Annotated in this window: 51 protein-coding genes, 1 other RNA gene and 1 pseudogene (2 of these 53 only partly in view); 28 read left to right on the forward strand and 25 right to left on the reverse strand. The window is 31.0% G+C overall.

Translation table 11 applies throughout. The annotated features are described in order from the left end of the window. The 6 genes from KK2020170_RS09660 to panB all read right to left on the reverse strand — a co-directional run. Positions 1-818: the 5' portion of a hydroxymethylglutaryl-CoA synthase family protein gene (locus tag KK2020170_RS09660; RefSeq protein WP_221258132.1), read on the reverse strand. It extends 535 nt beyond the left edge of the window; the window shows 818 of its 1,353 coding nt (coding positions 1-818); it begins with the start codon at positions 816-818; its stop codon lies beyond the left edge, outside the window. 145 nt (positions 819-963) lie between these two features. Further along, on the reverse strand, positions 964-1,821 hold the full coding sequence (ypfJ, locus tag KK2020170_RS09665; protein ID WP_221258133.1) for a KPN_02809 family neutral zinc metallopeptidase: 858 nt from the start codon (positions 1,819-1,821) through the stop codon (positions 964-966). A 27-nt stretch (positions 1,822-1,848) separates the two neighbouring features. After that, positions 1,849-2,625 carry a hypothetical protein gene (locus KK2020170_RS09670; RefSeq protein WP_221258134.1) on the reverse strand — a complete coding sequence of 259 codons (777 nt, stop codon included), beginning with the start codon at positions 2,623-2,625 and terminating at the stop codon, positions 1,849-1,851. 7 nt (positions 2,626-2,632) lie between these two features. Beyond that, positions 2,633-3,325 (reverse strand): RluA family pseudouridine synthase, encoded by a 693-nt coding sequence (locus KK2020170_RS09675; protein ID WP_221258135.1) that lies wholly within the window; start codon positions 3,323-3,325, stop codon positions 2,633-2,635. 22 nt (positions 3,326-3,347) lie between these two features. Beyond that, positions 3,348-3,701 carry a four helix bundle protein gene (locus KK2020170_RS09680; RefSeq protein ID WP_221258136.1) on the reverse strand — a complete coding sequence of 118 codons (354 nt, stop codon included), beginning with the start codon at positions 3,699-3,701 and terminating at the stop codon, positions 3,348-3,350. A gap of 49 nt (positions 3,702-3,750) precedes the next feature. Next, positions 3,751-4,569, reverse strand: a complete 819-nt coding sequence (gene panB, locus KK2020170_RS09685) for a 3-methyl-2-oxobutanoate hydroxymethyltransferase (protein WP_221258137.1) — start codon at positions 4,567-4,569, stop codon at positions 3,751-3,753. 155 nt (positions 4,570-4,724) lie between these two features. On the opposite strand from panB, the gene KK2020170_RS09690 reads away from it, so the two are divergent. Further along, complete coding sequence (locus KK2020170_RS09690) at positions 4,725-5,162, forward strand: Cif family virulence factor (protein WP_221258138.1); 438 nt, start codon at positions 4,725-4,727, stop codon at positions 5,160-5,162. Here KK2020170_RS09690 and KK2020170_RS09695 read toward each other — a convergent pair whose 3' ends face one another. The 3 genes from KK2020170_RS09695 to KK2020170_RS09705 form a co-directional block, all read right to left on the reverse strand. Beyond that, the gene (locus KK2020170_RS09695) at positions 5,163-5,447 is read right to left on the reverse strand and encodes a ribosomal maturation YjgA family protein (RefSeq protein WP_255567309.1); all 285 of its coding nucleotides are present in this window, start codon (positions 5,445-5,447) and stop codon (positions 5,163-5,165) included. 77 nt (positions 5,448-5,524) lie between these two features. Next, complete coding sequence (locus KK2020170_RS09700; RefSeq protein WP_221258139.1) at positions 5,525-6,940, reverse strand: L-serine ammonia-lyase; 1,416 nt, start codon at positions 6,938-6,940, stop codon at positions 5,525-5,527. A 68-nt stretch (positions 6,941-7,008) separates the two neighbouring features. Further along, positions 7,009-8,292, reverse strand: a complete 1,284-nt coding sequence (locus KK2020170_RS09705) for a DEAD/DEAH box helicase (RefSeq protein WP_221260031.1) — start codon at positions 8,290-8,292, stop codon at positions 7,009-7,011. A gap of 212 nt (positions 8,293-8,504) precedes the next feature. On the opposite strand from KK2020170_RS09705, the gene dnaK reads away from it, so the two are divergent. From dnaK to KK2020170_RS09720, 3 genes are all read left to right on the forward strand, one after another. Further along, positions 8,505-10,394 carry a molecular chaperone DnaK gene (gene dnaK / locus KK2020170_RS09710; protein WP_221258140.1) on the forward strand — a complete coding sequence of 630 codons (1,890 nt, stop codon included), beginning with the start codon at positions 8,505-8,507 and terminating at the stop codon, positions 10,392-10,394. A 110-nt stretch (positions 10,395-10,504) separates the two neighbouring features. Next, positions 10,505-11,116: a hypothetical protein gene (locus KK2020170_RS09715; protein WP_221258141.1), complete on the forward strand. Its 612-nt coding sequence runs from the start codon at positions 10,505-10,507 to the stop codon at positions 11,114-11,116. An 86-nt stretch (positions 11,117-11,202) separates the two neighbouring features. Next, positions 11,203-12,153 carry an NAD(P)H-dependent flavin oxidoreductase gene (locus KK2020170_RS09720; RefSeq protein ID WP_221258142.1) on the forward strand — a complete coding sequence of 317 codons (951 nt, stop codon included), beginning with the start codon at positions 11,203-11,205 and terminating at the stop codon, positions 12,151-12,153. A 27-nt stretch (positions 12,154-12,180) separates the two neighbouring features. Here the strand turns inward: KK2020170_RS09720 and KK2020170_RS09725 are convergent, their stop codons facing one another. Beyond that, positions 12,181-13,254, reverse strand: a complete 1,074-nt coding sequence (locus KK2020170_RS09725) for a glutaminyl-peptide cyclotransferase (RefSeq protein WP_221258143.1) — start codon at positions 13,252-13,254, stop codon at positions 12,181-12,183. An 88-nt stretch (positions 13,255-13,342) separates the two neighbouring features. Between KK2020170_RS09725 and ffs the strand changes: the two genes are divergently transcribed. From ffs to fsa, 4 genes are all read left to right on the forward strand, one after another. Next, an RNA gene (ffs, locus tag KK2020170_RS09730) (signal recognition particle sRNA small type) lies at positions 13,343-13,441 on the forward strand. 60 nt (positions 13,442-13,501) lie between these two features. Continuing rightward, entirely contained in the window at positions 13,502-14,305 is an 804-nt protein-coding gene (locus KK2020170_RS09735) for an SDR family oxidoreductase (protein WP_221258144.1), read from the forward strand. A 2-nt stretch (positions 14,306-14,307) separates the two neighbouring features. Next, positions 14,308-14,940 (forward strand): hypothetical protein, encoded by a 633-nt coding sequence (locus KK2020170_RS09740; protein ID WP_221258145.1) that lies wholly within the window; start codon positions 14,308-14,310, stop codon positions 14,938-14,940. Positions 14,941-14,988: 48 nt separating this feature from the next. Continuing rightward, positions 14,989-15,645, forward strand: coding sequence for a fructose-6-phosphate aldolase (gene fsa / locus KK2020170_RS09745; RefSeq protein WP_221258146.1), 657 nt, complete (start codon positions 14,989-14,991; stop codon positions 15,643-15,645). 47 nt (positions 15,646-15,692) lie between these two features. Here fsa and KK2020170_RS09750 read toward each other — a convergent pair whose 3' ends face one another. The 4 genes from KK2020170_RS09750 to KK2020170_RS09765 all read right to left on the reverse strand — a co-directional run bounded on the left by KK2020170_RS09750 (position 15,693) and on the right by KK2020170_RS09765 (position 19,543). After that, on the reverse strand, positions 15,693-17,099 hold the full coding sequence (locus KK2020170_RS09750; RefSeq protein WP_221258147.1) for a TlpA family protein disulfide reductase: 1,407 nt from the start codon (positions 17,097-17,099) through the stop codon (positions 15,693-15,695). 84 nt (positions 17,100-17,183) lie between these two features. Next, positions 17,184-17,375: a hypothetical protein gene (locus tag KK2020170_RS09755; protein ID WP_221258148.1), complete on the reverse strand. Its 192-nt coding sequence runs from the start codon at positions 17,373-17,375 to the stop codon at positions 17,184-17,186. Between the two features lie 43 nt (positions 17,376-17,418). Then, the gene (locus tag KK2020170_RS09760) at positions 17,419-18,807 is read right to left on the reverse strand and encodes a radical SAM protein (protein ID WP_221258149.1); all 1,389 of its coding nucleotides are present in this window, start codon (positions 18,805-18,807) and stop codon (positions 17,419-17,421) included. After that, a complete protein-coding gene (locus tag KK2020170_RS09765; protein ID WP_221258150.1) occupies positions 18,800-19,543 on the reverse strand; it encodes a prolipoprotein diacylglyceryl transferase in 744 nt (247 codons plus the stop codon). Before KK2020170_RS09765 ends, KK2020170_RS09760 begins: the two co-directional genes overlap by 8 nt. Positions 19,544-19,650: 107 nt before the next feature. On the opposite strand from KK2020170_RS09765, the gene KK2020170_RS09770 reads away from it, so the two are divergent. Next, positions 19,651-21,270 (forward strand): ABC-F family ATP-binding cassette domain-containing protein, encoded by a 1,620-nt coding sequence (locus KK2020170_RS09770; protein WP_221258151.1) that lies wholly within the window; start codon positions 19,651-19,653, stop codon positions 21,268-21,270. Positions 21,271-21,313: 43 nt separating this feature from the next. Here the strand turns inward: KK2020170_RS09770 and KK2020170_RS09775 are convergent, their stop codons facing one another. The 7 genes and pseudogenes from KK2020170_RS09775 to KK2020170_RS09805 form a co-directional block, all read right to left on the reverse strand. After that, a complete protein-coding gene (locus KK2020170_RS09775) occupies positions 21,314-21,811 on the reverse strand; it encodes a hypothetical protein (protein WP_221258152.1) in 498 nt (165 codons plus the stop codon). Positions 21,812-21,829: 18 nt separating this feature from the next. Then, positions 21,830-22,795 carry a hypothetical protein gene (locus KK2020170_RS09780; protein ID WP_221258153.1) on the reverse strand — a complete coding sequence of 322 codons (966 nt, stop codon included), beginning with the start codon at positions 22,793-22,795 and terminating at the stop codon, positions 21,830-21,832. Positions 22,796-23,000: 205 nt separating this feature from the next. Then, positions 23,001-23,276, reverse strand: a complete 276-nt coding sequence (locus KK2020170_RS09785; protein ID WP_221258154.1) for a hypothetical protein — start codon at positions 23,274-23,276, stop codon at positions 23,001-23,003. An 899-nt stretch (positions 23,277-24,175) separates the two neighbouring features. After that, complete coding sequence (locus KK2020170_RS09790) at positions 24,176-24,682, reverse strand: DUF6438 domain-containing protein (RefSeq protein WP_221258155.1); 507 nt, start codon at positions 24,680-24,682, stop codon at positions 24,176-24,178. A gap of 181 nt (positions 24,683-24,863) precedes the next feature. Then, complete coding sequence (locus KK2020170_RS09795) at positions 24,864-25,076, reverse strand: (4Fe-4S)-binding protein (RefSeq protein WP_221258156.1); 213 nt, start codon at positions 25,074-25,076, stop codon at positions 24,864-24,866. A 59-nt stretch (positions 25,077-25,135) separates the two neighbouring features. After that, positions 25,136-25,774, reverse strand: coding sequence for a hypothetical protein (locus KK2020170_RS09800; RefSeq protein WP_221258157.1), 639 nt, complete (start codon positions 25,772-25,774; stop codon positions 25,136-25,138). Positions 25,775-25,860: 86 nt separating this feature from the next. Next, positions 25,861-26,731 (reverse strand): annotated as a pseudogene (locus KK2020170_RS09805) (pirin family protein). A 160-nt stretch (positions 26,732-26,891) separates the two neighbouring features. Between KK2020170_RS09805 and pyrR the strand changes: the two are divergent. From pyrR to KK2020170_RS09835, 6 genes are all read left to right on the forward strand, one after another. Then, the gene (gene pyrR, locus KK2020170_RS09810; protein WP_221258158.1) at positions 26,892-27,434 is read left to right on the forward strand and encodes a bifunctional pyr operon transcriptional regulator/uracil phosphoribosyltransferase PyrR; all 543 of its coding nucleotides are present in this window, start codon (positions 26,892-26,894) and stop codon (positions 27,432-27,434) included. 30 nt (positions 27,435-27,464) lie between these two features. Then, positions 27,465-28,394 (forward strand): aspartate carbamoyltransferase catalytic subunit, encoded by a 930-nt coding sequence (locus KK2020170_RS09815; RefSeq protein WP_221258159.1) that lies wholly within the window; start codon positions 27,465-27,467, stop codon positions 28,392-28,394. A 375-nt stretch (positions 28,395-28,769) separates the two neighbouring features. After that, positions 28,770-29,102 carry a ribonuclease Z gene (locus KK2020170_RS09820; protein ID WP_221258160.1) on the forward strand — a complete coding sequence of 111 codons (333 nt, stop codon included), beginning with the start codon at positions 28,770-28,772 and terminating at the stop codon, positions 29,100-29,102. Positions 29,103-29,144: 42 nt separating this feature from the next. Then, complete coding sequence (locus KK2020170_RS09825) at positions 29,145-30,050, forward strand: ribonuclease Z (RefSeq protein ID WP_221258161.1); 906 nt, start codon at positions 29,145-29,147, stop codon at positions 30,048-30,050. Positions 30,051-30,112: 62 nt separating this feature from the next. Next, positions 30,113-30,757, forward strand: coding sequence for a pyridoxamine 5'-phosphate oxidase (gene pdxH / locus KK2020170_RS09830; protein ID WP_221258162.1), 645 nt, complete (start codon positions 30,113-30,115; stop codon positions 30,755-30,757). 163 nt (positions 30,758-30,920) lie between these two features. Beyond that, entirely contained in the window at positions 30,921-31,424 is a 504-nt protein-coding gene (locus KK2020170_RS09835; RefSeq protein ID WP_221258163.1) for a CAP domain-containing protein, read from the forward strand. 139 nt (positions 31,425-31,563) lie between these two features. Here KK2020170_RS09835 and KK2020170_RS09840 read toward each other — a convergent pair whose 3' ends face one another. Genes KK2020170_RS09840 through KK2020170_RS09850 form a run of 3 tightly spaced genes read right to left on the reverse strand, consistent with a single transcriptional unit; the run spans position 31,564 to position 42,371 of the window. After that, positions 31,564-33,471, reverse strand: coding sequence for an OmpA family protein (locus KK2020170_RS09840; RefSeq protein ID WP_221258164.1), 1,908 nt, complete (start codon positions 33,469-33,471; stop codon positions 31,564-31,566). An 11-nt stretch (positions 33,472-33,482) separates the two neighbouring features. Beyond that, positions 33,483-34,391 carry a PorP/SprF family type IX secretion system membrane protein gene (locus KK2020170_RS09845; protein ID WP_221258165.1) on the reverse strand — a complete coding sequence of 303 codons (909 nt, stop codon included), beginning with the start codon at positions 34,389-34,391 and terminating at the stop codon, positions 33,483-33,485. A gap of 36 nt (positions 34,392-34,427) precedes the next feature. Next, positions 34,428-42,371 carry a T9SS type B sorting domain-containing protein gene (locus KK2020170_RS09850; protein ID WP_221258166.1) on the reverse strand — a complete coding sequence of 2,648 codons (7,944 nt, stop codon included), beginning with the start codon at positions 42,369-42,371 and terminating at the stop codon, positions 34,428-34,430. 444 nt (positions 42,372-42,815) lie between these two features. Between KK2020170_RS09850 and KK2020170_RS09855 the strand changes: the two genes are divergently transcribed. The 4 genes from KK2020170_RS09855 to KK2020170_RS09870 are packed head-to-tail and all read left to right on the forward strand — an operon-like array spanning position 42,816 to position 46,653. Then, positions 42,816-43,334 carry a SixA phosphatase family protein gene (locus tag KK2020170_RS09855; protein ID WP_221258167.1) on the forward strand — a complete coding sequence of 173 codons (519 nt, stop codon included), beginning with the start codon at positions 42,816-42,818 and terminating at the stop codon, positions 43,332-43,334. Beyond that, on the forward strand, positions 43,300-45,420 hold the full coding sequence (gene ppk1 / locus KK2020170_RS09860; RefSeq protein ID WP_221258168.1) for a polyphosphate kinase 1: 2,121 nt from the start codon (positions 43,300-43,302) through the stop codon (positions 45,418-45,420). Before KK2020170_RS09855 ends, ppk1 begins: the two co-directional genes overlap by 35 nt. Then, positions 45,420-46,310: a Ppx/GppA phosphatase family protein gene (locus tag KK2020170_RS09865; RefSeq protein WP_221258169.1), complete on the forward strand. Its 891-nt coding sequence runs from the start codon at positions 45,420-45,422 to the stop codon at positions 46,308-46,310. Before ppk1 ends, KK2020170_RS09865 begins: the two co-directional genes overlap by 1 nt. Before the next feature lie 7 nt (positions 46,311-46,317). Next, on the forward strand, positions 46,318-46,653 hold the full coding sequence (locus tag KK2020170_RS09870; protein WP_221258170.1) for a hypothetical protein: 336 nt from the start codon (positions 46,318-46,320) through the stop codon (positions 46,651-46,653). 6 nt (positions 46,654-46,659) lie between these two features. Here the strand turns inward: KK2020170_RS09870 and KK2020170_RS09875 are convergent, their stop codons facing one another. After that, the gene (locus KK2020170_RS09875) at positions 46,660-49,338 is read right to left on the reverse strand and encodes a putative LPS assembly protein LptD (protein ID WP_390641500.1); all 2,679 of its coding nucleotides are present in this window, start codon (positions 49,336-49,338) and stop codon (positions 46,660-46,662) included. Between the two features lie 127 nt (positions 49,339-49,465). Between KK2020170_RS09875 and KK2020170_RS09880 the strand changes: the two genes are divergently transcribed. The 9 genes from KK2020170_RS09880 to KK2020170_RS09920 all read left to right on the forward strand — a co-directional run. Then, complete coding sequence (locus KK2020170_RS09880) at positions 49,466-50,554, forward strand: N-acetylmuramoyl-L-alanine amidase family protein (RefSeq protein ID WP_221258172.1); 1,089 nt, start codon at positions 49,466-49,468, stop codon at positions 50,552-50,554. Positions 50,555-50,636: 82 nt separating this feature from the next. Next, positions 50,637-51,602 (forward strand): MlaD family protein, encoded by a 966-nt coding sequence (locus KK2020170_RS09885; protein WP_221258173.1) that lies wholly within the window; start codon positions 50,637-50,639, stop codon positions 51,600-51,602. Between the two features lie 5 nt (positions 51,603-51,607). After that, the gene (locus KK2020170_RS09890) at positions 51,608-52,936 is read left to right on the forward strand and encodes a 4Fe-4S dicluster domain-containing protein (protein WP_221258174.1); all 1,329 of its coding nucleotides are present in this window, start codon (positions 51,608-51,610) and stop codon (positions 52,934-52,936) included. A gap of 32 nt (positions 52,937-52,968) precedes the next feature. Continuing rightward, positions 52,969-53,757: a (Fe-S)-binding protein gene (locus KK2020170_RS09895; RefSeq protein WP_221258175.1), complete on the forward strand. Its 789-nt coding sequence runs from the start codon at positions 52,969-52,971 to the stop codon at positions 53,755-53,757. A gap of 6 nt (positions 53,758-53,763) precedes the next feature. Then, the gene (locus KK2020170_RS09900) at positions 53,764-54,366 is read left to right on the forward strand and encodes a hypothetical protein (protein WP_221258176.1); all 603 of its coding nucleotides are present in this window, start codon (positions 53,764-53,766) and stop codon (positions 54,364-54,366) included. Then, positions 54,366-54,848 (forward strand): ABC transporter ATPase, encoded by a 483-nt coding sequence (locus KK2020170_RS09905; RefSeq protein WP_221258177.1) that lies wholly within the window; start codon positions 54,366-54,368, stop codon positions 54,846-54,848. Before KK2020170_RS09900 ends, KK2020170_RS09905 begins: the two co-directional genes overlap by 1 nt. Before the next feature lie 24 nt (positions 54,849-54,872). Continuing rightward, positions 54,873-56,093 (forward strand): phosphoserine phosphatase SerB, encoded by a 1,221-nt coding sequence (gene serB / locus KK2020170_RS09910; RefSeq protein WP_221258178.1) that lies wholly within the window; start codon positions 54,873-54,875, stop codon positions 56,091-56,093. A 176-nt stretch (positions 56,094-56,269) separates the two neighbouring features. Continuing rightward, complete coding sequence (locus KK2020170_RS09915; RefSeq protein ID WP_221258179.1) at positions 56,270-56,872, forward strand: hypothetical protein; 603 nt, start codon at positions 56,270-56,272, stop codon at positions 56,870-56,872. 103 nt (positions 56,873-56,975) lie between these two features. Beyond that, a protein-coding gene (locus KK2020170_RS09920; RefSeq protein ID WP_221260032.1) for a serine hydrolase domain-containing protein crosses the window boundary here: on the forward strand, positions 56,976-57,671 show its beginning. 2,190 nt of this gene lie beyond the right edge of the window; 696 of the gene's 2,886 nt are visible here — the first part of the coding sequence; the start codon lies at positions 56,976-56,978; its stop codon lies off the right edge, out of view.

Raw genomic sequence — 57,671 nt, forward strand, 5'->3', positions numbered from 1 at the left:
GGTAGGTGCATTAGGATTAATTCCCATTCATTTGAAAGATTACTTTGTTGATTACTCTCTACTTTAAAATGTTGGTATGCTTCTTTAATTCGATTAATGTAGCACTCATTAGAATATTGCCCATCAAATATAGGTTGCTCTTTTACAATGGTTATTTCTGATTCTAAAACACCCAACCATTCAGGATTGTCTTTACTTGAAGTAATTAATTCCTTTGAAATAGTTTGTTTGGGTTTGAAGAAATCGAAAACACCTTCAGTTGAAATACCAACGGGTTGGTTTATAGAAAGAATTCTAGGATTTGAGGCAATAAGCATAGCAATTGCTCCAGCACCTTGCGTATATTCACCAGTAGAATTTAAATCGTATTTAGCATTATCTGTAGTAACTACAATTGCTTTTTTAGAAGGGTTTAATCGAATAAAATCTAAACAATTATGAAAAGCATCAACGCCTCCTATACAAGCAAAAGTCAAATCAACTACATCACAATGTTTTAATTTACCTTTTCCCAATTCATTTTCTAAAATAGAAACTAAATACGAAGCAATCGGTTTTGAGTTGTCTAATCCGCTTTCTGTACCTACATAAATTCGGGCAATATCTTCTAATTGTATATTTTCTTGTTCAATTAGTTTATAAATTGCATTTGCAGCTAATGTAATTACGTCTTGATGTACATCTAGTAAACTCATATTAAGTAAACCTAAACCTTTCTCAAGTTTTGCTTGTTCAATAACACGAGCATTAGCCAAATCTTTTATTGGTAAAAATATTTTTGGTACATCAAATTGTATAACATCAATTCCTACTTGCATGTGAAAAATAAAAAAGTGAATTCAAAATTACATTGAATTCACTTCATTTGAAATTGTTTCGATTCGATTTACGATTAATTTAAAAATTGAATTTAAAAATTATACTTTTCAAAATCGAAAACGTTTTCATTTTTTAAATCAACAATTATAATTCCTCTGCGAAGGTGTTGTGATGTCTAATATCTCCAGTTTGATATCCTTTCATGAACCATTTCATTCGCTGTTCAGAAGTTCCATGAGTAAAGGAATCAGGAACAACATGTCCTTGCATTTTACTTTGAATAGCATCATCACCTACAGCATGTGCAGCACTTAGCGCTTCTTCAATATCTCCCATTTCAAGATTTTTTTGATTATAATGTGCCCAAAGGCCAGCATAGAAGTCGGCTTGAAGCTCTAAACAAACACTCAATTTATTAGCATCTGCTTCGCTTTTACCTTGTTGTAATTGTCTTACTTTACTTGACGTTCCTAGTAAAGTTTGAACATGATGTCCAACCTCATGAGCAATTACATATGCTATAGCAAAATCGCCACCTTTTGCACCAAATTTACTTTTTAATTCTTCAAAGAAAGTTAAGTCCATATATACTTTATGGTCTCCAGGACAATAAAATGGTCCAGATGCAGAACTTGCACCACCACAAGCTGTTTGTACACTACCAGAGAATAAAACCATTTTTGGTTGTTCGTATGCACCAATATTATTTTCACGGAAAATTTTTGTCCAAATATCTTCAGTATCAGCTAAAACGGTAGATGCAAATTCTCCCAATTCGATTTCTTCAGCAGTTAATTGTCTTTCTTCAACTTGTTCGGTTTGTTGGTTATTTTGTTGAGCTTGTTGAATTTGATCTACAATCGGAGCAGCATCGGGGAAAAACAATTTTACTACAAAAAATAAAATTGCTATTGTACCTCCACCTGCAATCAATTTTCCTCCACCTGACATACCTCTACGGTCTTCAACATTATCACTTTGTCTTCTACCTTTCCATTTCATAATTAATAGTTTTAAAGGTTAAATAAATTAGATTTGCTCGTTACCAATTTCATCAATTTCAGATTCTTCTCCAAAACCAATAGCTTGGTCAAAAATTGTAAAATACATGCTATAAATAAATGGCAAAGTAAAGAAAATACCAATACAAATAGCTACAATACCTAGCATAGCTCCAATACCAGCAACTATTAATCCTAAAATAATTGCTAGAGGCTGTTTTAAGAATAATGTTAGACTTTTACTTATGGCATTAGTAAAGTTTTGTTCTCCATAAATAATAAGAGGAATAGTAAAAATGGTAAAAAAACTAATAGCACTTTGAAAAATAAAATTAAAGATTTCTAAGCGTACAAAACTTAAAACAGAAGAAACAACTGCTGTTGTAAAACCTATAATTGCATAAGCAAAAAATAAATCTTTAAAATATTTTGAAGAGTAGAACTCAAAAATTGTTCCTACACTATATTCTTTGTTAAACTTAGTTAAGTAGTTTAAATGAATGAAACCAGCAGTTACAGGTGCAATTATTGCTGTTAATATTGTTGTTACAATGGTGTTACCTAAAATAAATTTTGGATCAAATGCAAGAGTTTCAAACTGTAATAATGTGTTTTGAATGTCTCCAAGACCAAAAAAGGCAGCAAAAATTCCACCATAAACTACAGCCATAATAATACAAAGTACAATTACTCCAAAACCTGCAGTAAGGAAATTCTTTTTGAATAAAGCAAAACTGTCATCTATTAATCTACCTGTTTCTAATTGGTAGCCATTTTGTAATTTTTGTTCAATTCGATTTTTCATAAAGTGTTTAATTAATTAAATTCCAAACAACATCATCTGGAGTTGGAGCTATGAAAGTAATAATTTCTTTTGTAACAGGATGTTTTAAAATTAATTTTCTTGCATGTAAATGAATGCCACCATCTGGATTACTTCTATTGAAACCATATTTTAAATCACCTTTTATAGGTGAGCCAATTGCTGCTAACTGACAACGTATTTGATGATGTCTGCCTGTGTGCAAATCAATTTCAAGTGCAAAATAATTATCAAGTTTTGATAGAATAGAGTAGGAAAGACTCGATTTTTTACTATTCGGAACTTCTTTAGAATGTGCTTTAGAAGTATTGTTTTTGGGATTTCGAGTTAAGAAATGAACTAAAGTATCACTTTCTTTAGGCGGGCAATTTTTTACAACAGCCCAATACGTTTTTTGGTTTTCCTTGTTTTTAAAAGTTTCGTTTAAACGCGACAATGCTTTAGAAGTTCTAGCAAATACAACAATTCCTGAAGTTGGTCGATCTAATCGATGAACAACTCCTAAAAAGACTTCTCCAGGCTTATTATACTTAACTTTAATATATTCTTTTACAATTTCTGAAAGCGGTTTGTCTCCAGTTTTATCACCTTGAACAATATCACCTATGCGCTTATTTACCACAATAATATGATTGTCTTCGTATAGAACTTGCAAATTATCTTTAGTTGATAGGATTTTCATTTAGATTTTAGACTTTAAGATTTTAGATTTTTAGTACTGATTTAAATCGAACAATCATTTTAACAATTTCATTCAAATCTCTAAGTAACTCTTCAATTGTGTTAGGTGAAATAAACTTTAAATCTAAAGAAATTAATAATTGAGTTTCTAATTCGTAGCATGAACCAATAGCGATTTCTAAAAACCGCCCAAATTCTTTATTTGAATTTCTTGACGAACCTTCAGCAATATTAGATGGAACTGAAACAGAAGCTCTTCTAAGTTGATTCGTTAACCCAAATTTCTCCGATTCTGTAAATTCAGAGGTTATATCGTAAACTTTTGAACAAAACAATCGACTTCTTTTCCAAATTTCTAATTCCTTAAAATTATGCATAAACCTTATAAAGTCTTTAATCTGATATTCTAAAATCTAAACCTCTAGACTAATATTGTTCATTATCGTTAGGAAAATCTTGAGATTTAACATCATCAACGTATTGTCCGATAGCATTGCTCATATCTTCAAACAAATTCATGTATCGACGTAAAAATCTTGGGTGAAATTCATGTGTCATTCCTATCATATCATGTACCACTAAAACTTGTCCGTCTACGCCATTTCCAGCACCAATTCCAATGACAGGAATTGAAATGCTTTCGGCAACTCGTTTAGCTAATTTTGCAGGAATTTTTTCTAAAACAAGAGCAAAACAACCAATTTTTTCAAGCATTTTAGCGTCTTCAATTAGTTTTTCAGCTTCTTCGTCTTCTTTAGCTCTAACGGTATATGTGCCGAATTTGTAGATTGATTGAGGTGTTAGTCCTAAATGTCCCATTACCGGTATTCCTGCTTGAAGTATTTTTTTTATAGATTCTTTAATTTCTCTTCCGCCTTCTAATTTTACCGCATGTCCGCCACTTTCTTTCATTACACGAATTGCCGAACGTAAAGCTTCTTTAGAATCTGATTGATAACTTCCAAATGGTAAATCAACAACCACTAATGCTCTTGCAGCAGCTCTAACAACAGATGAAGCATGATAAATCATTTGATCTAATGTAATAGGAAGAGTTGTTTCATGTCCGGCCATTACATTACTAGCTGAATCACCAACTAAAATAACATCTACACCTGCAGTGTCAACAATTTTAGCCATAGTGAAATCGTATGCAGTTAACATGGAGATTTTTTCTCCATTTTCTTTCATCTCGATTAATGTTTTTGTGGTAATTCTTTTATAATCTTTTTTAGCTACAGACATCTTAAATATTTTTTGAAACACAAATTTATGAAATGATAAATTCTTTTAATGTAAAATGAATAACTAATTTTAAGTTTCTAATTTTTTTATTTTTTAAACTCAAGACAGATTGTAACATTTTCGATTCATGAGCTACATATAATAAAAAATAATTTATGCAAAAAGTTTTTGTTTTTATAGCAACTCTAATATCAAGTTTAGTATTAAGTCAAAACTCTGATCCTAAACAAATTGTTGATGAGTTTTTTATTGGATTTCATGCAAAGGATTCAATAGTACTCCAGAAAGTTTGTCATACAAACATGTCACTTCAAACTGTTACAAACGCTAAAGAAAATTCAAGATTAAAAACAGAAAAAGCTTCAGAGTTTTTTAAATCCATAGCTTCAATTCCTGATAATATTAAAGTATTGGAAAAAATTACCGATTATGAAGTTAAAATAGATGGTAATATGGCACATGTTTGGACTCCATATGAATTTTATGTTAACGGCCAATTAAGCCATATAGGAGTAAATTCATTTACTATGGTGAAAGAACCAAATGGAGAATGGAAAATTGTACATATTATTGATACTAGAAGAAAACAATAATTATTTTTTATCGTTAAAATAAGAAATCACTATTCCAAAAATATAAGCAATTATATCGCTCCATAAAAAACCTTCCCCAAGAATATAATGGCCTAATTGTGTTTTCCTAATGCTATTTAACCATTCTATTCCTTGAATTAATTGTGAAAGTTCAATTGAAAAACAAAGAAGTAAACCAATAATAGCAATTACTTCTTTTTTATGGTTTAGAAATAAAAAACGTAAACCAAAGTAAATTAATATTGCGTATAAAAAATCGCCAATAAATAATGGAATAAGACTCACTTTTCGAGAAAGTATTCCTAGACAAATTATTACGATTATTAGTAATAAATATTTTAAACGTAAAGAATTCAATGAGATTAACAATCTGCTAAATTAACACCAATGGCTAATCCGCCTTCAGAAGTTTCTTTATACTTAGAGTTCATATCTTTTGCAGTTTCCCACATAGTGTTGACTACTTTATCTAAAGGAACTTTTACATTTTTAGCATCAGTTTCTAAAGCAAGCTCGGCAGCATTAATTGCTTTTATTGCCCCCATAGTGTTTCTTTCAATGCATGGAATTTGTACCAAACCACCAATAGGGTCACAAGTTAGTCCTAAATGATGTTCCATAGCAATTTCAGCAGCAACTAAAACTTGATCTGGAGTTCCGCCCATAACTTCACATAACGCCCCAGCAGCCATTGCACTTGAAACTCCAATTTCAGCTTGACATCCACCCATAGCGGCAGAAATAGTTGCACCTTTTTTGAAGATTGAGCCAATTTCGCCCGCAACCATTAAAAATTGTTTAATTTGTTCCTCGTTTGCTTCGTGGTTTTCAATTACCATATAATACATTAGAACAGCAGGAATAACTCCGGCGCTTCCGTTTGTAGGTGCAGTAACCACTCTACCTAAAGAAGCATTTACTTCATTAACTGAAAGTGCAAAACACGAAACCCATTTTAGAATTTGTCTAAACTTAACTTCTGTTTGTCTAATAATTTGTAACCAAGAATAAGGATCATCATAAGGTAAAACACCAATTAAGTTTTTATGCATATCATAAGCACGACGTCTGACATTTAATCCACCAGGAAGTGTTCCTTCAGTATGGCAACCAATGTACATACATTCTAACATGGTATCCCAAATGCGAAGTAATTCAGAGTTAATTTCTTCTTCAGTTCGCATCGATTTTTCATTTTCATAAACTATTTGAGAAATCGATTTATTTTCTTTATGACAAAAGTCTAACAATTCACTTGCTTTATCTACCGGATAAGGGAACGCATATTTTATTTCTTCATTTCCATTATTTTCATCTTCTTTTACAACAAACCCACCACCAATTGAATAAAAAGTTGAGCTGTATTCTGTAGTTTCGGTATAAACTGTAAACGTTAATCCGTTTGCATGAAATGGTAGGAAATTTCTATTAAAAACGATATCTGTTTCAGGATTGAAAGGAATAATAATTTCGTTTCCTAAAAAGATTTCGTTTTTATTTTTAATTGCTGAAATAATTACATCAATACTTTCTACGGGAATATATTCTGGGTCAGCGCCACTTAATCCAAGCATAACTGCTAAATCTGTAGCATGTCCTTTTCCTGTTAAAGATAAAGAACCATATAAATCAACTTTTACTCGAATGATTGTATCTATTAGTTTTTGTTCTCTAACTTCATTTAAAAATCTTTCGGCTGCACGCCAAGGTCCAAGAGTGTGTGAACTTGAAGGTCCAACACCAATTTTCAACATATCGAAAACTGAAATACATTCCATACTAAAACGTTTGAGTTACAAAGATAAACAAAAGCGAATCACAAAATATACAAGCATTGTTATTTGGATTAATACCAACGTTTTTTATTTTTCTTAGAATTATCAGATTTTCTAGAATTTGAGTTTTTTGAATTTTTAGATTTCGAGTTATTTTTATTTCTAAAATCTTTCTTTTGAGTATTATCGCTTGATTTTGAATCTTTTGATTGATTTTCTATCCAAGGATAAGGATGATTAGGAACTTCTTTTGCGGAAATTTTTGTTAATTTAATGATGTCTTGCCAATATGTTTTTTCATCTTTTCCACAAAAGGAAATAGAAACACCTTCGTTTCCAGCTCTTCCAGTTCTTCCAATTCTATGAACGTAAGTTTCTGGGATGTTTGGTAAATCAAAATTTATAACAAAAGGTAATTGGTCAATATCAATTCCTCTTGCAGCAATATCAGTAGCAATTAAAAATTTTACTTTTTTACTTTTAAATTCGTCTAAAGCTCTAATTCTAGCCGATTGTGATTTATCGCCATGAATTGCAATTGCGGAAATATTTTTCTTAGATAAAGCTTTAACTAAATTATCAGCGCCATGTTTTGTTCTAACGAAAACTATTGCATTGTCTAATTTTTCTTCTTCAACTAAATGAACTAATAAGTTTCTCTTATTTTCTTTTTCAACAAAATAAATTTTTTGCTTCACACTTTGAGCTGTACTCGAAACAGGAGTTACCGAAATGTATTTTGGATTTTTCAAAAACTCATCAGCTAATACTCTAATTTCAAATGGCATTGTTGCCGAAAAAAGCAATGTTTGTCTATTTGATGGAGAAAGTTTAATTATTTTTTTTACATCATTTATAAATCCCATATCAAACATTAAATCTGCTTCATCTATTACTAAATGATGCATTTGGTCTAAATTTATAAATCCTTGTTTGTATAAATCTAAAAACCTACCTGGAGTAGCTATTACAATATCAACACCTTGTTTCAAAGCATCTACTTGAGGATTTTGATTAACACCGCCATATAAGACAAGCGAACGTATGTTTGTATATTTTCCATACAAATCGAAGTTCTCTTGAATTTGAATGGCTAATTCTCGAGTTGGTGTAACCACAACTGTTCGAATTAATTTTCTTTTCTTTATTGATCCAACAATAGGATGAAGTACATCTAAAATTGGTATAGCAAATGCAGCCGTTTTACCAGTTCCTGTTTGAGCACATCCTACAAGATCATTTCCTTCTAAGATTTCTGGAATGGCTTGTTCTTGAATTGGAGTAGGAGTAGTGTAATTTAACTCTTTAATTGCTTCAAGTATGGTTCGATGTATAGAAAAATCTGAGAATTGCATGTTTTTAAATTTTGACAAAGATAGTGTTATTTCTTTCATTATTTGGTAATTCGTCAGTTATTGAATGTCATGTTGTCAGTTGTTTTTTAGTTTTTATGACAAATAGTATTTTTTTTTCTGTTGGCACAATACTTGTCTAGTTGATAGCGTGCGAATGCACTGTTCACTCTTAGAGGAACAATCTTAAATGAATAAAAAAGGAGAAAAATATTATGAGTAAAATTATTGGAATCGATTTAGGAACAACGAACTCTTGTGTGGCTGTTATGGAAGGTGGAGAACCTGTAGTAATTGCAAACGCAGAGGGAAGAAGAACTACACCTTCAGTAATTGCATTTGTTGAAGGAGGAGAAATTAAAGTAGGTGACGCTGCTAAAAGACAAGCAGTAACAAATCCTACAAAAACAATTGCTTCTATTAAGCGTTTTATGGGTAATAAATATTCAGAAAGTGAAAAAGAAGCATCAACTGTAGCGTATAAAGTTGTAAAAGGAGATAACGACACCCCACGTGTAGATATCGACGGACGTTTGTATACGCCTCAAGAATTATCGGCTATGACACTTCAAAAAATGAAGAAAACAGCTGAAGATTATTTGGGAACTACTGTAACTAAAGCAGTTATTACTGTTCCAGCATACTTTAACGATGCACAGCGTCAAGCAACTAAAGAAGCCGGGCAAATTGCAGGGTTAGAAGTAATGCGTATTATTAACGAACCTACAGCTGCAGCATTAGCGTATGGTTTAGATAAAGCAGGTAAAGATCAAAAAATTGCAGTATACGATTTAGGTGGTGGTACATTTGATATCTCTATTCTAGAATTAGGTGACGGAGTTTTCGAAGTATTATCAACAAACGGTGATACACATTTAGGTGGTGATGACTTTGATCAAGTAATTATTGATTGGTTAGCAAATGAATTTAATGCTGCTGAAGGAGTAGATTTACGTAAAGACCCAATGGCTTTACAACGTTTAAAAGAAGCAGCTGAAAAAGCTAAAATTGAATTATCATCATCTACTCAAACAGAGATTAACTTACCATATGTAACGGCTACAGCATCGGGTCCAAAACACTTAGTGCAAACTTTAACAAGAGCTAAATTTGAACAATTAGCTCACGATTTAGTAAAACGTTCAATGGATCCAGTTGCAAAAGCTTTAAAAGATGCTGGTTTATCAACATCAGATATTGATGAGGTAATCTTAGTGGGTGGTTCTACACGTATTCCTGTTATTCAAGAAGAAGTAGAAAAATTCTTTGGTAAAAAACCTTCTAAAGGAGTTAACCCAGATGAGGTTGTAGCTATTGGTGCTGCTATCCAAGGGGGTGTATTAACTGGAGATGTAAAAGATGTATTATTATTAGATGTTACACCATTATCATTAGGTATTGAAACTATGGGTGGCGTAATGACAAAATTAATTGAAGCGAATACTACCATTCCTACTAAGAAATCGCAAGTATTCTCTACGGCAGCTGACAATCAACCATCGGTAGAAATTCACGTGTTACAAGGGGAAAGACCAATGGCAACAGACAATAAAACAATTGGACGTTTCCACTTAGACGGAATTCCACCTGCACAAAGAGGAGTACCTCAAATTGAAGTAACTTTTGATATCGATGCAAACGGTATTATAAAGGTTTCTGCAACTGATAAAGGAACAGGAAAATCGCATGATATTCGTATTGAAGCTTCTTCAGGATTAACGCCAGAAGAAATCGAAAAAATGAAGAAGGAAGCAGAAATGAATGCTGAAGCTGATAAAAAAGCGAAAGAAAAAGTGGATAAATTAAATGAAGCGGACAGCATGATTTTCCAAACTGAAAAACAGTTGAATGAGTTTGGTGATAAGTTATCTGAAGGTAACAAAACAGCTTTAAATGGAGCTTTAGAAGAATTGAAAAAAGCTTATGAAACTAAAGATGTTGATACCATTCAACCAGCTTTAGATAAAATTAACGAAGCTTGGAAAAATGCTTCAGAGGAAATGTACAAAGCACAAGCAGAAGGTGGTGCTCAACAAGCAGAACCACAAGGCAATGCTGATTCTGGAGATCAAACGCAAGATGTAGATTTTGAAGAAGTGAAATAATTTTAGTAATAACTAAATATAATAATTAAAAAAACCGAACTCTTAAAAGTTCGGTTTTTTGTTTTTTAAGTCAAAAAGTTTCGTATTTTGGAAGCACCAAAAACTTAAAAATGAAAAAAATAATTCTAATTGCATTTATTGCATTATTTGCCTTTACTGGTAGCGCTCAAAAAACAAAAAAAGTAACTTTAGGTAAAGTTGATAATTTAACAGCAGAAGTTGTTCCGAATGGGAAAGGGAAAAAACTTTTATTACAAGTAAAAAATGGTTCTGAAGTTGAAACACTTGATGTAAAATCAGTTGCTGATAATAATTTAAATCCAAAAGAATTTATAATGAAGTCTTTTTCGGTAAATGAAGCAAAATTTTATGTACTTACTTGGAAAGAGCAAATTACTACACAAACCAAATTGAAAAAAGAAGTAGCTGATATTACTGAATCTCAAATTTGGAATATTGAAACGAGTACATTACTACTAGGAAATACACAAAAATCAATTTACATTAAAGAAACTCAGTTTTTGGATAAGAATAAAACTGCATCTCACGAAGTTGAAAAAAAGAGAAATGAAGGGTTTGAATTTATTTTGAATAATGATGGTAGTGTAGTTTTAAAAACAAAAACTCAAGAGAATCATTATAAGTTTAATTTTGAAACTGGTAGATATGAACCATCAAAAGCAGTTGTTACTGCCAAATCTAATACTAAGAAAAAAAGATAATCCGATTTAGTCGGATTTTTTTACAATTAAATATTTTTATATGCATGCATAATAAATTTTGTATATTTGAATAAATAAATTGAAATATGTCTAAGCCAACTTTACAAGAAATATTAAATATTAAACATCCAATAATTATGGCGCCTATGTTTTTAGTATCTAATACTAAAATGGTTAAAGAAGCTATGAATTCTGGAATAGCCGGATGTATACCCGCTTTAAATTATAGAACTTTAGAACAGCTGAAAGATGCAATTAAAGAACTTAAAGAAGCAAAAGTTGAAGGAGGTAGTTTTGGATTTAACTTAATAGTTAATAAATCGAATGTCAAATATAAAGAGCAACTTCGTCTTCTGTGTGAAGAAAAAGTAGATTTTATTATTACTTCATTAGGAAGTCCTGAGGAAACTATAAAAGAAGCACATAAAGTAGGGGTTAAAGTGTTTTGTGATGTAACTGATTTAAATTATTCGCTAAAAGTTGAAAGTTTAGGAGCAGATGCATTAATAGCTGTAAATAATCAAGCTGGAGGACATAGAGGTGATATGAATCCAGAAGAGTTAATTAAAACCTTGAATGAGAAAACTAAATTACCTGTTATATCTGCAGGTGGCGTAGGTACTAAAAAGGATATTGATCAAATGTTAAGTTATGGTGCTATTGGAGTTTCTGTTGGGAGTCCTTTTATTGCATCTTTGGAAGCTGAAGTTTCAAACGAATACAAACAAGCTTGTGTAGATTATGGTGAAAAAGATATTGTTGTAACTGAACGTATTTCAGGAACACCTTGTACAGTAATAAATACACCTTATGTACAAAAAGTTGGTACAAAACAACCTTGGATAGAACGCATTTTAAACAAAAATAAAAGACTTAAAAAATGGGTAAAAATGTTCCGATTTTACATTGGAATGAAAGCTACAGAAAAAGCAGCAACTGAAGTAACTTATAAAACTGTTTGGGTTGCTGGTCCAAGTATTGAATATACAAATGCAATCTTACCAGTAAGTAAGATCATCGAGAAGTTAGTTAAGTAAAAAAAGAGGTTTAAAAAAACCTCTTTTTTATTCTTCAATTGTAATTTCAAATGTTTTGTCCCAATTTTTACCCGTTACAAAAATTGTTTTTGTTTTAGGGTTATAAGCTATACCATTTAATACGTCAATATCAGGATGTTGAGTTACTTTACTTCGTAAATCACTTAAATTGATAATGGCTTCAATTTCTCCTTTTAAATTTATAATTGCAATTGCATCTCTTCCGTAAACATTTGCCCATATTTTACCATCAATAAATTCTAATTCATTAAGGGCTTCAATTTTAGCATGTTTTGTGTATACATTTATGTAATCTATCTCTTTTAAATTTTCTGGATCTAAAACATAAATCTTTTCAGAACCTTCGCTCATGTAAAGTTTAGAACCATCATTAGTTAATCCCCAACCTTCCATATCTTTAAAATACTTAAAAGTTTTTAGTTTTTCAAAAGTTTCAACATCATAAACATAACCTTCATTGTTTTTCCAAGTTAATTGGTATAGTTTGTTATTTAATATGGTAATTCCTTCACCAAAGTATTGTTGACCTAAAACATGTTTTTTAATAATTTTACCTGATTTAAAATCAGTTTTTCTAATACTCGAAGTATCTCTAACACCAGTTCCGCTACCAGCTCCATTTCCAGTTCCTTCATACAATTCTCCATTGTGAAATTCAAAACCTTGTGTATAGGCGTGAATATCATGAGGATAGGTATTTACAATTTTATACTTTAAAAGTTTTGGTTCTATACTCGAAGCTACTGTAAACTTAGTTTCAGCCTCAATTGCATTTCCTTCTGTGTAGATAACAGCTTTAAGTTTTCTAAATCCTAACTTTTCATTTTTAAAATCTATAATTAGAGGTTTATTTGATGAAACTGTACCCATTTTATTATCATTAAAAAAATAGGATATTGAATCTATTGGAAGATTTTTCTCATTCTTTACTTTTAATTCAATACTTTCCGATAACTCATATACTTGTTTTAAATTAGAAGTATCAATAGAAAAAGCGTCTTTTAAATTATTTTTTTCATCATCACAAGCATTCGCAATTATTGCTAACGATATGAATGCGAATAGTTTACTGTTTAACATTGTAAAAAAGATTTGTTAGTACAATATACAACGAATTTTTAAAGTTTCAATTGCCTTGTAAAAATATAAAAAGATTGTATATTTGCACCGGCAAGTCCTACACGACCAGCTCCTGCAGAATCCCCCAGGGTGGGAACGCAGCAAGGGTACGCGGTTGTAGCGGTGCGATGTAGGTCGCTTGCCATTTTTTGTTAGCCCTGAGGGGCTTTTTTTATGCCTTTTTGTTACCTTCGTAAAAATCTTTTAAATGAGTAAAGTTGTATTTATAACGGGAGCTTCATCGGGAATCGGTAAGGCAATTGGAGAGTTTCTTTTAAATAAAGGATTTAAAGTTTATGGGACGAGTAGAAATCCTGAGCGTTATCCTGATTCTAAAATTGAATTAGTTACTTTAGATGTTAGAAATTCTGAAAGTATTAAAAGTGCGGTTCAATTTGTGTTACAAAAAGAAAGTAAGATACATGTTGTTATAAATAATGCAGGGGTTGGAATTACTGGTCCTTTAGAGGAAATTCCTCTAGAGGAAATTAAAAATAATTTTGAAACAAACTTATTTGGTCCAATCGAAGTGATGAAAGCTGTTTTACCTTCAATGCGCCAACATAAATCAGGGTTAATTATAAATATTACTTCTATTGCTGGATATATGGGATTGCCTTTTAGAAGTGTGTATTCGGCTTCAAAAGGTGCTTTAGAATTAATTACCGAAGGTATTAGAATGGAAGTAAAACCATTTAATATTCACATTACAAATGTCGCTCCTGGTGATTTCGCTACAAATATTGCAGCTGGACGTTATCATGCACCATTAGTTAAGGGTTCAGATTATGAAATAACTTACGGAAAAACTTTAGAAATGATGAACGAACATGTAGATGATGGGAGTAACCCGAATGATATGGCAGAAGCTATTTTTACAATTATTCAATCTTCTAAACCTAAAGTACATTATAAAGTAGGTGCTTTTATGCAGAAGTTTTCAATTGTATTAAAGCGAATTTTACCAGATACTATGTATGAAAAATTGTTGATGAATCATTATAAGTTATAAAAATGAAAAAAATATTATTTTATTTGTTCTTAATATCTCATATAAGTTTCTCTCAAACTTCAAAAGATAGTATAAATAGTGGAAAATTTTTTGTTGACTTTTCTGGAGGTTTTTCAAAGCGACTTGGTTCATTGGAAAAAACGGGAGATTATATTTTAGATCAAAAAATAGAAAGTGCTTCTAAAGGATATTTCTATGAAATTGGACTATCAGCTCAATTAATTCCTAATTCAAGTCATTATATGGGAATTAAGTTTAATCAATTTTTAAAAATATTAAATGGAAATAAAATTTCTACATCATTTATAGGCGTTGGGTATATGTATAGCCCTGAATTGAGTGATGGTAGTTATTTTAGTGTTGATGCCTATTTAGGATATATCATTTATAAGGATAATGAGTTTTATTTAGATGATTATGTAATGAAATCGAATTCTCTTGGAGTTACTACCAGTGTGTCGTATTATATTTATATCGCTAAAGGTGTATATTTTGGGCCTAAACTTGGATTACAACTTGGAAGTAGTAAAAAGTTTAAAGTAACTAGTCCAATGGGTAATGAAACTTTAAATTTTGATGAAGCAGAAAGTTTTTCTAAAATAGATTTTGGTTTATCATTTAGATTTAATTTGTAATTTTACACCTTCAAAAAAACAACACAGAATTATATCAAATTAAAAAGTATGAAATTTTTTATCGACACAGCTAATTTAGAACAAATTAAAGAAGCACAAGCTTTAGGAATTCTTGATGGCGTTACTACAAATCCATCTTTAATGGCTAAAGAGGGAATTACTGGAACTAACAATATTTTAAAACATTATGTAGACATTTGTAATATTGTTGATGGTGATGTAAGTGCAGAAGTTATTGCAACTGACTTTGAAGGAATGATTAAAGAAGGTGAGGAGTTAGCTGAATTACACGAACAAATTGTAGTTAAAATTCCAATGACTAAAGACGGAATTAAAGCTTGTAAATATTTTTCTGATAAAGGAATTAAAACAAACGTTACTTTAGTATTTTCTGCTGGACAAGCTTTATTAGCGGCAAAGGCTGGAGCTACTTATGTTTCGCCATTTTTAGGAAGATTAGACGATGTTTCAACAGATGGTTTGAATTTAATTGATGAAATCAGATTAATTTATGATAACTATGCTTTTGAAACGCAAATTTTAGCTGCTTCTGTTCGTCACACGATGCACGTTGTAAATTGTGCTAAAATTGGTGCAGATGTTATGACAGGACCTTTATCTTCAATCTTAGGATTATTAAAACATCCTTTAACTGATTTAGGTTTAGAGCAATTCTTAGCAGATTACGCAAAAGGAAATAAATAATATATTTCAATAAATAAAAAAAGGGACGTTTTTAAACGTCCCTTTTTTTATTCTAGTTCTTTGCCAAAGTTTATATCAAATACATTTGCAAAGGCATTCTTTATCGTTCCATCTGGGTTTAAAACTATTGTTCGGTGAACACGAGTAATAACCCAATTCTCTTTAATATCTTGGAATTTTGTAGATTTTAATTCTGTAACTTGTGATAAGTTGTTTTCATTTAAAACTTTTAACCAATTTTCATTAGAATCGTTAATGTTGATGGCTACAAAATTAACATCTGGATATTTTTCTTGATATAGTTTAATTTTTTTATGAACCGATTTATTGTGAGAATCTGCATGTGTAGTCCAAAAGAAAACAACCGTTTTTTTATCTTTTGTTAATGTATTAACCGCTACAGGATTTAAATCTCTATCAATTAAATCAATATTAGGTAAAGTATTTCCAACTTTTAAATTTTGAACAGCATCGTAAATAGTTTTAAATTCAGCTTTTTGTTCGTTATCCGTAGATAAAGCCAAGTAACGATCAATAAACTCTTGATTATTAAAAAAACGTTCACCTTTAAGTAAATAACGATAGGCAATATTATATAAAACTACATTTTTAATTTTTTGATCTTTTATTAAGGTATCAGCAACGTTTAGCTTGTAAATGTTATCTTCTAAAGAAAACTCTTCAAATTTGTAATCACTTTTTACAAAAGCTTTATTGTTTAAGAAAGCAGTTACGTAATTAATAAAAGGCGAAAAGTTTGTAAAATTTGAATTACTAAAATTCAAATGCTTTCTGTAATTATAAAAGTCATTTGGTAAAGAATCGTAAACTTTTGTATCTGTTTTGTATTGATGAGCAACAGGATAAACTTCTTTTTTGTAGTAATAATTAAAGTCAATTCCTGCTTTAGCAACTGAATCAAAAGCATCACTCCAACCAATTTCAACTCTTCTTTTTAAATAATCAGCAGTTCTGATTTTGTAAAGCGAATCAATAGTTTTTGTAAATGATTTAGGGTTTCTAACTAATATATCATACAAACTACTTAATTCATTCTCATTCTTTAAAAATTGATCTATTAAGAAATTGTTTTTTTCATCACCTCTTCCACAAAATGCTAACGAATTATCAAAATCGTGAGAGTTTAATCGAATCATTAAACTATCATTTTTGTCGAAAAAAACATATTGATATTCAGGTAAATGTTGAAAAGTATAAAGACCAGGCGCTAACGAATCGAACTTGTGTAAAAATCTATTCTTTTCATCAAGGTAAATAGTGTCAATTACTTTTCCGTTTTTTAAGAACAGAACTTCTTTGCTTTGTGGATTAATTATTTCTCCTCCAAAATAAGCTATATAATTATCTTCTTCAAATACTCTTTCACAAGATGTAAATGTTGAAATACATAGTAGGGTTAAGGGAAAAATGTTAAGTAGGTAATTTTTAAGCATGTAATAGACTTGTTGTTTCTTAAACAAATGTATTGGTTAAAATTTAATAAGCTTGTTAATAGACAGTTAAAATAAACCTATTATTTAATGAAGGTTTAATGTAAAAGTAGCAGCACAAGTACTAAATCCAATTAAAAATGTTATTGCAGAATATGAAATTAATTTCAAACCGAGTTTATGTGATTTCTTAAAAAAAAGCATAATTAATCCTATAAAGAATACAATAGCACTAATCACTGCTACAATAGCACTTAAACTCATTAAAATTTCTTTCATTTCATTTCTTTTTACTAAACAAATAAAATAATAAATATTCAAATTAAAAATTTATTTTCTCTCGAATTTCATTAATTTTATTATCTCTGTAAAACAAATTCATAGTTTCAAAAGGCACCATTTTGTATTTTTCTGAAACTATATGAACACATGATTTTTTAACTGCTCTAACATCAAAATCATAAGCGTCCATAAAATTCATAATTATTATTCTAAAAAGATTTTCATAGTTTAAATTATCTGATTGTACCCTCGGTAAACAACACATTAATTCTCCAAAAGTGTTTTCTGCACAATCGACAGAAACTCCAGTGCTAAACATTGAAACTAAATGTTTTTTTAGTTCTTCATCGTTTTCATAAACAATTGTGTTTTTAGTAGAATTTAATAAATCATCAGGATTAATTAAATTAGTCATTGGGTAAACTTCACCATCTATTTTTAGAGCATAAGCCATACATAAAGCATCTGGATTGCAAGGTACCGGAATTAAATCTTCTGGAGTAAAGATAGGTGATTGTTCATAAATTTTCCGTCTAACTTCAGTTAGTGTAATTCTTCCATTATCATCATTATAGTTTTCATTTCTACCAGCTACTTGAGTAGGTTGAAAAGTTACACCTCTTACACATTTTTGTTTTAAAGCATAATCAATTATTTTGCCTATTTCATCGTCGTTTTCACCTTTTTGAAGGGTAACAACTAAAGTTGTTGAAAGATTAAATTTATTTAAATTTTCGATTGCTTTAGTTCTAATTTCAGTCAAATCTTCTCCTCTTAGTTTTTCTAAAACTTCTTGTTTAAAACTATCAAATTGCAGATATATTTCAAAATCGGGCATATAAGAAGCTAATTTTTCAACAAAATTTATGTCTTTAGCAATTCTAATACCATTTGTATTTAACATTAAATGTTTGATAGGTTTTTTCTTTGCAATATCTAATATTTCAAAAAAATCAGGATGAACAGTTGGTTCTCCACCGGAAATTTGTACAACATCAGGTTCTCCCTCATTAGCAACAATTATATCAAACATTCTTTCAATTTCTTCAAGAGTTCTGTGTCTACCATAATTTGGAGCAGAGTTCGCATAACAAGTTGGACATGCTAGATTACATCTATCTGTAACCTCTACAATTGATAGGCATGAATGTTGTTCATGATCAGTACACAATCCACAATCATAAGGGCATCCATAATGTACTTTTGTATTAAATTTTAAAGGTATTTCAGATTGCTTATTAAAGTTTCTTATTTGTTTATAATATTCAATATCATCAGCAATCATAACTTTTGATTCACCATGAGTTCTACAATTTTTAAGCATCCAAACTTTATCATTTTGAAATACAATTTTGCAGTCAATTAACTTTAAACACTCTGGACATAAGCTCTTTGTATAGTCGTAAAAAATATAATCTCTATTAGGCATAATCAGTTTTAAAAAATAATTTGTAGATAAATTTATGATAATAAATAAATATAAAAATTGAACTCCATTGAATAATACTTAACCCCAAAAATATACTCTCATAAGGTTTTATAAATTCAACAAGAAAACGATATATAAAATATAAAATCATAAAAAGTTTAAAATTATCACCATTTACAAAATCATTCCTTTTTAATTTAATAAAAAGTATGAAAAGTAAAATCATATATATCATTTCGTATAGTGAAACTGGATGTCTTAATTTTCCATCACCAAGATTAATTCCAGTAAAAAATGTAGTTTCAACACCAAATGTAGGTTCAGCTATTCCCATTGAAAAACAACCAATTCTTCCAATAAATAATGCAATTATTATTGGTAATACATACAAATCTCCAGAAGATTTCTTTTCACCAATTATTTTTTTTATCAATTCGACACCAAATAAACCACCCAAAAAGCCTCCAGCTACTGTCTTACTCTTATATATATTTAAAAATGTTTGTTCTGATAATATAGAAGGAGTTTCTAATAAGGCAATAAAACGTGAGCCTATTAAAGCACCTAAAGTAGCACCTATTAAAATCCATAATCTATTTTCATCAGAAATTAAATCATTTTTTTTTCTTCTTAAATGATAATATACTCTAATTCCTACAATAAAAGCTAGTGTTTCAAAAATAAAATGAAAATAGATTTTTTCTCCAAATAAGCTAAAGTAATAGGGAAATTGCATTTATTTTTTAATGTTGAAGGTAAAAGTAATAAAAAACCAATTATACAATACTTAAAACTAATCTTGAATGCTTATTTTTGCATCGATTTTTAAATTTATAAATAAAAATGCTAACAGTTTCTAATTTATCCGTACAGTTTGGAAAACGAATTTTATTCGACGAAGTAAATGTAACATTTACCCAAGGTAACTGCTACGGAATCATTGGTGCAAATGGTGCCGGAAAATCAACATTCTTAAAAATTTTAGCGGGTGATATTGAGGCTACATCGGGACAGGTTATTCTAGAACCAGGTAAACGTATGTCGGTTTTAAACCAAAATCACAATATGTTTGATGAACATACAGTTTTAGAAACTGTATTAATGGGGAACAAAGTTTTGCACAAAGTGAAAGCTGAAATGGATGCGTTGTATTTAGATTATAATGATGAAAACGCTGATAGAATAGGGGAATTACAACTTCAGTTTGACGAAATGAACGGTTGGAATGCTGATTCTGACGCTGCTACTTTATTATCTAATTTAGGTATTGGAGAAGAGTTTCATTATACCTTGATGGGCGAAATGGATGGAAAATTAAAAGTTCGTGTGTTATTAGCACAAGCTTTATTCGGAAATCCTGATGTGTTGATTATGGATGAGCCTACTAATGACTTGGATTTTGAAACAATCGGTTGGTTAGAAAATTTCTTAGCAAATTATGAAAATACGGTTTTAGTTGTATCGCACGACCGTCACTTTTTAGATGCTGTTTGTACGCATATTTCAGATATCGATTTTGGAAAAATTACACATTATTCGGGTAATTATACTTTTTGGTATGAATCATCACAGTTAGCAGCACGTCAAAGAGCGCAACAAAATAAGAAAGCTGAAGAGAAAAAAGCTGAATTAGAAGAGTTCATCCGCCGTTTTAGTGCGAACGTTGCGAAGTCGAAACAAGCAACTTCTCGTAAAAAAATGATTGAAAAATTAAATGTATCTGAAATTAAACCTTCAAGTAGAAGATATCCAGCAATTATTTTTGAACAAGAGCGTGAAGCAGGTGACCAAATTTTAAATATTCAAGATTTGAGTGCATCGATTGATGGTGAAGTTTTGTTTACAAATGTTGATTTAAACTTAGCTAAAGGCGATAAAGTGGTAGTTTTCTCTAAAGATTCGAGAGCAACTACAGCATTTTATCAAATTTTGAATGGAAAAATGAAAGCCGATTCTGGAAAATTTGATTGGGGTGTAACAACTACACAATCGTATTTGCCAGTTGATAATCATGAGTTTTTTGAATCGAAAGATTTAAACTTAGTAGATTGGTTACGTCAATGGGCAAAAACTGAAGAAGAAAGAGAAGAAGTAAACATTAGAGGTTTCTTAGGGAAAATGATTTTCTCTGGAGAAGAAGCTTTAAAGAAATGTAACGTACTTTCTGGAGGTGAAAAAATGCGCTGTATGACATCTCGTATGATGATGACAAGAGCCAATGTATTAATGTTAGACGAACCTACAAATCACTTAGACTTAGAGTCGATTACAGCGTTTAATAACTCGTTGAAAAACTTTAAAGGAACAGTTCTATTAACAACACATGACCACGAGTTTGCACAAACTGTTGGTAATCGTATTTTAGAATTAACACCAAAAGGGGTAATCGATAGATACATGACCTTTGATGAGTATTTAGACGATCCTAAAGTAAAAGAATTACGTCAATCGATGTATGCATAATAAAAGAAAATCCCGCAATTAGCGGGATTTTTTATTCATAATTCTATAAAGGAGCATTAATTAAAAAATGGGAAAATTTTCTTGTTTTTAAATTTATAAATCCCTGAAAATAGCATTTTCCACCTCCTAAGACTTCAACTTTTTGTTCTTTCCAATTAAAATCATCTTTTACTTTGCAAAAGCAATTAATAAATACTTCTTTTTCACCTGTTTTGTTAATTAAATAAGGAAAATATTGTCTTTTATATTCATCTAAATTTACATTTAGATTCGGAAGTTCATCTGGAAAATCTTTAAAATTTTCTTTTAATTCTAAATTCATTTGATCAACAGCCAAAGGTAAGATTTCATTAATAATTTTAAGCTCATTTTTTGTAAGAAATGTTGCAGTTTCCCCTTTCCAATTGTGGGTTTCTAAAATAACTATATAAACTTCACCTTTTGAATTTTTAATATATTTTTCTGATTTTACTTCATATCTATTATTACAGCTAGAAATAATCATAAAAAATAAAATTGAAATTTTTTTTGATATATTCATTTAAAATGGATTTAAAAACTAATTCTTTTTAATCATGCCAATCAAACTTTTTATGGTAAAAGCATTTAATGGAAACTCTAAGAATACATGTAAATAACTTAAAAAGAATAACGCGATTAATCCCGTTTTATAATCATAAAGATAAATACCTATTGAAAGGATATATATAAACAGTATCCAAAAAAGTTTTTGTTTTGAAATTGTTTTTCCCCAACCAATGATTGACGTTTTTGAAAACCAATTCAAATAATGATAGGTATAAGCAAATGCTATAAAAATTTGAATTTTTATGCCTATTTCAGAAATTACAGCGAAATTATCATTCTCTAAACTTCCGCTAAGTTTTGCAATATTAGCACTTACTGTAGCAAAATTACTGCTTAAAAAAGTATCGATTGTCTCAATAGACGGTTTTGTAAGCGTAAGTAATTCTCGTGGTAAAAATGAAATAACAAACGGAATCGCAGCTAAAACTAATACGGAATAAATTCCTGTTTTACTTTTCGATTTTATAGAACCAAATAAGATAAATAGCAGCGTAAAAAGATAAACGTGAATTATTGTTGGTAAAAAAACTACTATATATAAAAACAAATCTTGTAAAAACTTGGTAGCTAAAAATACGACTATACCAATAACGACAAGTAAACTTAAGAGTGTTTTTTTGCTTTTATAAAATAGTAAGCCAATTGAAAACAAAAATGCCGAAAGTAGTAATGTACCACTATTTCTCGATAACAAATCTAAAATTCTTTGTGAAGTTATATTTAAATCAAAATCAAGAAAATTTATAATAGGCGCAATTGAAATTAAAATTGTAAAAGCTAATAAAATCAAGGCATATTTTATGTTGGCCTGCATAAAATAGTTTTTATTCTTAAGCCAGTTTATCTCTGTTAGATAATGTAACGGGCCTAAAACAGCATAAGAAAATAGAAACAACTCAAAAGGAATAATAATTGCAATAATTAACGACACTATCATGAAAATGATATTTAAGAAGTCGATATTGGAATTAAGTTGCGAAGTAAATCCTTTTAACATGAATAAAAATAATCTAGGGATTAGTTTTTTAGTTAGTAAAGCAAATATAGAATTTTCATGGTAAGGATTATGAATTTTAAGAAAAATAGGGATATTCTTGAACTAGCCATTACTTGTAACTGCTGTTAGCAGTAGTGTTTATAATTTATTCTGCTGACCTTATGAAATATCCTAAGCAAAACGCACAAATGAATAGTCCTAACAAATTTATCCAAGTCAAAATTTTTCTGTTTTTGTATTTATTAGTTAGGATTAAAATACTTGGAATCGTAAATAAGTTTAGAAATAATGTAAATGGTAAAATAAGTAACCCAAATCCAAATGGTCCGCCACCAGTTAATATTATTTTTACAGTTTCAGGAATAAAATAAAAGGCATTCATTCCAATGATTAAAATTCCCGTAAACTTGTTAATGTTCATTTTTTTTAATTAAAATCGATTTTCAATTCTTGAGTATGTGCTAACGTTTCGCGGCTACAAGTAGTGGCGTGAACCAGCACCAAGCCATAACAAAAATAAAAAAACATTCCATTGAATAGCGGTTTTTTCAGAGGAAAAACCAAACCAAATCTATTAAGGCTACCTACTATTAACAAACGTTTTTAGATTAAAGTAAATATTTTTCCAAGTATTAAAATTATCAAAATTATAATTACTAGAAATTTTTGAGCTTTAAATATTTTGTTTATAGAGTTCCAATTATAAAGAAAGACAAAAGTTGGTAATAAATACGAACTGATTTTGAAATCTCTTTCTAGGTAAATAGGGTTATGTATGAAAAAGTTCAAAAGTCTAACTAAGAAAAGTAAGCAAACATAAAAAATGAAAATAGAATTTGCTTGTCCAAAACGATTTCTAATGCTCAGTTTTCTGTTTTTTAAACAAATTTTGGAAAGCCAAATGTAGGTCGTATAAGTAAAACCAAAACAAACGGAGCTAATTCCAATTAAATTCATTATAAATGGAGAGAAATTATAGTTTTCGTAATTAATAAAATAAGGGTTTTGACTGCTAAAAGTAAAATTAGCAAACATTGTTGTCAATCTCAGTAAATAATTTAGTGTTATTGAATAGCCTAAACCAATTATTAAACCAAAGTAAAATTGTTTTTTGCCAATATTACTTATAGATAAAATAGGTTTAAATTTGCTCATTCAGATTTGGTTTTACAAAATGTATTCCAACGTTTTGCGGCTACAAGTAGTGGCGTGAGCCGGCACCAAGCCATAACAAATATAGACTTATTTTAGGAAAATTCGGAGAATTTTCCGAGCAGTTACAAACCAAGCCATTACTTGTAACCGCTGTTAGTAGCTGGTTTAATTAAACGCTTCAATTTTTAATTCTTCACTCGTTTTCGTTAAGTTTTCTGAGCTAGAAATTTTATAAACAAAAGACATTAATTTTTCCCAATGTCCAGCTGGATATATGTATATCATTGGCTTTCTTTGATTTTTAATGTATAAAATTATAGATAATTGTGAGCCTTCTTTAAGTACTATTGTATTTGGTTCACGTATTGGCTCAGTAATTCCAGATTTTTCCAAATCAATTTTTTCAATTAATGAAATGAGTTCTGAATAAGTTTCATTATCAAGTTTGCCTTTATAGTACCCTATTTTCAAAGTGTCTATTTTCCGTTTTTGATATGCTTTTTCAATAAACAGTTTAACTTCTTTCTTTTTATTTATTTCCAAATGATATTCAGGACAAGTTCCAAAGCATTTTGATGTGTGAAAAATTATTTTTTCAAATTCATTATCATTTTTTTTTGAAGCACAGCTAATTAATATAAAAGGAATAATTAGGTAAAATATCTTTTTCATAAGTTAAATCTTCAAGTAGTTATTCTAATTTGGAGTTTTTCGTCAAAACTTGCTACTAACTCGTTTATACTCGCATGTTTTATACTGCTTTTATTCCATATTGGAAGGATAGTCGCATAAAATTACTGTTTTAGTTTTGCTAAAATAAATAAAATTAAAATAAAGGCTAAATATTAAAAGCTTATTCTTCTTTTTTAATACTTAAAGCACCACTGGGACATTTTGCTACTTGGTCTATTAATTCTTGTGAAGTTGCATGTTCTGGTTTTACCCAAGGTTTTTCTTTTGGGTTATACACTTTAGGTAATGTTTTTACACACATGCCGCTATGTGTACATTTTTCGGGTTTCCAAATAATATTAACTTCTCCGTTTGTATATTCTTTGTGTTCCATACTGTGTTGTTTTAAATAAAGTTACAAAAAAAAGTGAAGCTAACTGCTTCACTTATATTTTATTCAACTGTTACTAGACCATTATATTCAATAACAACTTGAGCTATATCAGTATATTTATATTCTCCATTTTTTATTTTTTGGACAATTGTGGGGTTATCGGCAAAATATTTAGAAGCACGCTTTTTAAATAAACTATTTCTGTTAACACTTTTACCATCATTAAACGCAACAGCTGTGGCATAATCTTCATTATCTCTTTTGCAATAAAAATTTATTCCTCCAGAACTAAACCCTTGCATATTATAAACGGGCCTAAATTTACCATTACCCCAAGTATAAGTATAAAGTTTTACTTTGCCTATTGGTATTGCGGCTTGCATTAGTTCGGTTTTGTCACTAGACTTATCAATTCTAACATTATAATAATCTATAATAGCTCCATTATAACCTTTAAAGGTAATTTTTTCGACATCTTTTTTAGAAACTTTTTCAGTTTTATCTCCAATGGTTATTTTAAATTCTTTTTCATTTGATAAAATAGGAAAGCTTACTTTTCCATTTTTTGTATTTCCATCTTTTAATGTTATAACCACATCGGACTCATCTACAACAGATTGGTTTTTCTTAGACTTTTGGCAATTCCCATTTAATCCAATTAAAATTAGTAAAACTGTTATTAAAATGTTTTTTCTCATTGTTTGATTAAAGATTAAGTTTTTTTATTAATACTATTTGTAGGCAATATAGGATTAATAATTTAACCAACAAGAACTTTTTTTAATCAACTTAAACTTCCAAATTTTCCGTCATTAAAATCGTTAAACGCTTGAATAATTTCTTCACGTGTATTCATTACAAATGGGCCATGCGCAACTATAGGCTCATTTATGGGTTCGCCACTTAAAACTAAAACTATCGCATTTTCTGTAGCTTCAATAGTAAAAGTTTCGCCATCATTTTCAAATAATACAAAATGATCTGTTGCAACATTCTCACCATTCACTTTTACATTTCCTTCAATTACGACTAAACCTGTATTGTAATTTGCCGGAAAATTAAATTCTGCTTTTCCACCCGCATTTAGTTTAGCGTTCATCATATTTACTGGACTAAATGTAAAAGCTGGACCTTTATTACCGTTATAATTCCCAGCAATAACTTCAATAAAACTATTTTTACCCAAATCAACTTTCGTCATTTCGTTGTTTTTAATGGCTTGATATTTAGGGGCACTCATTTTATCTTTTTTTAGGTAAATTCACCCATAGTTGTACCATTTGGAAAATACCACCTTCTTTAGCCCATTCAGTCTCATGAAATTCTTTATGTAAAACGCCACTTGCAGCTGTCATCCATTGCACATCACCTTGCCCGATAATTCCGCCACCACCAGCACTATCATGATGCTCTACTTTTCCGTTATAAGCAATAGTTACCGTTTCAAAACCTCTATGCGGATGTACGCCAACTCCTCTTGGAGAATCTGTTGGGGCGAAAAAGTGTTTTGAATTATAATCTAACATTATAAAAGGGTTCATTCGTTCCATATCTAAATGATATGCACTTGGAATAAAATTGTGAACTCTAAAGCCATCACCTACAAAATGTGGAGTAGGAGGAGCTATAACTAATTCTATATTTTTTGTTGCCATACCTTAAATATTTAATTGTTTACTACAAATTTACTACTTGTTTAATAGATGAAACTTAATGTAGGACAAGAAAATAGCTGTTTTACAGTTTTGAGAATATTTCCACTTGAAATAATAAATTTTATTGTAAATTTACACACCAAACACAACTACTTACTTCATGAGTCAAAAAATATTACTTTCCGCAAAAGAAGTAAACATTATTTTGCACCGTTTGGCTTGTCAGTTAATTGAAAATCACAATGATTTTTCAAATACTATTTTAATAGGAATTCAACCAAGAGGAACTTATTTAGCCAAAAGATTAGCTACAATCTTAGAAAACGATTATAAAATTTCAAACATCAAGTTAGGGTTTTTAGATATTACATTCTTTAGAGATGACTTTAGAAGAGGTGAAAAGCCTTTAGAAGCCAATAAGACTGAAATTAATTTTATTGTGGAAGATAAAAAAGTGGTCTTTATTGATGATGTTTTATACACTGGAAGAAGTATACGTTCGGCATTAACAGCGATTCAATCGTTTGGTCGTCCGGCTGAAATTGAGCTTCTAGCTCTAATAGATAGACGTTTTAGTAGACATTTACCAATTCAGCCTGATTATAGAGGAAGACAAGTAGACGCTATAAATAATGAAAAAGTAGTGGTAAAGTGGCATGAAAATGATGGTGAGGATTTAGTACTACTTGAAGAGAAAAAATAAAAAGACAACAACACAACGACAATACCATAAATGAAAGAGTTATCAGTAAATCACTTAATCGGAATAAAGTATATAACGAAAGACGATATTGATTTAATCTTTGAAACTGCCGATCACTTTAAAGAAGTTATCAATAGGCCAATAAAGAAAGTACCTTCACTTCGCGATGTTACTATTGCAAATATTTTCTTTGAAAACAGTACGCGTACAAAACTTTCATTTGAATTAGCTCAAAAACGACTTTCTGCAGATGTAATTAGTTTTTCGGCAGCACAATCATCTGTGAAAAAAGGCGAAACTTTAATTGATACAGTAAATAACATTCTATCAATGAAGGTTGATATGGTGGTAATGAGACATAGTTCGCCTGGTGCAGCTCATTTCTTATCGCAAAACATTAATGCAAGTGTAGTGAATGCTGGTGATGGTGCACATGAACACCCAACACAAGCTTTATTAGATAGTTTTACGATAAGAGAAAAGTTAGGTGATGTAGGAGGAAAGAAAGTTGTTATTGTTGGAGATATCTTACACTCAAGAGTTGCGTTGTCAAATATTTTTGCGCTACAAAAATTAGGAGCAGAAGTTAAATTATGCGGACCGAAAACCTTAATGCCTAAATATGTAGAAAGTTTAGGGGTAAAAGTTGAACCTAATTTGAGAAAAGCTTTAGAATGGGCTGATGTTGCAAATATGCTTCGTGTTCAAAATGAGCGTTTAGATGTGAATTATTTTCCATCAACAAGAGAATACGCCCAACAATATGGTGTTACCAAAGAATTATTAGATTCGCTTAACAAAGAAGTAGTAATTATGCATCCAGGACCAATAAATAGAGGTGTAGAGATTACTTCAGATGTTGCAGATTCTCAACAATCGGTTATTTTAAACCAAGTAGAGAATGGTGTAGCTATTAGAATGGCGGTTATTTATTTATTGGCTAGTAAAATAAAGCAATAGATTTAGTATTTTTTGGAATGAACATTATATTGAAAAAGATTTTCTATTTTATTACTATAGCTATTATTTTAATTTTTGGAAGATATATTATTGAAGGACCAGGGAAACAGATGGTTTTCGTAATTATTGTTAATTTTTGGCTTTCTGTTTGTGCTCTATTAATTTATTCTATGAGTTCATATATTTTTAAAAATTTAGTTTTAAAAACATTATTTTCAGTTATTTTATTTTTTATTCTTAATTTTTATTTTTTGGGTCCCTTTTTTTATATTGAATTAATTATCTATGTTTTATCTGTAATTACATTATCTTTATATATTGAAGATAAGTTTAGATAAAATAAAAAAACTATCTTAGCGTAGCTAAAATTTACATATGAAAGTAGATAGAAAAGGACATACTACTGTAATAAAAGAAACAAAAGGAGATATTCAGTTGTTTATGAATAATCTAACGAATGTTTTCCACGATTTTAAAAATGATAATTTAATTGTTGATGTTTCTCATGACAATAAAGTTACATTGGTAGATTTACTAAAATTTAAAGATTTGGTGAAACAGCATAAAAAAGCTAAAAAATCTTTTGTTATAGTTGCTGAGAATGTAGACTTTAACGATGTTCCTGAAGACATTCATATAGTACCTTCGGTTTTAGAAGCGCATGATATTATTGAAATGGAAGAAATCGAGCGCGATTTAGGATTTTAATTTACTGCTTCAAGTTATATGCTCTAAGCTAAAAGCATAAAAATGAAATTAACCATATTAGGCTGTTACGCTGCAACACCCCGAACCATATCAAATCCTACTGCTCAAGTTTTAGAAATAAAAAACCATTTATTTTTAATAGACTGTGGAGAAGGAACTCAAGTTCAGCTACGCAAGAATAAAATCAAGTTTTCAAAAGTTAACCACATCTTTATTTCCCATTTACATGGCGATCATTTTTATGGATTAGTAGGTCTATTATCTACTTTTATGTTATTGAATCGTGAAAATGATTTACATGTTTACGGCCCAAAAGGAATTAAAGAAATTATCTTACTACAATTAAGAGCTTCTGGGTCTTACACTGGCTATAATTTATATTTTCACGAGTTAATTTCTAAAGAAAGTGAAATCATTTTTGAAGATGAAAAAGTGGTGGTTAAGACAATTCCATTAAAACACAGAGTGTATACAAATGGCTTTTTATTTCAAGAAAAAAACATAAAGCGTAAGTTGAATTTAGAAGCTATAGAAAGCTATAAAATAGACACTTGCTATTTTCAAAAACTAGTTTACGGAGGCGATATGAAGTTAGAAGATGGAACTATTATTCCAAACGAAGTACTCACATCAGACCCTGATCCTGAGAAAAGTTATGCTTTTTGTAGCGATACTGTCTATAACGAAGATATTCTTCCCATCATTAAAGATGTTGATGTACTCTATCATGAAACTACTTTTTTAGATAGTGAGGAACATCTTGCTGAAAAAACTATGCATACAACTGCAAAACAAGCCGCAAAAATTGCTAAATTGGCAAATGCTAAAGCTTTAATTATGGGACATTATTCAACACGTTATGGTAGTTTAGATCCTTTTAAAGAAGAAGCAGAAACTATTTTTACTAATGTAATTCTTGCAGATGATGGAAAAACAATCGAACTCTGAGAGCTATTTAAGCCGAATTTTAAAATTTATATTTAATCTTTTTGTAAAGAAGAAAAAATAATATGAGCGATTTAAGTGATTACAGAAAATCTTATGAAAAGTCAGAACTTTTAGAAACTAATATTCCAGAAGATCCTATTAATTTATTTAACCGTTGGTTTCACGAAGTAGAAGACTTTGGAGGAGTTGATGAAGTTAACGCCATGACAGTTTCAACCTTAGGATTAGATGGTTTTCCTAAGAGTAGAGTAGTATTGCTTAAAAGGTTTAATGAAGAAGGCTTTATTTTTTATACCAATTATAATTCTGAAAAAGGAAAAGCAATTATAGAAAACCCTAATATTTGTTTGTCATTTTTTTGGCATTCTATGGAACGACAAGTTATTATTAAAGGTGTAGCTGAAAAAACACCAACAATAATTTCTGATAACTATTTTGCTTCCCGACCTAAAGGAAGTCAATTAGGCGCTTTAGTTTCTGCACAAAGTGAAATCATTCCTAATCGCGAATATTTAGAAGATAACTTAAAACAATTAGAAAAAGAATACGAAGGAAAAGAAGTACCACGACCTGATTTTTGGGGCGGATTTTTAGTTAAACCAGTTGAAGTTGAATTTTGGCAAGGACGTCCAAATCGTCTTCATGATCGTATTCGTTATAAATTATCAGAAAATTACTACTGGAATATAGATAGATTATCTCCCTGATAATCAAATACTTAATTAAATGTTAAAAAAACATGCATTTCGTCGAAAAAAATTGCATGTTGTCGGATAGGTTGTATATTTGTCCTGTAAATCAATCACTTAGTCGATGATTGAGCTGCAAAGACAACTATAAAAAAATATTAACATTTAATTGAGTTTGATTATGAAAAAAGTAATGTTAACCCTTTTTGCCCTATTCACAATTTCTTTTTTAACTTCTTGTTCTAGCGATAGCGAATCTGTTGATTCAAGCAACCCTACTGTTGCAGACGCTACTGCAAAAGATTACAATCACTCAACATTTGAATTAGAACTTTTAGACTTAGTAAACGAATATCGTGTAAGTCAAGGTTTAAATACATTGTCTATAATTGAACATATTTCTTATGTTTCAGCTGGACATGATGACTATATGATTTCTGTTAATCAAGTAAGTCATGATAACTTTAATACTAGAAAAACAAACATGCAACAAGTATTAGGAGCTATTAGAGTTGGAGAAAACGTTGCTTACGGATTCTCAACACCTGAAGCTGCTTTAAATGCTTGGATTCAAAGTGATAGTCACCGTGCTAATCTTGAAGGAGATTATACTCATTTTGGAATTGCAGTTAAAGATAATTTAGAGGGTAGAAAATACTACACAAATATGTTTATTAAAAAATAAATTGATTTGAGTAGTAAAAAAGGGCAACGTTTGTTGCCCTTTTTTTATGTTTAAAAAAACGTAAACCTCTAATGAATATTAGAGGTTTACTAAAATGGATTAGAGGGTAGAAGTTACGAGAAGTTAAGGAAAAAATATTCTAATCCATTTTCATTACTATAAATTCACTTCTTCTATTCTTTTGATGTTCCTCTTCAGAACAAGGTACGCCATCTGAACAACCGTTTACTAATTCTGTTTCTCCGTATCCTTTAGCGGTTAAACGTTCTCTTTCAATTCCATTCTTAACCATAAATTCTAAAGTAGATTTTGCACGTCTATCCGATAAAATTTCGTTATAACGATGTGTTTGTCTACTGTCAGTATGAGAACGAATATTTACGTGCATATTTGGGTAATCTTTCATTACTTCAACAATTTTTTGAAGATCTTTTGCCGCATCTGGACGAATATTCCATTTGTCTAAGTCAAAATAGATGATACTGATATCAAAAATTTTGGCTAAATCGGTACCTTCAGTAACTGGAAATTTATTTCGTTTTAATGCAATATTTAATTCTGTTTCACCATTTTCTTTTGGTGTTGCAACTTGTTGTTCATTAGTGTCATAGTCTTCTTTTGAAGCTCTAACAATATATTTACTGTTACAATCTACATTTTCAAAGTAATATTCTGCAGCTTCATTTGCGGTTGTTTCATCAATTTTATTCATATCTTCATCAAAAAGCTCCACTTTACTACCAGGTAAAATTTCATTAGTATCGATATCTGAAATTAGTCCTTTAAGCTTTTGTTGACAAACTGAAAAAGTATAAATATCATCAAATCCTTTTCCACCATCTCTATTTGAAGAGAAATAACCAATTTTATCTTTATTAATGATAAATGCAAAATCGTCCATTGAACTATTAATTGGCTTTGCAAGATTTATAGGTTTTTGAAAATTTCCATCTGTAAATTTTGATTCAAAAATGTCTAAACCACCTAAGCCTAATTGTCCATCTGATGCAAAATATAGAGTATTATCTTCAGTTATGAAAGGAAAAGTATCTCGACCTTCAGTGTTAATCGTATTACCTAAATTTTCAGGAGAACCAAAAGAACCATTGTTAATAGTTACTTTATAAATATCTGAACTTCCCAATCCGCCGGGCATATTTGAAGCAAAATACATAGTTTTTTCATCACTACTCAAACTAGGGTGTGCACAACTATATTCGTCACTGTTAAAAGGTAATTCAGTTATATTATCCCATTTTCCTTCAACAAGTTCGGCTTTATAAATTTTTAAGAGTGTACTTTTATCTTCATCTTTTCCTTTTTTACCATCATTAAAATTATTCCTAGTAAAATAAACGGTTTTTCCATCATTTGTAAAAACCGGAGTCGATTCATTAAACTTTGTATTAATCTCGTCTGACAAGTTTTTTGCTTCAGAAAAGTTTTTGCTGTCTTGCATTTCAGCAACATATAAATCTCTATTATTTTGATTAGTCCATTTATTAATTTTTGAAGAAACTGCACCATCTTCACGAGAAGAAGAAAAAACTATAAAGTTTCCAAAAAATGAAGGGCCAAAGTCTGAAAATTCGGTATTAAGATTTGTTTCTTCTACAGTATATTTTCCAGAATTTGATTCAATATCTCTTAAATAATCTTTGTTTTTAGAGTATTTTTCACCTCGAGAATCATTTGTTAAAGAATTAAACTTAGCTAAGTATTTATTTGCCTCATCATATTTTTCTTGTGCTTTAAGACATTGTGAATATCTAAAGTAGTATTCAGGTTCTACTTCTTCATTTAAAGCAAATAAATCGGAATACCATTTTGATGCTTTATCGATTTCTCCATTAAAGTAGTAAGCGTTACCAAGTCTTTTGAAAAGTTCGGCTGATTTATAACCTTTATCAGCTACTTTTTCATAAATTTCTATTGCATCTACGTATGAATACTTATCATATTTTTTATTAGCAGATGCTAACTGAGCTGTTTGTGAGAAACCTACACAATACAATGCTAAAAATATTATCGAATATATTGTTTTCATAATCTCTCTGTTTAAAAGAATCTTGGATCTGCGACTCTATTGTTACTAAAAATTTCAAATCGTAAGAAGATTTCGTGAGAACCCGAATTATAATTACTTAAATTCGAAGTTTCCATATCATATCCATAACCAGCAAATATTGCAGGTGATATTTGAAACCCTACTAATCCACTTATTGCAGAATCCCATCTATAAGCAGCTCCTAGAGTTAATTTGTCATGGATTAAAAAATTTGCTGTTATATCAGTTTGTAGTGGCGCTCCTTCAACTGCTTTTGATAATAATGCTGGTTTAAATTTTATACTAGGACTTAAATTAAAAACATGTCCTGCAATTAAATAAAAATGCATTCTTTCTTTTGTAACTGTTACATCATTATCATTGTATCTATTGGTTTCAAAGAAATTAGGAACAGAAACTCCTACATAGGTTTTATCTGAAAATAAATAAAGTCCCGCTCCAATATTAGGTGAAAATTCTGTGTCAAAGTTTTGAAATTGAGGGTCTAAAGGGTTTTGAATAGTTAGCTTATTAACATCTAAGTTAAATAAATTTGCAGTACCTTTTAATCCAACAGATAATTTATAGTTATCAGAAACCTGAATAAAATATGCCAAATCTGCAGAAATCGTATTTTCATCAACAGGTCCAATTCTATCGTTTACAAAAGATAATCCAACTCCAAAATTTGATTCCCCAATAGGAGTATGAGCTGAAACATTATTTGTTACAGGAGCACCATCTAAACCGACCCATTGACTTCTATGTAATAAGAACATTGTTAATGATTCTCTAGAACCTGCATAGGCGGGGTTAACATTCACCGTATTATACATATATTGAGTATACTGAGAGTCTTGTTGAGCATAGCACAATAACTGAGTAAATACTACAAATAAAATTATATATCTTGTTTTCATAATCTTAATTTTTAAGTTATACTTACACTTTAACCGTTATTTATCTAAATATAAATAACCAGATTTATCGTGCGATTTGCCTTCAGTATCATTATATTTTAGAATGTAAAAATACGTTCCATCTGGTAGCATTTCATTTTTATTAAATGTTGTTCTACCTTCTGAATAACCTCTAAACGAATTTAGTGCATTGTCATAACCACGAGTTTCATAAACTAATATTCCCCATCGATTGTAAATTTCTACAGTATTATCTGGATAACATTCAATTCCATCGATAAAGAAATTATCATTCATTCCATCATTATTAGCTGATACCGCATTGTAAATTGTTATATCACAAGCAGCTAATACAATACAATCGTCATTTACATTTAAATACACTTCAAATCTAGTAGGACAATCATCATTATCTAAAGTTACAGTATACTGTAAAGTATAATAACCATTATTTACACCATCAGGATTAAATATATTTCCTTGTAAACCGCCAGAATTTGTCAATTCAATCCATTCTCCATTTGTAGGAATTGACTCACCTAATATAGTAAATAAATCTAAAGGTTGGTCTCCTGTACAAATTGAATAAGGTATTGCGTCAAACGGTTCAGGAACATTTACATTAATTGTTTGTGTAAATGTTGCTTCATTACCACAATTATCACTTACAATCCATTCCCAAACTATTACATATTCATAGATGTTTATGGTTGTGTTAGTTTCGTTAAACTCAACATTAAAAATTCCTGAACAATTATCGGTAAATTCTAATTCTGGAATTTCTGGAACTTCAGAACAAGTTACATTAATAACAGAATCTAAAGGTGTTATCAACTCAGGCGGAGTGTTATCAAAAACACTAATTGTTTGAATATGATCAACACTATTTCCACAATTATCTGTAGCAGTCCAAGTTCTCAAAATAATATATTCTCCTGCACAAGCACTTTCGTCAGTGATGATTTCATCATTGACTTGAATTATGGCGTTTCCTGAACAGTTGTCTGAAGCCTCAAGTACATCCGGATCTGGTATTTCATCACATGAAACTGAAATATCTTGTGGAAGATTTGTAATGAATATTGGCGCTGTAGTATCCACAATGGTAAAGGTAGCTGAAGAGCTAGCGCTGTTACCACAATCATCAGTAGCGGTGAAAGTTACGCTTATAGAACCTGTAGCCCCACAATCATCCGAAAGGCTAGTGTAGTTGTTTGACCAAGTTACCGAAGAACAGCTATCCGAAGCAGAAGCTCCACCATTAGAAGCTAACCACGCTTGTAAATCAGCAGTATTTCCATTACCATCACACTCTACCGTTAAATCCGCAGCAACAATATCAATAGTTGGCGCTGTAGTATCCACAATGGTAAAGGTAGCTGAAGAGCTAGCGCTGTTACCACAATCATCAGTAGCGGTGAAAGTTACGCTTATAGAACCTGTAGCCCCACAATCATCTGAAAGGCTAGTGTAGTTGTTTGACCAAGTTACCGAAGAACAGCTATCCGAAGCAGAAGCTCCACCATTAGAAGCTAACCACGCTTGTAAATCAGCAGTATTTCCATTACCATCACACTCTACCGTTAAATCCGCAGCAACAATATCAATAGTTGGCGCTGTAGTATCCACAATGGTAAAGGTAGCTGAAGAGCTAGCGCTGTTACCACAATCATCAGTAGCGGTGAAAGTTACGCTTATAGAACCTGTAGCCCCACAATCATCTGAAAGGCTAGTGTAGTTGTTTGACCAAGTTACCGAAGAACAGCTATCCGAAGCAGAAGCTCCACCATTAGAAGCTAACCACGCTTGTAAATCAGCAGTATTTCCATTACCATCACACTCTACCGTTAAATCCGCAGCAACAATATCAATAGTTGGCGCTGTAGTATCCACAATGGTAAAGGTAGCTGAAGAGCTAGCGCTGTTACCACAATCATCAGTAGCGGTGAAAGTTACGCTTATAGAACCTGTAGCCCCACAATCATCTGAAAGGCTAGTGTAGTTGTTTGACCAAGTTACTGAAGAACAAGCATCTGAAGAAGAAGCTCCACCATTAGAAGCTAACCAAGCTTGTAAATCAGCAGTATTTCCATTACCATCACACTCTACCGTTAAATCCGCAGCAACAATATCAATAGTTGGCGCTGTAGTATCCACAATGGTAAAGGTAGCTGAAGAGCTAGCGCTGTTACCACAATCATCAGTAGCGGTGAAAGTTACGCTTATAGAACCTGTAGCCCCACAATCATCCGAAAGGCTAGTGTAGTTGTTTGACCAAGTTACCGAAGAACAGCTATCCGAAGCAGAAGCTCCACCATTAGAAGCTAACCACGCTTGTAAATCAGCAGTATTTCCATTACCATCACACTCTACCGTTAAATCCGCAGCAACAATATCAATAGTTGGCGCTGTAGTATCCACAATAGTAAAGGTAGCTGAAGAGCTAGCGCTGTTACCACAATCATCAGTAGCGGTGAAAGTTACGCTTATAGAACCTGTAGCCCCACAATCATCCGAAAGGCTAGTGTAGTTGTTAGACCAAGTTACTGAAGAACAAGCATCTGAAGAAGAAGCTCCACCATTAGAAGCTAACCACGCTTGTAAATCAGCAGTATTTCCATTACCATCACACTCTACCGTTAAATCCGCAGCAACAATATCAATAGTTGGAGCTGTAGTATCCACAATGGTAAAGGTAGCTGAAGAGCTAGCGCTGTTACCACAATCATCAGTAGCGGTGAAAGTTACGCTTATAGAACCTGTAGCCCCACAATCATCCGAAAGGCTAGTGTAGTTGTTAGACCAAGTTACTGAAGAACAAGCATCTGAAGAAGAAGCTCCACCATTAGAAGCTAACCACGCTTGTAAATCAGCAGTATTTCCATTACCATCACACTCTACCGTTAAATCCGCAGCAACAATATCAATAGTTGGCGCTGTAGTATCCACAATAGTAAAGGTAGCTGAAGAGCTAGCGCTGTTACCACAATCATCAGTAGCGGTGAAAGTTACGCTTATAGAACCTGTAGCCCCACAATCATCCGAAAGGCTAGTGTAGTTGTTAGACCAAGTTACTGAAGAACAAGCATCTGAAGAAGAAGCTCCACCATTAGAAGCTAACCACGCTTGTAAATCAGCAGTATTTCCATTACCATCACACTCTACCGTTAAATCCGCAGCAACAATATCAATAGTTGGAGCTGTAGTATCCACAATGGTAAAGGTAGCTGAAGAGCTAGCGCTGTTACCACAATCATCAGTAGCGGTGAAAGTTACGCTTATAGAACCTGTAGCCCCACAATCATCCGAAAGGCTAGTGTAGTTGTTAGACCAAGTTACTGAAGAACAAGCATCTGAAGAAGAAGCTCCACCATTAGAAGCTAACCACGCTTGTAAATCAGCAGTATTTCCATTACCATCACACTCTACCGTTAAATCCGCAGCAACAATATCAATAGTTGGCGCTGTAGTATCCACAATAGTAAAGGTAGCTGAAGAGCTAGCGCTGTTACCACAATCATCAGTAGCGGTGAAAGTTACGCTTATAGAACCTGTAGCCCCACAATCATCCGAAAGGCTAGTGTAGTTGTTTGACCAAGTTACCGAAGAACAGCTATCCGAAGCAGAAGCTCCACCATTAGAAGCTAACCACGCTTGTAAATCAGCAGTATTTCCATTACCATCACACTCTACCGTTAAATCCGCAGCAACAATATCAATAGTTGGAGCTGTAGTATCCACAATGGTAAAGGTAGCTGAAGAGCTAGCGCTGTTACCACAATCATCAGTAGCGGTGAAAGTTACGCTTATAGAACCTGTAGCCCCACAATCATCCGAAAGGCTAGTGTAGTTGTTAGACCAAGTTACTGAAGAACAAGCATCTGAAGAAGAAGCTCCACCATTAGAAGCTAACCACGCTTGTAAATCAGCAGTATTTCCATTACCATCACACTCTACCGTTAAATCCGCAGCAACAATATCAATAGTTGGAGCTGTAGTATCCACAATGGTAAAGGTAGCTGAAGAGCTAGCGCTGTTACCACAATCATCAGTAGCGGTGAAAGTTACGCTTATAGAACCTGTAGCCCCACAATCATCTGAAAGGCTAGTGTAGTTGTTTGACCAAGTTACCGAAGAACAGCTATCCGAAGCAGAAGCTCCACCATTAGAAGCTAACCACGCTTGTAAATCAGCAGTATTTCCATTACCATCACACTCTACCGTTAAATCCGCAGCAACAATATCAATAGTTGGAGCTGTAGTATCCACAATGGTAAAGGTAGCTGAAGAGCTAGCGCTGTTACCACAATCATCAGTAGCGGTGAAAGTTACGCTTATAGAACCTGTAGCCCCACAATCATCTGAAAGGCTAGTGTAGTTGTTTGACCAAGTTACTGAAGAACAAGCATCTGAAGAAGAAGCTCCACCATTAGAAGCTAACCAAGCTTGTAAATCAGAAGTATTTCCATTACCATCACACTCTACCGTTAAATCCGCAGCAACAATATCAATAGTTGGCGCTGTAGTATCCACAATGGTAAAGGTAGCTGAAGAGCTAGCGCTGTTACCACAATCATCAGTAGCGGTGAAAGTTACGCTTATAGAACCTGTAGCCCCACAATCATCTGAAAGGCTAGTGTAGTTGTTTGACCAAGTTACTGAAGAACAAGCATCTGAAGAAGAAGCTCCACCATTAGAAGCTAACCATGCTTGTAAATCAGCAGTATTTCCATTACCATCACACTCTACCGTTAAATCCGCAGCAACAATATTAATAGTTGGCGCTGTAGTATCCACAATGGTAAAGGTAGCTGAAGAGCTAGCGCTGTTACCACAATCATCAGTAGCGGTGAAAGTTACGCTTACCGAACCTGTAGCCCCACAATCATCCGAAAGGCTAGTGTAGTTGTTAGACCAAGTTACCGAAGAACAAGCATCTGAAGAAGAAGCTCCACCATTAGAAGCTAACCATGCTTGTAAATCAGCAGTATTTCCATTACCATCACACTCTACCGTTAAATCCGCAGCAACAATATCAATAGTTGGCGCTGTAGTATCCACAATGGTAAAGGTAGCTGAAGAGCTAGCGCTATTACCACAATCATCAGTAGCGGTGAAAGTTACGCTTACCGAACCTGTAGCCCCACAATCATCCGAAAGGCTAGTGTAGTTGTTAGACCAAGTTACTGAAGAACAAGCATCTGAAGAAGAAGCTCCACCATTAGAAGCTAACCATGCTTGTAAATCAGCAGTATTTCCATTACCATCACACTCTACCGTTAAATCCGCAGCAACAATATCAATAGTTGGAGCTGTAGTATCCACAATGGTAAAGGTAGCTGAAGAGCTAGCGCTGTTACCACAATCATCAGTAGCGGTGAAAGTTACGCTTACCGAACCTGTAGCCCCACAATCATCTGAAAGGCTAGTGTAGTTGTTTGACCAAGTTACCGAAGAACAGCTATCCGAAGCAGAAGCTCCACCATTAGAAGCTAACCAAGCTTGTAAATCAGAAGTATTTCCATTACCATCACACTCTACCGTTAAATCCGCAGCAACAATATCAATAGTTGGCGCTGTAGTATCCACAATGGTAAAGGTAGCTGAAGAGCTAGCGCTGTTACCACAATCATCAGTAGCGGTGAAAGTTACGCTTATAGAACCTGTAGCCCCACAATCATCTGAAAGGCTAGTGTAGTTGTTTGACCAAGTTACTGAAGAACAAGCATCTGAAGAAGAAGCTCCACCATTAGAAGCTAACCATGCTTGTAAATCAGCAGTATTTCCATTACCATCACACTCTACCGTTAAATCCGCAGCAACAATATCAATAGTTGGCGCTGTAGTATCCACAATGGTAAAGGTAGCTGAAGAGCTAGCGCTGTTACCACAATCATCAGTAGCGGTGAAAGTTACGCTTATAGAACCTGTAGCCCCACAATCATCTGAAAGGCTAGTGTAGTTGTTTGACCAAGTTACTGAAGAACAAGCATCTGAAGAAGAAGCTCCACCATTAGAAGCTAACCAAGCTTGTAAATCAGAAGTATTTCCATTACCATCACACTCTACCGTTAAATCCGCAGCAACAATATCAATAGTTGGCGCTGTAGTATCCACAATGGTAAAGGTAGCTGAAGAGCTAGCGCTGTTACCACAATCATCAGTAGCGGTGAAAGTTACGCTTATAGAACCTGTAGCCCCACAATCATCTGAAAGGCTAGTGTAGTTGTTTGACCAAGTTACTGAAGAACAAGCATCTGAAGAAGAAGCTCCACCATTAGAAGCTAACCATGCTTGTAAATCAGCAGTATTTCCATTACCATCACACTCTACCGTTAAATCCGCAGCAACAATATCAATAGTTGGCGCTGTAGTATCCACAATGGTAAAGGTAGCTGAAGAGCTAGCGCTATTACCACAATCATCAGTAGCGGTGAAAGTTACGCTTACCGAACCTGTAGCCCCACAATCATCTGAAAGGCTAGTGTAGTTGTTAGACCAAGTTACTGAAGAACAAGCATCTGAAGAAGAAGCTCCACCATTAGAAGCTAACCATGCTTGTAAATCAGCAGTATTTCCATTACCATCACACTCTACCGTTAAATCCGCAGCAACAATATCAATAGTTGGTGGAGTGGTATCATTAATTAATATGGTTTGATCACAAGTAACAGAGTTTAAAATTGTAGTTTCATTAGATTCATGAATTCCATTATTATTATCGTCTTGATATTCTGTTACAGTATAAGTTCTAACGATATTTGCATTACATCCATTATAAGGACCGTTTTGTGCAGTTATTACAATAACTCCACATGGATTGTTTCCTATATTTCCGTCTCCATTACCAAGTGCCTCAAAATCTACTATACTTATTTCACCTTCAATTGGTAATAAATCATAACATTGAAGTGATGTGTTCGGGAATGTAGGACATGTAACTAAAAATTCACAACATACAATCGGTGAAATTGTTGTAGAAAATGATTTTACACAACCAACTGCATCTGTTACAATAACTTCATAAGTACCAATTCCTAAATTTGATAAATCTTCAGAAATATCACCTGTGTTCCAATTGTATGTATAAGGAGGATTTCCTCCAGACACTGATAAATCAATAGATGCAGTTGAACCTAAAACACATGTTAAACCTTGTACATTTGCAGTTAAGTTTAATTCTGAAGGATAGATTATTGGTAGAACATAGGTATTCATTGTTCCGTTTGAATCAGTAACTGTTAAAGTAGCTGAATAGGTATTACTAGTGTCATAAGTATGGTTAGGATTTTCATCTGTCGAATCAATTATACCATCGGATTCAAAATCCCAAGCATAACTATATGGCGCAATACCTCCATTTGTAGTAGAATTAAAATAAATAGTACTTAAATTTCCATAAGTACAACCTGTATAATTAAACTGAACGGCTAAAGGTGCTGCAACTACAACACTTCCGGGAAATTCACATTGAGACTTGTTGTATGTATTACAAGTATATGGAACCAATTCATTATTGTTTCCAGATGTTTTCCAAACAATTAATATTCTATCTAAGATTATTTCTTGTCCACAAATCCAAGTAAACGGACCATATAAGAGTCTTTGACCTGAACCAGGCGCTACAGTCCCTAAACTTACATTTATTGAAGAAGTGTTTCCATCAATAATTAAATCAGCAAACATTCTTACATGATGAATATTACTGTTTGAGTTCGATGTATAATTAAGCATTATATACATTGTTTGTGGCGTCCCTGGTGTACAAGTTGTTGTATCCAATGGAACTCCATTAACGTCTGTAAGACTCAAAAACACATTGTCTAGTGTGTAATTATTTGAAGTACAATTAAAATAATCCAAATAATAATTTGGGGAGGTTCCACACAACCTTAAATCTGGCTTATCAGCTGTAAATTGGGAAAATGATAAATTTATCCCGAAGATAATAAGCAAATAAAGTGTAATTCTTGCTTTCATAACCTCTACTTTTATGTTAAACAATTCCTTTTCAATAGAAAATAGAGTTATTGTTTCGGTGCTTTGGGAGCCCAAAATGAGAGTAAAGTTTTATTTTAGGGGACAATAAACTAGGAGACTTAAAAAAGTATCCAATTAAAAATTAAAATGTGGGTATGGGCTAATAACTATTTACTTCTTAAATTAATAAAAGTAAATTAACAATCTGTAAGGGGGCTTCTCATAACTTAACAATTCAAATTTATAGAAAGTAAGCATTAACTTCCTAAAAGAATTCACTTTTTTCGATGAATTGGTTTAAATACTCTTTGAAAGTATCATTTTAGATTTAAAAAGATTAGTTTCTTTTAAAAAAAATTAGTTACTTTATGATACAAATAATTAATATCAAGAACGTATGGTATAATAGCTTTTTAAACGAAAAGTCATTTAAATTAATTTAATATGAAAAATTTAATTTTAATTCGTCACTCCAAATCAAGTTGGGAAACACCTTTAAAAGATATTGATAGACCTTTATCGAGAAGAGGTATTTTCGATGCACATCTTATTTCTTCAAAAATACAAGAATATTTACCTAAGAGTTTTGTTGTTTGGAGTAGTTACGCAAAAAGAGCTAAAGAAACTGCTATTATTATCTCTCAAAATTTAAATATTCCTCTTGATACAATTGTTTTCAAACAAGATTTATATACATTTGATGAGTGTGAACTTGAAAATGAAATTAAGAAGTGTGAAAATAATTTCGATAATTTAATTCTTTTTGGTCATAACGATGCTATTACAAATTTTGTTAATAAATTTGGAAACCTTTTTATAGAGAATGTTCCTACTAGTGGAGTAGTATCTTTACAATTTTCAATTAATGATTGGAAAAAATTAGAAAAAGGCAAAATAGTAAAAACGATTTTCCCGAGTCATTTTAAACATGAACAACAACATAAACCAGAATCTATACATTGATAGAGAAAAAAGTTGGTTAACTTTTAATGCAAGAGTTTTACAAGAAGCTGCAGATGAATCTGTTCCATTATTAGATAGACTTCGATTTTTAGGAATATTTTCAAATAATTTAGACGAATTCTTTAGAGTACGTTATGCTGCTATTAGAAGATTAAGAATTGAAAAGAAAAGAGCCGATACTATAAAATTACTTGGTGGTATTACTGCGGAACAACTTTTAAAAGATATCACAGAAATAGTTATCGAACAACAATCTGAAAGTTTGCGAATTTTAAGTGACATCGAAAAAAAGCTTGAAAAAGAAAATATTTTCATTTTAACTGAGAAGCAAATATCTAAAGAACAGGAAAACTTTATAAGAGAATTTTTTATTCAAAAAGTAAGTCCAGCTGTTGTTACAATCATGTTGAATGATTTAGAGAAATTTCCTCTATTAAAAGATACTTCTGGATATTTTGCGGTTAAGTTAGTAATGAAACCAAAAAAAGTTTCATTACTTGAAACTATTTTACCAAAAAAAGAGATTCGCTATGCTATTGTTGAAATTCCAAGTACTATAAATCGATTTGTAGTACTTCCTTCAAATAACGAAAAACAATACATTATAATGCTTGACGATGTTATTCGTCATAATTTAAATTATTTGTTTAATATTTTTGATTATGAAAGCATTTCTGCACACATGATTAAAATCACTCGTGATGCTGAATTAGAATTTGATAGTGATTTAAGTAAAAGTTTTATTGAAAAAGTGTCAGATAGTGTTAAAGAAAGACGTATTGGTGAAACAGTTCGTTTTGTTTATGACCAAGATATAGAAAAAGACACATTAGAATTTTTACTTAAGCGAATGAATATTGATAGTTCAGATAGTATAATTCCTGGTGGACGTTATCATAATCGTCGTGATTATATGAATTTTCCTAATTTAGGCCGTTATGATTTATTGTACAGAGAAAATCCACCATTACCTGTTCCTGGTTTAGATTTAGAAGGTAGTATTTTAGGAAAAATCAACTCTAAAGATTATTTATTAAGTGCACCTTATCAGTCATTCTCATATATTATTAAATTTTTAAGAGAAGCAGCTCTTGATCCAAATGTTGTAGCTATTAAAATTACTTTGTATCGTTTAGCAAAAAATTCACAAATTGTTAGTTCGTTGATTAATGCAGCTAAAAATGGAAAAAAAGTAATTGTTCAAATCGAACTTCAAGCTCGTTTTGATGAAGCAAGTAATATTTCATATGCAGAGCAAATGCAAACTGAAGGAATTGATTTAATTTTTGGAGTTAAGGGCTTAAAAGTGCATAGTAAAATTTGTGTCATAGATAGATTAGAAGCTGGAAAAGTGAAACGTTACGGATTTATCTCAACTGGAAACTTTAATGAAAACACTGCTAAGATTTATACAGATAATACTCTTTTTACAGCTAATCAGTCAATTTTAAAGGATGTTTCCAAGGTTTTTGATTTCTTTGAAGTTAATTATAAATTAAATCGTTATAAGCATTTATTTGTTTCACCACATTATACTCGCTCGAAATTTAATAAATTAATTGAACGCGAAATGTTCAATGCTCAAGCTGGTAAACATGCATTTATTCATTTAAAAATGAATAGTTTGTCAGATTTTAAAATGATTGATAAATTATACGAAGCGAGTAGAGCAGGAGTAAAAATTAAATTAATAATTAGAGGTATTTGTTGTTTAATACCTGGTGTTCCTGAAATGAGTGAAAATATTGAAGCGATAAGTGTTGTTGATAAATATTTAGAACATTCTCGAATTTACATTTTTGGAAATGATGGAAATCCAGAAGTATTTATTTCATCGGCAGATTTTATGACAAGAAATCTAGACGCTAGAGTTGAAGTAACATGTCCTATTTATGATGAAAATGTGAAACAAGAATTAATTGATACATTTGACATAGGTTGGAAAGCTAATGTAAAAGCTAGAATTCATTCTGATGATTTAAAAAATCGTTACAGAAAAACAGAAGGAGAAAATTTTAGAGCGCAAGCAGAACTATATAAATACTATCAAAATAAGTTAGAAGTAATCGCCGAAAAAGTTTTATAATGATTTCTATTAAAAAATATGCAGCTATCGATATTGGTTCAAATGCCATGCGTTTGTTAGTTACAAATATTGTAGAGCAGCAAGGTAAACCAACTCAGTTTAACAAAAGTTCGCTAGTTCGTGTTCCAATTCGGCTTGGTCAAGATGCGTTTACTGTAGGTGATATTTCTGAAGAGAATATTAATCGAATGGTCGATGCTATGAAAGCATTTAATCTTTTGATGAAAGTTCACAAAGTAGAAAAATATAAAGCTTGTGCAACTTCAGCGATGAGAGAAGCTAATAATGGTTTAGACATTGTAAACTTGATAAAAAAGAAAGCTGATATAAAAATTGATATTATTGATGGAAAAAAAGAAGCTTCAATAATTGCTTCTTCAGATTTAAAACAATTTATTAATTCAGATAGAACTTATTTATATGTTGACGTAGGTGGAGGAAGTACTGAATTTTCTTTATTTTCTGAAGGAAAGATAGTTGCTTCAAAATCTTTCAAAAATGGAACTGTTCGTTTGCTTAACAATATGGTTTCAGATATAGTATGGACAGAAATCGAAAAATGGATAAAAGTTACAGTAGAACCTTATGATGAAATAACTCTAATTGGTTCAGGAGGAAATATCAATAAGCTTTTTAAATTATCTGAAAAACATCAAGATAAACCACTTTCATACGTTTATATAAATTCACAATACCAAAAACTAAATAGTTTGAGTTATGAAGAGCGTGTTGCAGAATTAGGATTAAATCCAGATCGTGCCGATGTAATTATACCAGCGACTCGTATATATTTAAATGCAATGAAGTGGAGTGGTGCTAGGCAAATTTTTGTTCCTAAAATTGGTTTGTCAGATGGAATTGTGAAAGCAATGTATTTCGGAAGGATTTAATTAACTTATGAAAGTTTTATTAATAATTATTACACTCTTACTTATAATTGGAGTAATCGTTTTATTCATAAAATTTGTTTTAAATCCATTGTTCTTAGTTCCAAAATTGAGTTTGAATGAAGTTGTTAATATTTTAGAAAAAAAAGGATGCGGTTATTTTAGCCACAACTTTATTAAAAGCAAGAATAAATTTCATATAGAAGATTTATTTACTAATAATTCCCAATATGTAGTTGTTGGAATATCCGTAAAAGATAAATCGATAAGGACTTTTAATGTAAAAATTAGAACCTATAATTCTTTTTTCAGAAAAAGAGAAATTATAATAAAAGAAGTAACATAATATTAATTACCTAAAAACTCTATCTGGAAGACTTCTTTTTTCCCACTTAATATCACTAAGTACAGAAGAACTAATTCCAATAAAGAAGCCCCAATAATTGTTTGGACCAAATGGAACCCAATTAAAACTCATTCGCCAACTTTCTAAATCACGTTCAAAGCGTAATTGAGTAAATGTAACGCCTTTTTGTTTAAAGTCATATCCAGAAGAGAACCCAACTTTCCATCGTGGAGCCAACTCAATATTTCCAGAACCCATTAAAGATTGCGAAGAAATTTCATTTTGACGATTTGAATTATTATAAGTTACTGAATATGCAAATCTAAAATCCCATGGAAGTTTAGTATGATACCATTCGTTATTATTTTCTAAATTGTTTTCATCATCATCTTTATTAAACAAACTTTGTCTGTTATCGCTTAAATCAGTACTCGTCCCAAATAAATCATCTGTTCGTCCACCATTTAAAGCTGTTTGCTCATTCTTGCCTTTGTTGTTTTTGCTAAAATCAGTACTAGAAAATGAATAATTAATTGTCATATTAGCACTTGTCATTCTTAGTAAACTTCCACCATTATCAATATTAAAAACATCAATTCTTCTTCCGGCATTATCAATAGCATAAGGGTCTAAAGTTGCGGCAAAATTCACATTCATTTTTTGTTTAAACAACTGCGTACCGCCAGACATTCTTATTGGTGATAGTGCAAGAGAATCAGCCGCTAAATTATAACTAGTAGAAAAATTTAGATTATTTAAAAGCATAACTTTTTTTGGTTCATCAGTTTTACTTTCTTTATCTGTTACTTTTGCTTCAAATGTATTACTTAGTGAAAAACCTAAGTTTTGTGCATAATTGTTACCTGGACTTCCAAAAATACTGTTCTCAAAACGTGTATATTCCTGCATGGTATTTCCAGTTGCATCAATAGCATAGGTGTCATAATACTGTTCAAAACTAGGAGTGTAACTATAAGAAATATTTGGACGCATTACATGGCGTATTGCTTGTATTTTTTTATCTTCTCCAAATTCAAATGTACCATAAATAGTTGTTCCTATACCTGCAGAAAAGTTATATGTTCTAAAAGCATCAAATTCTTTTTGGTCTTCAGTAACAACTTCATTTTCAATCGTGCTAAAATATTTTTTTACAGTATTTAATGTCCAAACTTCATTATAATTAGCACTAGCGGAAACACTAAAAAATTTAAAAACTTTAAAATTAGTGCTAATTGGTATTGAATGTTGAAATCCAGTTTTAGCGTCTCTAAACATCTCAGGTTTAAAGAATAAAGAATCAGTTGTATTAATTCTATTTTCTCCTCTTAAATTATATTGTAAGTTAATATTTTTAATAATTCCTTTTTTAATACCGTCTTTAGGTGCAAAAGGAAAAATTCTACTAACACTAGCTTGTAGTGTAGGTAATGTCATATTAATTTGTTCAGTGTTTGTATTCTGATTATGTGTTGCAGATAATGAAAAGTTTACTTGTGGTTCAGTTGGAAAGGTTTTCTGATACGAAATCGAAGAACTCATATTATTGTTAATACTTGAGCCAACATTAACTAGGTTAACTGATTGTCTAAAATACTGACTACTTCCTAAATTAACTGAAGCTGAAAATCTAGAATTAGCAGCAGCTTTAGGGTCTTGACTATGAGTCCATTGAAAATTATATTGTTTCGATTTTATATAATTAGGAAATCCTCTCTCTCCTTGTATATTGTTTTCGTATCTAAGATTAACTCTACCGTTAAATTTATAACGTTTTGCATAACTGCTTTCAGCTCGTAAACCATAACTTCCATTGGTAAAGTAATCACCAAGGACAGCTAAATCGTAATAATCACTTAAAGCAAAATAATAACCTCCATTTTGAAGAAAATAACCTTGTCTATTTGACTGTCCAGGAGTTGGGATAATAAATCCAGAAGTACTTTCCTCGGTCATTGGAAAATAGGCAAAAGGTAATCCAATTGGCGTTGGGACATCAGCAATCACCATATTAGTTAATCCAGCAACAACTTTTTTCTTTGGAACAAATTTTACTTTTCTAACTAAAAAATAATATTCTGGATCATCAATATTTTTAGAAGTTGTAATTCTAGCATTTTTTAGGAAGTAAACAGAATCGTTTTCTCTTTTAGAAACTTCTGCTTTTATGTTTAATTCCCCTTGTTTTGTTCTTGAATTCCAAACTAAAGCCTTTTTAGTTTTAAAATTAAAGCGGATTGAATCGGGTTCAATTACATTACTTCCTTGTTTAAAAACAGGATATTGAATATAATTACCTAAACTGTCCTTCAAACGACCAGCGTAAACTTCATTTTTTTCATAATCTAAAACAATTATACCAGATGTAAGTTCGATATCAGTATAATAAAGTTCAGCTTCGTTGTATAAAGTAAGTTGTTTTTTCTTTTGGTCTAATTTTTCGTAATCTTTGGCTTTACGCTTTACAATACCTTCAAGAAGATTTTTTTTAGGCTTCTTTATACTATCATTTTTAATAGTATCGTTAATAGTAAGATGTATTGTGTCTTGCTCAGTAAAGTCTTTTTCTTTTTTATTTTTAAGACTTAAACTATCAATTTGAATAATTTCTTGTGAATAAGAAACATGAATTCCAATTGTTAGCAAAAATGCTGATAAAACGATATAAAATAAATTGGTACGCAATCCTATTAATAGTATTTTTGTAAAAAATTGGCTCACTTTTTGAAGTGTCAAACTTACATATATTTTTTTGCAAAAATAAAGATTTAATAAAATTATAACGCTACAATAAAAAACAAAGCCGTTTACGATGATGAAAAACATATATAGAATACTTATAATCATATTGTTATTTTCAATTTCAAATGAACTTGAAGCTCAAACAAATAAATTTAAAGTTGTCTTAGATGCTGGACATGGAGGAAAAGACTCTGGAAAGAATGCACATGGTTTTCTAGAAAAAAATATAGCTTTAGAAATAACTAAGAAAGTAGGAGATATTTTAAATAGAGAAAAAGGAGTTAATGTAATATATACTAGAAAGACAGATGTTTTTGTAGAGTTAACCGAAAGAGCAAATATTGCTAATAAAAATGATGCCGATTTGTTTGTTTCAATTCATTGTAATTCTGCTGGAAAAAATTTTGCTCCTTATGGAACAGAAACATTTGTAATGGGAATGTCGCGTACCAATTTAAATTTTGATGTTGCTAAAAGTGAAAACTCAGTAATTTTTCTTGAAAGCGATTATAAAGAAAAGTATAATGGTTTTGATCCTAATAAGCCAGAATCATTAATTGGTCTGAAAATTCTTCAAGAAGAGTACTTATCGCAAAGTATTGAATTAGCTTCTAGAATAGAATCTAATTTTTCTAAGAAATTAGGAAGAAAGAGTAGAGGTGTAAAACAACAACCTTTATGGGTTTTGGATGCTTCTTATATGCCTAGTGTTTTAATTGAAACAGGTTTTGTTACAAATGTTGAAGAAGGGAAATATTTAAATTCAGAAAAAGGCCAAAATGAAATTGCTGATGCAATTGCTAATGCTGTTTTAGATTATAAGAAAGAGTTTTTTCAGGAAAATACAAATAATACTGTAATTGTTGAAGAAACTAAAGATGATAAACCTGAAATTAAACTAATAAATGGTTTAGTGTTTAAAGTTCAAATTTCGGCTAGTAGTAGAAAATTAGATACTAAACCATCAAATTTTAAAAAGCTTTCGCCAATTTCTCGCGAGCAAGAAGGAAAACTATTCAAATATTTTTATGGTGAAGAAAATAGTTATGATTCTGCGAAAAATAAGTTAGAAGAAGCAAAGTCAAAAGGTTATAATTCAGCTTTCATTGTAGCTTATAAAGATGGAGTAAAAATTAGTGTAGCTGATGCAATAAAATAAAATAAAGTTTTATTTTTGTTAAAAATTGAAAGTTTTAAAGATTTGGATATAATCCAATTTATAAAACAGTAAAAACTAACCGATGAAATTATCTCGAGAAATTAAAACGGCTATTTTAGTCATCTTATCTATATTACTTTTTATTTGGGGATATAATTTTTTAAAAGGTAAAAACTACTTTGATACAAGTAAAAAATTATACGCAGTTTATGAAAATGTTTCAGGTCTTGTTCCTGCTGCACCTGTAACAATAAACGGATTAAAAATTGGTCGTGTTAATTCAATAGAAATTCAACCAGATGGGAAACTATTAGTACAAATGCAGATCACTAATGATTTTCCGATATCAAAATCTAGTATTGCTGAAATCTACGATTCTGGACCTTTAGGAGGAAGAGAAATTGCCATTATTCCAAATTTTGAAGATAAAACTGAAACTGAAAGTGGAGATCATTTAAAATCGTCAAATAAACTAGGTTTAACAGATGCTTTAGCTAAAGAAATTGAACCTATAAAAGATAAAATCGAAAAATTACTTGATAATGCAAATGTATTATTTGCTAATATTAATCAAGTATTAGATGAAAATACTAAATCAAATCTTCGTAATAGTATAGCTAACTTAAACAAAACAATGGCTGAGTTTAGTGGAGCTTCTAAAGATTTAAACCAATTACTTGCTAACAACAAATCAAAATTAGATAACACATTTTCAAATTTAGATAAGACAACACAAAACTTTGCAACTATTTCAGATTCCTTAGCGAATGCTAACTTTGGTCAAACTGTAAAAAATCTTGAAAAAACCTTAGCCAATGTAGATAAATTAATGGCTGATATGGAACAAGGAAAAGGTACAATGGGTAAATTAATGAAAGATGATGAAATGTACAATAATTTTACAAGTGCATCTAAAGAATTAGAACTATTGTTGCAAGATTTAAGATTACATCCAACACGCTATGTTAATGTTTCTGTTTTTGGTAAAAAAGACAAACCTTACAAAGCTCCTGAAGTAAACGATAAAAACGAACAAATCAACAAATAATCAATATGAGTATTTTACCTAATATTTTATTTGCCATAATTCTTTTTCTAGGAATTGGTTATTTTGCACGTAATGTAAAAAAGTTAATACGTAACATTAAACTTGGCCAAGATATTGATCGTTCTGATAATTCATCAGCACGATGGAAAAATATGGCAATGATTGCTTTAGGTCAATCAAAAATGGTAAAAAGACCAATTGCTGGTTTTTTACATATTTTAGTTTATTTAGGATTCGTTATTATAAATATTGAGGTTCTAGAGATAATTATCGATGGATTATTTGGTACTCATCGTGTTTTTAGCTTTTTAGGAGGTTTTTATGATGTTTTAATCGGTTCATTCGAAGTTCTTGCTTTTTTAGTTTTAGTAGCTGTTATTGTGTTTTGGATTAGAAGAAACGTAATGAAAATCCAACGCTTCTGGAAACCTGAAATGGAAGGTTTTCCTAAAAGTGATGCAAATTATATTTTGTACTTCGAAATGGTTTTAATGACGCTTTTCTTAGTAATGAATGCAGCGGATTATCATTTACAATTTGTACCAGGAGGTTTTAGTCACTATCATCAAGCAGGAAGTTTTCCAATTTCTCAGTTTATCGCACCCGTTTTTAACGGTATGGATAATGCACTTGTTGCTATGATTGAAAAAGGAGCATGGTGGTTGCATATTGTAGGGATTTTAATTTTCTTAAACTATTTATATTTCTCTAAGCATTTACATATATTATTGGCGTTTCCAAATACTTATTTTGCAAATTTAAATCCATTAGGACAATTTAATAATTTAGAAAGTGTAACTAATGAAGTTAAGCTAATGATGGATCCAAATGCTGATCCATTTGCTGCGCCTGCAAATCCAGATGCAGTTCCCGCTAAATTTGGAGCTTCTGATGTTCAAGATTTAAATTGGGTACAATTGTTAAATGCTTACACATGTACTGAATGTGGTCGTTGTACATCTTCTTGTCCAGCAAACCAAACAGGTAAAAAATTATCGCCTCGTAAAATTATAATGGATACGAGAGATCGTTTAGAAGAAGTTGGTAAAAACATTGATGCAAACGGTGGTAAATTTGTAGATGATGGTAAATCATTATTGAACGATTACATTACAACAGAAGAGCTTTGGGCTTGTACAACTTGTAATGCATGTGTAGAAGAATGTCCGGTTAATATTAGCCCGTTATCAATCATCATGGATATGCGTCGTTACTTAGTTATGGAGCAAAGTGCTGCGCCAACAGAACTAAATAATATGATGTCAAACATTGAAAATAATGGAGCTCCTTGGCCTTACAATCAAATGGATCGTTTGAATTGGGTGAATGAGTAATAAATTAAAATATAAACATATAAATTAACGATATGTCTGAAAGTTTAATAGTTCCAACTATGGCTGAAATGATGGCTGAAGGGAAACAACCTGAGATTTTATTTTGGGTAGGTTCAGCAGGTAGTTTCGATGATAGAGCAAAAAAAATAACTAGAGCTTTTGTAAAAATACTTAATAAAGCAAACGTAAACTTTGCTGTTTTGGGTACAGAAGAAAGTTGTACGGGTGATGTTGCAAAAAGAGCTGGTAATGAGTTCTTATTTCAAATGCAAGCTTTAATGAATATAGAATTATTAAATTCTTATGAGGTAAAGAAAATTGTTACTTGTGATCCGCATTCATTTAATTGTTTAAAGAATGAATATCCTAATTTAGGAGGTAATTATGAGGTTTTGCATCACACACAATTTATTAAACAATTATTGAGCGAAGGACGTATTAGTTTTAATAAAGAAACGTACAAAGGAAGTCGTATCACTTTTCATGATCCTTGTTATTTAGGACGTGCTAATAATGAATATGATGCGCCTAGAGAAATTCTTCAAACTACTAATGCTGCTGTTGTTGAAATGAAGCGAAGTAAAAGTTCGGCTTTATGCTGTGGCGCAGGTGGTGCTCAAATGTTCAAAGAACCAGAAAAAGGAGATATGGATATTAATGTTTTAAGAACACAAGATGCTCTAGAAACAAATCCAAATATTATTGTTACAGGTTGTCCTTACTGTAATACTATGATGACTGATGGTGTTAAGTTTAGTCATAAAGAAGAAGAGATTAAAGTTTTAGATATTGCTGAAATTATTGCTAACGCTCAAGAATAAAAAAAGATGAAAAAAATTGCAATGTTACTTGTTTTATTTGTTACTGCAACAAATTTATATTCACAAGAATTAACTAAAGACCAATTGAAAACTAAATTAGCCGAGCATACTTGTGAATGTTCTAATAGCAAGGAAATGACTAAAGACAATTATGAGTTAAATTTAGGATTATGTATTCTTGAAGCGGTTAATAAATATCAATCAAGTGTTGAAAAGTATTATGGTAAAAACTACATTTCAAAAATTGAAGAAATAGGAGGAGATGTTGGTGAAACTATGGCAGGTGTTTGTCCTGATTTATTAATTAAAATTTTTCAAAACTCTCAAGAACAATCTGATTCTTATAGTTCGGAAGAAGATGAAACAATCAATGGAACTTTTGTAAACACTAATGAGGATGGCTTTTTGTATGTTAATGTAAAAGAAGCATCTGGTAAATCTCATAAATTTTTATTACTTGATAATTTTGATAATTCTTATTTAGTAATTGACAATGTATTAAAATCAAAAGATAAGATAAAAGTATCGTATTATGTCGCTGAATTATATAATACAAAAACTAAAAAATACGAAAACTTTAAAGTAATTTCTGATATAGAAAAAGAATAATGTACGTACCATTTGAAAATTTACCAAAGCATTCTAGAGTTTGGATTTATCAATCTAACAGAAAACTATCTGATGATGAAGTGGTTGAAATAAATAAATTAACTAAATTATTTATTGAAGATTGGTCAGCTCACGGACAAGGTTTAGAAGCTTCTTTTATAATACGATATAATCGTTTTATAATAATTGCTGTAAATCAAGATGTGCAATCAGCTACAGGTTGTTCAATTGATGCTTCTGTAAAATTTATTCAAGACTTAGAACAAAAATATTCAATTGATTTATTAGATAAAATGAATGTAACCTACAAACAAGGTGAATTTATTGCTCATAAAACATTAATTGAATTCAAACAAATGGCCAAACAAAAGGCAGTTTCAGAGCATACAATTGTATTTAATAATTTAGTTAACACAATTGAAGAGTTTGAAGATTTTTGGGAAGTCCCAGCTTCTGATAGCTGGCACAATAGATTTTTTTAAGTACTTTTCTATAATTAAATTATAATGCAGGATAGCGATATCTTTTTATTAAATATTTCAGGTCAAGATAAACCAGGCTTAACATCTTCATTGACAGCTGTTTTGGCTGAATATGATGCGAAAGTTTTAGATATTGGCCAAGCAAATATTCACAATACGTTATCGTTAGGTATTTTATTTCAAATTAAATCAGGAAAAAAATCAGCAGCTGTTTTAAAAGATCTACTTTTTAAATCGTATGAGTTAGGAATAAAAGCAAAATTTACACCTATTGCTTTAGAAGACTACGAAAGTTGGGTAAGACAACAAGGTAAAGATCGCTATATTATTACACTTTTAGGTGAGAAATTAACTGCAGAACAAATTTCCGAAGTCACAAAGGTTATTTCTGAAAAAAATCTGAATATTGATGCAATAAAGAGGCTTACAGGAAGATCTTCACTAATTAAAGCGGATGAATACCCAAGAGCTTCCATACAATTATCAATTCGTGGCGCAATTCATAATAAAGCAGATTTTACTGAAAAATTTATGCAAATTTCAAAAGATTTGGATGTTGATATTGCTTTTCAAGAAGATAATATGTTTAGAAGAAATAGACGCTTAGTTTGTTTTGATATGGATTCTACTTTAATTCAAACCGAAGTTATTGATGAATTAGCAGAACTTGCAGGTGTTGGAGAACAAGTAAAAGCTATTACTGAATCTGCAATGCAAGGTGAAATTGATTTCAAAGAAAGTTTCATTCAACGCATGAAACTTTTAAAAGGTTTGAAAGAAGATGTTTTAAACGAAGTTGCTATAAATTTACCTATTACAAAAGGAGCAAGAAGACTTATTAATACATTAAAAGCAAATGGTTTTAAAACTGCAATCCTTTCTGGAGGTTTCACATATTTTGGTCATTATCTTCAAAAAGAATTAGGAATCGATTACGTTTTTGCAAACCAATTAGAAATCAAAGATGGCGTTTTAACAGGGGGCTATTTGGGTGAAATTGTTGATGGAAATAAAAAAGCTGAATATCTTCAAAAACTTGCAGAATTAGAAGGAATAGACATCAATCAAACAATTGCTGTAGGTGATGGAGCTAACGACTTGCCCATGATTAACTTAGCAGGTTTGGGTATTGCTTTTCATGCTAAACCAAAAGTAAAAGATAATGCACAAAGTTCGATTTCTAGTATAGGATTAGATGGTGTTTTATATCTTTTAGGTTATCATGATCGTCATATTGATTTATAATTTATTTATATTGTAATATTTGTAATTATTTTTTTTGTTTTTATTTTAAATATGTATATTTTTAACTAAAAAAATACAGTTAAACTATTATTTTGTCTATTTAATCGATAAAAAAATAATATAAATTATTTCTTTTCATAGCTTTATAATAAGGAAAAAATTTAATATGTAAGGCTATGAGAAAAACAGTACTTTTTTTTACGTTTTTCGTTTCTATGCCATTATTCTCTCAAGTTGGAATAGGAACGGTTGCTCCCCAATCTACTTTACATGTTGAAGGTACATTTCAAGTTTCTGACACAAATGACGTTTGTGATGCTGATAAACTTGCAGGTATCGGACCTACTGGCAGAGTGACAAATGTTATTGTAGGAGAAAATCTTACATTAACAGGGAATGTTTTATCAGCAAACACTGGTAATAACAATGCGTTCTATAAAATTGCAACAATACCCATTAGTACACCGTTTTCAAATTTTACTTTCAATGATTTTGATATGGATATTAGTGGAGTTAATAATGATGTTGTGATTTTTAGACTTGTAGGTGCTACTACTAATTTTTCAATTTCAGGAATTATTGGTGGGACTGATGGAAGGCATATTATAATTTATAATGCAAATAATGTCAATATGAAAATAGATCATTTGGTTGGTTCATTACCTCAAAATCAAATTGATACATTAGGACCTTCAACTGCAACATCAGGAATTGGTACTGTTGAATTAGTTTACGATGGAACACTTTTAAAATGGATAGTTGTAAACATTAGAGATTAGTAATAGTTTAAGACTTTTTTAGCAATTATATACTCTTATTTTTTAGTATATTTGAAAATCATCATAATAAACCATTATGATGATTTTTAATTTTAATCGTACTATGCGCTATATAAAATATTTTCTTCTTTTTTTTATTACATTTTCATTTGCACAAACGAAATCAAATTTACCGCAACAGCAATGGGTAGATAGTATTTATAGTAAAATGTCTTTTGAAGAAAAAGTTGGGCAATTGTTTATGATTGCTGCTTATTCTAATAAAAACGAAAAGCATTATAATGAAATTGATCAACTTGTAGAGAAATATAATGTTGGTGGATTAATTTTCTTTCAAGGTGGACCAGTTCGTCAAGCTAAACTAACAAATAGATATCAAGCTAAATCAAAAGTTCCTCTTTTTATAGGAATTGATGCTGAATGGGGGTTGAGTATGCGTTTAGACTCAACTTATCGTTATCCGTGGAATATGACGCTTGGAGCAATTCAAGATTACAAGTTAATTGAAGAAATGGGCAAGCAAATGGGCCGTCAATCTAAAAGAATGGGAATTCATTTTAATTTTGCTCCAGTTGTAGATATTAATACAAATCCTAAAAATCCTATTATTGGTAATCGTTCTTTCGGAGAAGATAAAATTAATGTAACCAACGCTGCTGAAGCATTAATGATTGGATTACAAAGTGAGGGTGTTTTTGCTACTGCTAAACATTTTCCAGGACATGGTGATACTTCAACTGATTCTCATCATACTTTACCAATGGTTAATTTTGATAAAGATAGGATAGATAATGTAGAA

Origin of the sequence: Flavobacterium okayamense (assembly GCF_019702945.1) — a bacterium.
Classification (GTDB): domain Bacteria; phylum Bacteroidota; class Bacteroidia; order Flavobacteriales; family Flavobacteriaceae; genus Flavobacterium; species Flavobacterium okayamense.

Excerpts from the sequence above, each read along its gene's own strand:
- ypfJ (WP_221258133.1), bottom strand. The coding sequence starts at position 1,821 with ATGAAATGGAAAGGTAGAAGACAAAGTGATAATGTTGAAGACCGTAGA.
- KK2020170_RS09670 (WP_221258134.1), bottom strand. The coding sequence starts at position 2,625 with ATGAAAAATCGAATTGAACAAAAATTACAAAATGGCTACCAATTAGAA.
- KK2020170_RS09675 (WP_221258135.1), bottom strand. The coding sequence starts at position 3,325 with ATGAAAATCCTATCAACTAAAGATAATTTGCAAGTTCTATACGAAGAC.
- KK2020170_RS09680 (WP_221258136.1), bottom strand. The coding sequence starts at position 3,701 with ATGCATAATTTTAAGGAATTAGAAATTTGGAAAAGAAGTCGATTGTTT.
- panB (WP_221258137.1), bottom strand. The coding sequence starts at position 4,569 with ATGTCTGTAGCTAAAAAAGATTATAAAAGAATTACCACAAAAACATTA.
- KK2020170_RS09690 (WP_221258138.1), top strand. The coding sequence starts at position 4,725 with ATGCAAAAAGTTTTTGTTTTTATAGCAACTCTAATATCAAGTTTAGTA.
- KK2020170_RS09700 (WP_221258139.1), bottom strand. The coding sequence starts at position 6,940 with ATGGAATGTATTTCAGTTTTCGATATGTTGAAAATTGGTGTTGGACCT.
- KK2020170_RS09705 (WP_221260031.1), bottom strand. The coding sequence starts at position 8,292 with ATGCAATTCTCAGATTTTTCTATACATCGAACCATACTTGAAGCAATT.
- dnaK (WP_221258140.1), top strand. The coding sequence starts at position 8,505 with ATGAGTAAAATTATTGGAATCGATTTAGGAACAACGAACTCTTGTGTG.
- KK2020170_RS09715 (WP_221258141.1), top strand. The coding sequence starts at position 10,505 with ATGAAAAAAATAATTCTAATTGCATTTATTGCATTATTTGCCTTTACT.
- KK2020170_RS09720 (WP_221258142.1), top strand. The coding sequence starts at position 11,203 with ATGTCTAAGCCAACTTTACAAGAAATATTAAATATTAAACATCCAATA.
- KK2020170_RS09725 (WP_221258143.1), bottom strand. The coding sequence starts at position 13,254 with ATGTTAAACAGTAAACTATTCGCATTCATATCGTTAGCAATAATTGCG.
- KK2020170_RS09735 (WP_221258144.1), top strand. The coding sequence starts at position 13,502 with ATGAGTAAAGTTGTATTTATAACGGGAGCTTCATCGGGAATCGGTAAG.
- KK2020170_RS09740 (WP_221258145.1), top strand. The coding sequence starts at position 14,308 with ATGAAAAAAATATTATTTTATTTGTTCTTAATATCTCATATAAGTTTC.
- fsa (WP_221258146.1), top strand. The coding sequence starts at position 14,989 with ATGAAATTTTTTATCGACACAGCTAATTTAGAACAAATTAAAGAAGCA.
- KK2020170_RS09750 (WP_221258147.1), bottom strand. The coding sequence starts at position 17,099 with ATGCTTAAAAATTACCTACTTAACATTTTTCCCTTAACCCTACTATGT.
- KK2020170_RS09755 (WP_221258148.1), bottom strand. The coding sequence starts at position 17,375 with ATGAAAGAAATTTTAATGAGTTTAAGTGCTATTGTAGCAGTGATTAGT.
- KK2020170_RS09760 (WP_221258149.1), bottom strand. The coding sequence starts at position 18,807 with ATGCCTAATAGAGATTATATTTTTTACGACTATACAAAGAGCTTATGT.
- KK2020170_RS09765 (WP_221258150.1), bottom strand. The coding sequence starts at position 19,543 with ATGCAATTTCCCTATTACTTTAGCTTATTTGGAGAAAAAATCTATTTT.
- KK2020170_RS09770 (WP_221258151.1), top strand. The coding sequence starts at position 19,651 with ATGCTAACAGTTTCTAATTTATCCGTACAGTTTGGAAAACGAATTTTA.
- KK2020170_RS09775 (WP_221258152.1), bottom strand. The coding sequence starts at position 21,811 with ATGAATATATCAAAAAAAATTTCAATTTTATTTTTTATGATTATTTCT.
- KK2020170_RS09780 (WP_221258153.1), bottom strand. The coding sequence starts at position 22,795 with ATGATAGTGTCGTTAATTATTGCAATTATTATTCCTTTTGAGTTGTTT.
- KK2020170_RS09785 (WP_221258154.1), bottom strand. The coding sequence starts at position 23,276 with ATGAACATTAACAAGTTTACGGGAATTTTAATCATTGGAATGAATGCC.
- KK2020170_RS09790 (WP_221258155.1), bottom strand. The coding sequence starts at position 24,682 with ATGAAAAAGATATTTTACCTAATTATTCCTTTTATATTAATTAGCTGT.
- KK2020170_RS09795 (WP_221258156.1), bottom strand. The coding sequence starts at position 25,076 with ATGGAACACAAAGAATATACAAACGGAGAAGTTAATATTATTTGGAAA.
- KK2020170_RS09800 (WP_221258157.1), bottom strand. The coding sequence starts at position 25,774 with ATGAGAAAAAACATTTTAATAACAGTTTTACTAATTTTAATTGGATTA.
- pyrR (WP_221258158.1), top strand. The coding sequence starts at position 26,892 with ATGAGTCAAAAAATATTACTTTCCGCAAAAGAAGTAAACATTATTTTG.
- KK2020170_RS09815 (WP_221258159.1), top strand. The coding sequence starts at position 27,465 with ATGAAAGAGTTATCAGTAAATCACTTAATCGGAATAAAGTATATAACG.
- KK2020170_RS09820 (WP_221258160.1), top strand. The coding sequence starts at position 28,770 with ATGAAAGTAGATAGAAAAGGACATACTACTGTAATAAAAGAAACAAAA.
- KK2020170_RS09825 (WP_221258161.1), top strand. The coding sequence starts at position 29,145 with ATGAAATTAACCATATTAGGCTGTTACGCTGCAACACCCCGAACCATA.
- pdxH (WP_221258162.1), top strand. The coding sequence starts at position 30,113 with ATGAGCGATTTAAGTGATTACAGAAAATCTTATGAAAAGTCAGAACTT.
- KK2020170_RS09835 (WP_221258163.1), top strand. The coding sequence starts at position 30,921 with ATGAAAAAAGTAATGTTAACCCTTTTTGCCCTATTCACAATTTCTTTT.
- KK2020170_RS09840 (WP_221258164.1), bottom strand. The coding sequence starts at position 33,471 with ATGAAAACAATATATTCGATAATATTTTTAGCATTGTATTGTGTAGGT.
- KK2020170_RS09845 (WP_221258165.1), bottom strand. The coding sequence starts at position 34,391 with ATGAAAACAAGATATATAATTTTATTTGTAGTATTTACTCAGTTATTG.
- KK2020170_RS09850 (WP_221258166.1), bottom strand. The coding sequence starts at position 42,371 with ATGAAAGCAAGAATTACACTTTATTTGCTTATTATCTTCGGGATAAAT.
- KK2020170_RS09855 (WP_221258167.1), top strand. The coding sequence starts at position 42,816 with ATGAAAAATTTAATTTTAATTCGTCACTCCAAATCAAGTTGGGAAACA.
- ppk1 (WP_221258168.1), top strand. The coding sequence starts at position 43,300 with ATGAACAACAACATAAACCAGAATCTATACATTGATAGAGAAAAAAGT.
- KK2020170_RS09865 (WP_221258169.1), top strand. The coding sequence starts at position 45,420 with ATGATTTCTATTAAAAAATATGCAGCTATCGATATTGGTTCAAATGCC.
- KK2020170_RS09870 (WP_221258170.1), top strand. The coding sequence starts at position 46,318 with ATGAAAGTTTTATTAATAATTATTACACTCTTACTTATAATTGGAGTA.
- KK2020170_RS09880 (WP_221258172.1), top strand. The coding sequence starts at position 49,466 with ATGATGAAAAACATATATAGAATACTTATAATCATATTGTTATTTTCA.
- KK2020170_RS09885 (WP_221258173.1), top strand. The coding sequence starts at position 50,637 with ATGAAATTATCTCGAGAAATTAAAACGGCTATTTTAGTCATCTTATCT.
- KK2020170_RS09890 (WP_221258174.1), top strand. The coding sequence starts at position 51,608 with ATGAGTATTTTACCTAATATTTTATTTGCCATAATTCTTTTTCTAGGA.
- KK2020170_RS09895 (WP_221258175.1), top strand. The coding sequence starts at position 52,969 with ATGTCTGAAAGTTTAATAGTTCCAACTATGGCTGAAATGATGGCTGAA.
- KK2020170_RS09900 (WP_221258176.1), top strand. The coding sequence starts at position 53,764 with ATGAAAAAAATTGCAATGTTACTTGTTTTATTTGTTACTGCAACAAAT.
- KK2020170_RS09905 (WP_221258177.1), top strand. The coding sequence starts at position 54,366 with ATGTACGTACCATTTGAAAATTTACCAAAGCATTCTAGAGTTTGGATT.
- serB (WP_221258178.1), top strand. The coding sequence starts at position 54,873 with ATGCAGGATAGCGATATCTTTTTATTAAATATTTCAGGTCAAGATAAA.
- KK2020170_RS09915 (WP_221258179.1), top strand. The coding sequence starts at position 56,270 with ATGAGAAAAACAGTACTTTTTTTTACGTTTTTCGTTTCTATGCCATTA.